Annotated in this window: 35 protein-coding genes, 1 tRNA gene, 1 other RNA gene and 2 pseudogenes (2 of these 39 only partly in view); 20 read left to right on the top strand and 19 right to left on the bottom strand. The window is 61.5% G+C overall.

Annotated features, from left to right (window positions below; all coding sequences use genetic code 11):
- The 9 genes from GS_RS01560 to hypB all read right to left on the bottom strand — a co-directional run.
- Positions 1–568: the 5' portion of a general secretion pathway protein GspE gene (locus tag GS_RS01560; RefSeq protein ID WP_010940982.1), read on the bottom strand. 536 nt of this gene lie to the left of the window's left edge; the window shows 568 of its 1104 coding nt (coding positions 1–568); its start codon is at positions 566–568; its stop codon lies off the left edge, out of view.
- Positions 569–679: 111 nt separating this feature from the next.
- Positions 680–1447 (bottom strand): J domain-containing protein, encoded by a 768-nt coding sequence (locus tag GS_RS01555; RefSeq protein ID WP_010940981.1) that lies wholly within the window; start codon positions 1445–1447, stop codon positions 680–682.
- A gap of 75 nt (positions 1448–1522) precedes the next feature.
- Entirely contained in the window at positions 1523–1882 is a 360-nt protein-coding gene (locus tag GS_RS01550) for a PilZ domain-containing protein (RefSeq protein WP_010940980.1), read from the bottom strand.
- A gap of 178 nt (positions 1883–2060) precedes the next feature.
- A complete protein-coding gene (locus GS_RS01545; RefSeq protein WP_010940979.1) occupies positions 2061–2915 on the bottom strand; it encodes a patatin-like phospholipase family protein in 855 nt (284 codons plus the stop codon).
- An 86-nt stretch (positions 2916–3001) separates the two neighbouring features.
- Positions 3002–4015: a hydrogenase expression/formation protein HypE gene (hypE, locus tag GS_RS01540; RefSeq protein WP_010940978.1), complete on the bottom strand. Its 1014-nt coding sequence runs from the start codon at positions 4013–4015 to the stop codon at positions 3002–3004.
- Between the two features lie 20 nt (positions 4016–4035).
- Positions 4036–5127 carry a hydrogenase formation protein HypD gene (gene hypD, locus GS_RS01535; RefSeq protein WP_010940977.1) on the bottom strand — a complete coding sequence of 364 codons (1092 nt, stop codon included), beginning with the start codon at positions 5125–5127 and terminating at the stop codon, positions 4036–4038.
- Positions 5127–5357 carry a HypC/HybG/HupF family hydrogenase formation chaperone gene (locus GS_RS01530; RefSeq protein WP_010940976.1) on the bottom strand — a complete coding sequence of 77 codons (231 nt, stop codon included), beginning with the start codon at positions 5355–5357 and terminating at the stop codon, positions 5127–5129. The genes hypD and GS_RS01530 overlap by 1 nt, the downstream gene beginning before the upstream one ends.
- Positions 5358–5363: 6 nt before the next feature.
- Positions 5364–7655: a carbamoyltransferase HypF gene (hypF, locus tag GS_RS01525; RefSeq protein ID WP_010940975.1), complete on the bottom strand. Its 2292-nt coding sequence runs from the start codon at positions 7653–7655 to the stop codon at positions 5364–5366.
- A 15-nt stretch (positions 7656–7670) separates the two neighbouring features.
- The gene (gene hypB / locus GS_RS01520) at positions 7671–8435 is read right to left on the bottom strand and encodes a hydrogenase nickel incorporation protein HypB (RefSeq protein ID WP_010940974.1); all 765 of its coding nucleotides are present in this window, start codon (positions 8433–8435) and stop codon (positions 7671–7673) included.
- Positions 8436–8730: 295 nt separating this feature from the next.
- Here hypB and ssrS point away from each other — a divergent pair.
- Both ssrS and pepN read left to right on the top strand, forming a co-directional pair.
- Positions 8731–8912, top strand: a non-coding RNA gene (ssrS, locus tag GS_RS01515) — 6S RNA.
- A 74-nt stretch (positions 8913–8986) separates the two neighbouring features.
- Positions 8987–11620 (top strand): aminopeptidase N, encoded by a 2634-nt coding sequence (gene pepN, locus GS_RS01510; RefSeq protein ID WP_010940973.1) that lies wholly within the window; start codon positions 8987–8989, stop codon positions 11618–11620.
- On the opposite strand, the gene GS_RS01505 is transcribed toward pepN, so the two are convergent.
- The 4 genes and pseudogenes from GS_RS01505 to GS_RS01490 all read right to left on the bottom strand — a co-directional run.
- Entirely contained in the window at positions 11617–12834 is a 1218-nt protein-coding gene (locus GS_RS01505) for a Tll0287-like domain-containing protein (RefSeq protein ID WP_010940972.1), read from the bottom strand. The two genes, pepN and GS_RS01505, sit on opposite strands and share 4 nt — an antisense overlap.
- A gap of 62 nt (positions 12835–12896) precedes the next feature.
- Positions 12897–14861, bottom strand: coding sequence for a hypothetical protein (locus GS_RS01500; protein WP_010940971.1), 1965 nt, complete (start codon positions 14859–14861; stop codon positions 12897–12899).
- Positions 14862–15003: 142 nt separating this feature from the next.
- On the bottom strand, positions 15004–15771 hold the full coding sequence (locus GS_RS01495; RefSeq protein WP_010940970.1) for a lytic transglycosylase domain-containing protein: 768 nt from the start codon (positions 15769–15771) through the stop codon (positions 15004–15006).
- Positions 15772–15779: 8 nt separating this feature from the next.
- Positions 15780–16199 (bottom strand): annotated as a pseudogene (locus tag GS_RS01490) (helix-turn-helix domain-containing protein); the annotation flags it as partial.
- Between the two features lie 103 nt (positions 16200–16302).
- Here GS_RS01490 and GS_RS01485 point away from each other — a divergent pair.
- Positions 16303–17421, top strand: coding sequence for an IS4-like element ISGsu1 family transposase (locus GS_RS01485; protein WP_010940926.1), 1119 nt, complete (start codon positions 16303–16305; stop codon positions 17419–17421).
- 18 nt (positions 17422–17439) lie between these two features.
- Here the strand turns inward: GS_RS01485 and GS_RS17745 are convergent.
- A pseudogene (locus tag GS_RS17745) lies at positions 17440–18423 on the bottom strand (sigma-54-dependent transcriptional regulator); the annotation flags it as partial.
- A gap of 393 nt (positions 18424–18816) precedes the next feature.
- Here GS_RS17745 and GS_RS01475 point away from each other — a divergent pair.
- Genes GS_RS01475 through GS_RS01455 form a run of 5 tightly spaced genes read left to right on the top strand, consistent with a single transcriptional unit; the run spans position 18817 to position 24079 of the window.
- Positions 18817–19311 (top strand): chemotaxis protein CheW, encoded by a 495-nt coding sequence (locus GS_RS01475; protein WP_010940969.1) that lies wholly within the window; start codon positions 18817–18819, stop codon positions 19309–19311.
- 48 nt (positions 19312–19359) lie between these two features.
- Positions 19360–21192: a chemotaxis protein CheA gene (locus tag GS_RS01470; RefSeq protein WP_010940968.1), complete on the top strand. Its 1833-nt coding sequence runs from the start codon at positions 19360–19362 to the stop codon at positions 21190–21192.
- A gap of 50 nt (positions 21193–21242) precedes the next feature.
- Complete coding sequence (locus GS_RS01465; protein WP_010940967.1) at positions 21243–22076, top strand: CheR family methyltransferase; 834 nt, start codon at positions 21243–21245, stop codon at positions 22074–22076.
- Between the two features lie 17 nt (positions 22077–22093).
- Positions 22094–22984, top strand: coding sequence for an HDOD domain-containing protein (locus GS_RS01460; RefSeq protein ID WP_010940966.1), 891 nt, complete (start codon positions 22094–22096; stop codon positions 22982–22984).
- 6 nt (positions 22985–22990) lie between these two features.
- Positions 22991–24079, top strand: coding sequence for a protein-glutamate methylesterase/protein-glutamine glutaminase (locus GS_RS01455; protein WP_010940965.1), 1089 nt, complete (start codon positions 22991–22993; stop codon positions 24077–24079).
- Here GS_RS01455 and GS_RS01450 read toward each other — a convergent pair whose 3' ends face one another.
- A complete protein-coding gene (locus GS_RS01450; protein ID WP_235044949.1) occupies positions 24080–24376 on the bottom strand; it encodes a hypothetical protein in 297 nt (98 codons plus the stop codon). It lies immediately after the preceding gene.
- A 94-nt stretch (positions 24377–24470) separates the two neighbouring features.
- Between GS_RS01450 and GS_RS01445 the strand changes: the two genes are divergently transcribed.
- On the top strand, positions 24471–25529 hold the full coding sequence (locus tag GS_RS01445) for a class I SAM-dependent methyltransferase (protein WP_010940963.1): 1059 nt from the start codon (positions 24471–24473) through the stop codon (positions 25527–25529).
- Here the strand turns inward: GS_RS01445 and GS_RS01440 are convergent.
- Entirely contained in the window at positions 25519–26499 is a 981-nt protein-coding gene (locus tag GS_RS01440) for a beta-ketoacyl-ACP synthase III (RefSeq protein WP_010940962.1), read from the bottom strand. The two genes, GS_RS01445 and GS_RS01440, sit on opposite strands and share 11 nt — an antisense overlap.
- Before the next feature lie 97 nt (positions 26500–26596).
- Positions 26597–26929, bottom strand: a complete 333-nt coding sequence (locus GS_RS01435; protein ID WP_010940961.1) for a hypothetical protein — start codon at positions 26927–26929, stop codon at positions 26597–26599.
- 107 nt (positions 26930–27036) lie between these two features.
- Here GS_RS01435 and GS_RS01430 point away from each other — a divergent pair, with 107 nt between their 5' ends.
- Positions 27037–27618 (top strand): HEAT repeat domain-containing protein, encoded by a 582-nt coding sequence (locus GS_RS01430; protein WP_010940960.1) that lies wholly within the window; start codon positions 27037–27039, stop codon positions 27616–27618.
- Positions 27619–27627: 9 nt separating this feature from the next.
- On the opposite strand, the gene GS_RS01425 is transcribed toward GS_RS01430, so the two are convergent.
- Positions 27628–28989, bottom strand: a complete 1362-nt coding sequence (locus GS_RS01425; protein ID WP_010940959.1) for an HD-GYP domain-containing protein — start codon at positions 28987–28989, stop codon at positions 27628–27630.
- A complete protein-coding gene (locus GS_RS01420) occupies positions 28982–30619 on the bottom strand; it encodes a HEAT repeat domain-containing protein (protein WP_010940958.1) in 1638 nt (545 codons plus the stop codon). The genes GS_RS01425 and GS_RS01420 overlap by 8 nt, the downstream gene beginning before the upstream one ends.
- Positions 30620–30770: 151 nt before the next feature.
- On the opposite strand from GS_RS01420, the gene radA reads away from it, so the two are divergent.
- The 10 genes from radA to GS_RS01375 form a co-directional block, all read left to right on the top strand.
- The gene (gene radA, locus GS_RS01415; RefSeq protein ID WP_010940957.1) at positions 30771–32123 is read left to right on the top strand and encodes a DNA repair protein RadA; all 1353 of its coding nucleotides are present in this window, start codon (positions 30771–30773) and stop codon (positions 32121–32123) included.
- Between the two features lie 84 nt (positions 32124–32207).
- Entirely contained in the window at positions 32208–32564 is a 357-nt protein-coding gene (gene dksA, locus GS_RS01410) for an RNA polymerase-binding protein DksA (RefSeq protein WP_010940956.1), read from the top strand.
- Positions 32565–32602: 38 nt separating this feature from the next.
- Entirely contained in the window at positions 32603–34405 is a 1803-nt protein-coding gene (locus GS_RS01405) for an ATP-binding protein (RefSeq protein ID WP_010940955.1), read from the top strand.
- Between the two features lie 62 nt (positions 34406–34467).
- Positions 34468–34543: transfer RNA gene (locus GS_RS01400), tRNA-Ala, on the top strand.
- A 375-nt stretch (positions 34544–34918) separates the two neighbouring features.
- A complete protein-coding gene (locus tag GS_RS01395; protein WP_235044948.1) occupies positions 34919–36679 on the top strand; it encodes a sensor histidine kinase in 1761 nt (586 codons plus the stop codon).
- Positions 36654–36761: a hypothetical protein gene (locus GS_RS17795; RefSeq protein ID WP_316445022.1), complete on the top strand. Its 108-nt coding sequence runs from the start codon at positions 36654–36656 to the stop codon at positions 36759–36761. The genes GS_RS01395 and GS_RS17795 overlap by 26 nt, the downstream gene beginning before the upstream one ends.
- Position 36762: 1 nt before the next feature.
- Complete coding sequence (locus tag GS_RS01390; protein WP_010940953.1) at positions 36763–38115, top strand: sigma-54-dependent transcriptional regulator; 1353 nt, start codon at positions 36763–36765, stop codon at positions 38113–38115.
- A 232-nt stretch (positions 38116–38347) separates the two neighbouring features.
- Entirely contained in the window at positions 38348–56047 is a 17700-nt protein-coding gene (locus GS_RS01385; RefSeq protein ID WP_010940952.1) for a Calx-beta domain-containing protein, read from the top strand.
- Between the two features lie 220 nt (positions 56048–56267).
- Positions 56268–57449, top strand: coding sequence for a TolC family protein (locus GS_RS01380; RefSeq protein ID WP_235044946.1), 1182 nt, complete (start codon positions 56268–56270; stop codon positions 57447–57449).
- On the top strand, positions 57446–57671 hold the start of the coding sequence (locus tag GS_RS01375; RefSeq protein ID WP_010940950.1) for an ATP-binding cassette domain-containing protein. The gene runs 1943 nt beyond the window's last position; 226 of the gene's 2169 nt are visible here — the first part of the coding sequence; its start codon is at positions 57446–57448; the stop codon falls past the right edge of the window. The genes GS_RS01380 and GS_RS01375 overlap by 4 nt, the downstream gene beginning before the upstream one ends.

Raw genomic sequence — 57671 nt, 5'->3', positions numbered from 1 at the left:
GGAGATACTTACCATTGTCGGGCAAGGTTGAAAAATCGACCACATCCCGGCGCATGAGTTGCTCCGCAGGCCGCTTGGTCCCATAAGTACATCTGCGTCCCCCCAGAGTCTCCGATACAGGCAGGGCACGCACCTCGCGCCGGATGCCGTAGTATTTCTCCAGTGCCATGAAAAGCCGGATTTCCGGAGCGACCATCGGCACAATGACAAATCCCGTACGAAAAGCGATTTCATCAATGGCCGGCAGATCCGAGGGGTCGGCCATGACGAGCCTGAGCCGTCGCCCGTCGACCCCGAGGGGGACGATCTTGTAGCGTTCAACCATATCACGGGGAACAAGGGACAAAAGGTGATCGGGCACTGCCATGAGCTCGTCGGGATCGACACAGGGAACCCGAAGCTTTTCGCTCAGGACCCGGGCGAGCTCTTCCTCACCGATCACCCCCATTTCAATGAGGTTCGTTCCGAGCCTGCCCCCGAAGATCACCTGCCCTTTCAGGGCCTCATCCAGTTGCGTATGGGTTATCATTCCGGCTTTGATCAGCATCTCGCCGAGGCGTATCGGCATAGGTCCCTCCATGTCGGGGAGGCCCCGGCGTACCCCCCATCGCCGGCGTCCCGCTGAAATCAAATGCAATCATTCCCGACCGCCTTTACGGACGCCCCGGACAGGCATTCCTCACCGGGCCGGCGGCACGAGGGGTGCAGCAGGAGCCGCAGGGGCAAGAGGGACGACCGGGGCATCGGGAGAGTGGGGAGGTCGGACACCCTGTCGATACAGAGGGGTGTCCGCAGCCGGCCCATCGGTGGGCTCTGCCGGGCGATCATGGCTCGTAGCGGGCCAGAGCACTGAGGAAGCAGGGGCCCCGTCGGAGTATTCAAATGAAGCAGGGAGCGGAAGACTGTTGTCGTGTCGCGCGGTAACTGTGCCGGCAATAACGACCAGAAGAAAGCAGACGGTGAATGCGCCGTAAAGGTTCCGCACCAGCCGGTTCGCCGGGATGATCAGATTGTGGGCAACCCCGAAGAACAGCGGGACCAGCAGCAGCTCCAGTGCCGCCAGAGCAGCACTTGCCGTGGCCCCGTAGAGATGAGTGAAGCGGACGGCGCAGACGCCGCAGAGCAGGAGGAAGAGCCCGTTGGGAAACGTGACGAGTGAGGAGAAGGGGAATCCGGGGCTTCGACCCGCCGACCAGGTCCCGGATTGCAGTCCTGCATGTGCGCTGGCCGACATATCAGGCCCGAGCTTACGGCAGGCATCGATCCGGTGATAAGCCTCGATGATCAGGCGCAGCCGCTCTTCTGCATTGCGGCGGCGCACCGGGTCATTGACAAAACGATCGGGATGGCAGGCGGAAACGGCTGCGCGAAAGGCACGCTTCGCCTCGTCGGCGGAAGCGCCGGGGCTGAGACCGAGCAACCCGTAGCAGTCGCGGAGATCGTCCATGGGGAATCAGTGCCGCGAGGCGTAACCACGCGACGGCAGAGAACGCAATGGGACAGGAATTCGAAGAGCCGTTCGCTAGTCCTTTTCGATGAAACCGTAAAATTCTTCGATTACGCCTTGGCGATCAGCGCCGGTTGTCGTAACCGCCGTATCCGAGTGAACCAGGGAGTCCATGTCGATCTTTCGGAAGTTGAGGCCGATGCCGTCGTCGGTTATCCGTACCACGCTCGCCTCAAGGCTGAACGAGAGCTCCGCGGACGATCCGAAGAAAAACATGGAGACATCAACCTGCTCGTTGATGGGAATTTTCTGGTCTGTACGCACAAAGAGGCCCTTGAGGCTCACGTTTTCCACTTCCGCCCTGAAGCTCGTTCCATTGTGCCGGATTATCGCCTCGCTCCTGAAATCGATCCGCTCGAACTTTCTCTTTTCCACCTTACTCCTCCGCCTGCCTGCCGAAACTGGTTGTCACTGTCAACCATATCGTCCATTCCGGGCAAAACTTTAGGACATTACTCCGCTGCCGGTGCCCGGCCACGCGTATACAGCATACATTGTCGCCATACTAGCAGAACATCAGGGGGTTAGACAGAAAAAAAGCCGGAGATGCTTCTCACAGCCCCCACTTGTACCGAAGATATTTGGCGGTCTGCTGATAGCCCTGTTCCATCAGAAATTCCCGCTCGTCCGCCGTAACGGAAAACGAGAGAGAAGGCACCATGCCACAATGGATGGTGATGGTGTCCTTCCAGCGGGCCCCCTTGAGAAACTCCCGATCCATGGAGTGAAAGAAGATGTTCAGGAGGTCGCCCGCGTAGCGGCGCAGGGTCATGACGGAGGAGGAATGGTGGTTCATGCTTCTTTTGGAGAAGGTCCGCAGGACGAGGGTCTTGCCCGCTTCGGCACACTGGCTCTCGATCACGCTCGCCATGAGGGTGCCGTCGATGAGCACGTGCTCCTTGCCGCGCACGACGAATTTCTTCCAGGCAAAGATAAAGGGAATGGCCGCGGAGAAGCGGACCGCGGCGGAGACCTTCAACCGGGGCGCATTGTCGGCCGAAAGGACGAAAGGAGCGTGGTTGAGGATATCCGTGGTAATGACAGCAAGCGGGCTGCGGCGCAAATCTGCCAGACAAACGCCGCCCAGCCGCTCGTCGAGCCACCGCTCAAGCGCATCGCCCCGGCAGATCCCCATGCCGGAGAAGACTCCGCGCGGAGAGAAGTCACGAAACAACTCCGTGTCGGTTTCGAGGGCAAGCCGCTTCAAATCGGCGGTCGGCATGCCCGCGGCATACAGGGCGGCGATGATGCTGCCCGTGGACGCTCCGATGATCCTGCCGATGGGAACGCCGATCTCCTCCACGGCCCGCAGAGCGCCGATGAAAGCATAGCAGCGAATTCCCCCTCCCACGAGCATGAGGGTTACCGGCTCATCTACTCCGGTCGGGCGTGGTTGGCGGTTATCCATGGTGACCGTTACCTCCGGCAAATTCCGGCGCTCAGGGTGCGCCTGTCGTCATCGGACAGAGGCCGGCTGCCAGCCGGCCCGTGCCGTCAGCAAATGCGCGGCAACTGCTCGCCCGCAAGCATCTCCACTGCCCTTACGCCCCCGACCGATGTCTCCAGCCGGAGCTTTCCCCCGCCCGCATCGGTGACTTCACCGATGATCGCGGCAGCCCCTCCGCAGGGATGCGTCTTCATGCGCGCCAGAACCCGCTCGGCGGCCGACGGGGCCACGGCAACGAGAAGTTTGCCCTCGTTGGCCACGTAAAGGGGATCGAGACCCAGGATGGCACAAACCCCCTTCACTGGCCCGGCCAAGGGGATGGCTTCCTCGCGGATCATGATCGTAACATCGGACTGGAGGGCTATCTCCTTGAGAGTGGTGGCGACCCCTCCCCGGGTTGGGTCGCGCAGAACATGAACATCCCCGCCGCCCTCGGCGATGATGTCGGCCACCAGCCCGTTGAGAGGGGCACAGTCGCTGACGATGTCGGTCAGGAGCTCAAGCCCCTCCCGCTTCGCCATGACAGCAATGCCGTGGTCCCCCACGGTGCCATTGATGATGATCCGGTCGCCGGGGCGGGCACAGGCGCCGGAGATGGTGAAGTCGTGCTCCACCAGTCCGATGCCCGACGTATTGATGAAGATCCGGTCGGCCTTGCCCCGGGGGACGACCTTGGTGTCGCCGGTGACGATCCTTACCCCGGCGGCATCGGCAGCCTGGCGCATGGACGCAAGGATGGTCCCGAGGTCGTTCCTGCTGAATCCCTCCTCGATGATGAGGCCGGCACTCAGGAACAGGGGACGCGCGCCCATCATGGCCAGGTCATTGACGGTCCCGTTGACCGCCAGGGTTCCGATATTGCCGCCCGGGAAAAAGACGGGGTCAACAACGTAGGAATCGGTGGTGAATGCCAGCCTGCGGCCGTCGGCATCCACCAGGGCCGCGTCGTTCTGACCCGCCAGGGATATCCCCGACAGAGTGGGGATGATGAGGTCGTCCAGGAGTTGGTGGGATAGCTTTCCGCCACTGCCGTGACCGAGCAGAATGAGTTCCTTGTTCACAGGGTTCTCCGGTTGTTGAATTATTGCCCGTACTTGTAGGCCGCCGCGCAGGTCCCCTCGCTGGAAACCATGCAGGCGCCCACGGGCGACTCGGGGGTGCAGGCGTTGGCAAACAGGGGACAGTCGAAGGGTGTCACTTTCCCCTTGAGGATCTCCCCGCAGAGACACCCCTGGTGCTCTTTGGTCTCTTCGACCTCCACCGCGATCTCCCGCTCGGCGTCGAAGGCGGCGTAGGCATCGGCGATCCGGAGGCCACTTCCCGGAATGATGCCGATCCCCCGCCAGGGTGCGTCAAAGGGAGTGAATACCTGGGCGAGTACGTCCAGGGCCTTGCGGTTCCCCTCCCAGGTGGCCACACGGCTGTACTGGATCTCGACCCGGGGCTTTCCCTCCACGACCTGGCGGACAAGCATCTCCACCCCCTGCATGACGTCGACCGGCTCGAAGCCCGTTACCACACAGGGGATGCCGAACTCCTCGGGAAGGAAGCGGTACGCGTCGGCACCGATTATAGTGCTGACGTGGGCCGGGCACAGGTAGCCGTCGATGCCGAGCTCGGGGTCATTGGCCAGAACACGCATGGGGATCGGCATGGTCTTGTGGGCAGCCAGGACGAAGTAGTTGGCAAGCCCCTGCTTCCGGGCCGCGAGAATGCTTCCGCCGATGGCCGGAGCCGTGGTTTCGAAACCAACCCCGAGAAAAACCACTTTCCGGTCCGGATTCGCCGCCGCCAGGGCAACGGCGTCGAGCGGGGAATAGACGATGCGCACGTCTGCCCCCATGGCCCGCTCCTCTTGGAGCGACGAGGAGGAGCCCGGCACCCGGACCATGTCGCCGAAGGTGGCGACGATGACACCGGGGAGACGGCAGAGGGCCACGGCCCGGTCCAGGTATTCGTTGGGGGTCACGCAGACGGGGCAGCCCGGGCCGGAGATGAGCCGCACCTGGGGCGGCAGGAGGCTGCGGAGGCCGTACTGGTAGATCGACATGGTGTGGGTGCCGCAGACCTCCATGAAGGTCATGACGTCCGTGCGTCCCTCCACCAACCGGGCGATGCGCTGCGCATACCCCTGCACCAGGGCCCGATCGCGAAACTCGTCCTGGTAATTCATCAGGCCATATCCTCCGGGCGGAATACTTCCCTCATCAGCCGAAGGGTTTCCTGCGCATCCTCCTCGTCGAGCTTGGAGATGGCGAACCCGGCGTGAACGATGACGAAATCCCCTACCCGCACCTCTTCGTCCAACAGCATGAGGCTGGCTTCTTTCCTGACGCCGTCTATTTCCGCCACAACCTCACCCTCACCGACAGCGACGACCTGCATGGGCACACCAAGACACATGGTTAGTTATTCTCCTTTATCACTCCGGGGGACACGGTGGGCCACCCCTGCAATCACGGCCTGTCCCAGCGCCACGCCTCCGTCATTGGGAGGAACGAGACGGTGGGTAAACACCCGGAACCCTTCTGCCTCAAGCAGCCGGCACGACTCCTCGCAGAGGAGCCGGTTCTGAAAGACTCCTCCCGAGAGGACGATCCGGTCGAGGCCGGTCTCGCTCCGTACCTTGCGGCAGACGTCGACAACAGAGGCCGCAACCGTGTTGTGGAACGCCCGGGCCATCTCCGGGAGGGAGACCTGCACGGCAAGATCCTCCATCAGTGCCCGGATCATGAGCCGGTAGTCCACTTCGATGGCACCCTGCCGACTCAGCACGGCAAAGGGATAGGCCCGTCCCGTGGCGGACTCTTCCGCCTGCCCTTCCAGCTCGATGGCCGCCTGCCCCTCGTAGCTCACCGTGCGCCGCAGCCCCACCATGGCGGCCACGGCATCGAAGAGCCTGCCACAGCTGGAGGTCAGGGGAGAGTTTATCCGGCGCTCCAGCATGCGCAGAAACAGCGAGCGATCCTCATCCCCTACCTCGGTCAGCCAGGGGACCGGCTGCTCAAAGAAATCGGCACCAAAGGCATCGTGCAGGTAAGCGAGCGCCATGCGATACGGCTCCCTCACAGCCGCGTCTCCACCCGGCAGGGGTACCTGCCGGAAGTGGGCGGCCCGGCGGAATCCGTCATATCCGCCCACGAGGAACTCGCCCCCCCAGACGGTCCCGTCGGTCCCGAGGCCGGTGCCGTCGAAGATGACGCCGATGACGCTGCCGTCAAGACCGTTGTCGGCCATACAAGAGGCGAGATGAGCGTGATGATGCTGGACCGCCACCCGGGGGAGCCCGGCAATCCCCTCGGCGTAGCCCGTGGAAAGATAGTCGGGATGGAGGTCGTGGGCCACCAACTGGGGCCTGATCTCCAGGAGCGCCTGCAGGTGTTCCGCCGTTGCCGCCAGAGACGTCAGGGTTGTGTCGTTCTTGAGGTCACCGATGTGCTGGCTCGGGAACGCCCGGTCTCCCCGAGTGAGGCACAGGGCGCCCTTGAGCTCGGCGCCTACGGCAAGAACGGGCGGAATCTCCACGGGCAACCGTACCTCGCGGGGAACATAGCCGCGGGAGCGGCGCAAAAAGAGGGGGCTTCCCCTGAATACCCGGATGACGGAATCATCGATGCGGGTCCGAATCTCCCGGTCGTGGACCAGAAATGCATCGGCGATCGCCGAAAGCCGCTCAACCGCCTCATCATCCCGGTAGGAAATGGGTTCGTCCGACAGGTTGCCGCTTGTCATGACGAGAGCAGCGAACCGCTCCTCGAGCAGCAGGTGGTGCAGCGGCGTATAGGGGAGCATGGTCCCGATATAGCCGTTGGCAGGGGCCACTCGACCGGAGAGGATGGTACTTGGCCGTTTGCGCAGCAACACTATGGGATGCTCGGGCCCGGTCAGAAGCCGCGCCTCCACGGAGTCGACCAAGGCAAACCGCGCCACGGCTTCCATATCCCGCGCCATCACGGCGAAGGGCTTTTCATCCCGGTGCTTGCGTCGTCGCAGTTCCGCCACGGCGGCGTCGTTGGCGGCGTCCACCGCCAGGTGATAACCGCCGAGCCCCTTGATCGCGACGATCTTGCCTTCGGTCAGAAGCTCCACGGTTTGGTCGACGGGGTCCCCCGGCAGACCGGCACCCGAGGCATCCACCAGCCTCAGCGTCGGGCCGCAGTCGGGGCAGGCTACGGGCTGGGCATGGAATCTGCGATCCATCGGATCTTCGTACTCGGACCGACAGGCATCGCACAGGGGAAAGCGCGCCATGGTAGTATTGGACCGGTCGTAGGGGACAGCAGTGACGAGGGAATAGCGAGGCCCACAGTTGGTGCAGTTGATGAACGGATAGCGGTAGCGCCGGTCCGACGGGTCAAAGAGTTCCCGAAGGCAGTCTGGACAGACATCGCCGTCGGGGGCCACCCGCACCGTACCCGCTCCCTCGCCGCTCTCGCCGATGACAAAAGAGCCATCCCCCTGGGGTGCAATTTCCTCAATGGCGATTCGGGCAATGACCGCCAGGGGGGGGGCATCACTCACAATGGCGGAGCGAAAGGCAGCGAGGGCGCCGGCATCACCTTCAGCTTCCATGACGACACCGGCGCCGCTGTTCATGACCCATCCGACGATACCGTGATGGGCAGCCAGCCTGAAGATGAAGGGGCGGAACCCGACGCCCTGGACAATGCCCTCAACGGCTATCCTGAGCCTGAGCACCACGGCCGAATTCCCGACCTACCCCTTCACCGCCGCAATGCGGTCGGCCAGCCATGCATACCAAGCATCCATCCCCTCGCCGGTCCGGCTCGAAACCTGAAAGATCGTAATCCCAGGGCTCACCCGCCTGGCCATCTCCAGGCATTTCTCGACATCGAAATCCACGTAGGGGAGCAGGTCGATCTTGTTGAGCAGCATAACGTCTGCCGCGTGGAACATATTCGGATACTTGAGGGGTTTGTCCTCTCCCTCGGTAACCGACAGGACCACCACTTTGTGATGCTCTCCCAGATCAAAGGAAGCGGGGCAGACCAAATTACCCACGTTTTCGACGAGAAGGAGATCCAACGCGTCCAGATCGAACTCCTCGGCGGCATGTCCAACCATGTGGGCATCGAGATGGCAGCCGGCGCCGGTGTTGATCTGCCGGGCCGGCACGCCGGTAGCGGCAATGCGTTGCGCGTCGTTGTCGGTCTGCTGATCCCCTTCGATGACGGCGCAACGATACCTGTCCGACAGATCTCCAAGGGTCCGCTCAAGGGTGGTTGTCTTGCCGGAGCCCGGCGAACTCACAAGATTGAGGACAAACACTCCCTTTTTCGCAAAAAGCGCCCGATTGTCGGCGGCAAAGCGATTATTACGTGAGAGGATGTCGGTTTCCACCGCGATCTTTCGCGACTCGCGCTCGTCGTCGTGGGTGTGGCCGTGGCTGTGACTGTGCCCATGGCCGTGTTCATGGTGATGATGGTGAGAGCCTGTTTCGCAACCGCAGGTGGTACACATGACGCTGGTCGCCTCCTGTTTCATTACGGCCATATGGACGGGCGCCCGAGGTCAAAAAGGGGCGCTCCGGGAAAACGGCCTGATGGTCTCTGTCTACTGATGGAGCGAATCCGATGGTGGGGGCGCGGAGGAGGGTGCAAAACTGCCAGAACACACCATTTCGTGCCTAACTCCGAGCCTATAGCATATGGCAAAAAAGGTCAAGCATTCCACCCATCCTCCATATCCTGAAGCCTTCCCAAAAAGGGGCTTGATTTATCCCGTGGCTGGCGCTAGACTACAATCAAAATTAAGATTCTCTCTACCATGCGCGTGAGGCTGACACGCCCCAGCGGAACATTTACTATCATTTGGGGGCTCTTTAAGCCGTGGTGTGCTGCCCCAGTACGTGGGATTTGCCTGAAGCGGCACAGAGCCTGCCACCTGTAAGGAACTCGCTGTGAGGCCCTTACAAGCCAACGGCATGGTGGAGAGACTAGAATAAAAGGGACCGCACTCACGGTCCCTTTTTCATTACCCATCAGACCGCCACTCGGAGGAGGTCAGTCCCCATGCACCTGCCCCACAACCATCCTGTAGCCCTCAGTGACTATACCCCGCCCGATTATCGGGTTGAATCCGTTCACCTGACCGTTGACCTGCACGACGATGTAACCCTTGTGCGGGCAGATCTCTCCGTGGTCGCCAATCATGACCGGACAAAGGGAATTCGTCCTCTGGTCCTCGATGGCAGAGGGCTCGTGCTGCGGTGCATTGCACTGGACGGCAAGCCCCTGACGACCGACGAGTATGTCCGGGACGATGAAACGCTCACCATTCATCACGTTCCCGAACAGTGCACGGTCTCTGTCTCTACAGAGCTGAAGCCACAGGAAAACACCCTGCTGGAGGGGCTCTACCGCTCCGGCGGCACCTTCTGCACCCAGTGCGAGGCAGAGGGCTTTCGCCGCATCACCTATTTCCCGGACCGCCCCGACGTGCTGGCAGCCTACACCGTCACCATCACCGCAGACCGGGCGACCTGCCCGGTACTGCTGGCCAACGGCAATCTGGCGGCCAGCGGCGATCTGCCCGACGGCCGCCATTATGCCACCTGGCACGACCCCTTCCCCAAGCCGTCCTATCTCTTCGCCCTGGTGGCCGGAGACCTGGTGAAGGTGGAGGATACCTTTGTCACGAAATCGGGGCGCCGGGTGGCGCTTCAAATCTACGTCCAGAGCCATAACCGGGATAAGTGCGACCATGCCGTCCGCTCCCTGGCCGAGGCCATGCGCTGGGACGAGGAGGCATTCGGCCGGGAGTACGATCTGGACCTCTACATGATCGTGGCCGTGGACGATTTCAACTTCGGAGCCATGGAAAACAAGGGGCTCAATGTCTTTAACTCCCGCTACGTCCTAGCCCGGCCCGACACGGCCACCGATGCCGACTATGCCGCCATCGAAGGGGTCATCGGCCACGAATATTTCCACAACTGGAGCGGCAACCGGGTCACCTGTCGTGACTGGTTCCAGCTCTCTGTCAAGGAAGGACTCACCATCTTCCGGGATCAGGAATTCTCAGCCGCCATGGGATCGTCGGCGGTAAAGCGGATCCAGGACGTCCGGTATCTCAGGACCCACCAGTTCCCCGAGGATGCGGGGCCCCTAGCACACCCGGTCCGGCCCGAGACCTACGACGCCATCAACAACCTCTACACCGCCACGGTCTACAACAAGGGCGCAGAGTTGATCCGCATGCTCCGCACCCTTGTGGGACACGACGCCTTCCGCCGGGGCATGGATCTCTATTTCGACCGCCACGACGGCACCGGTGCCACGGTGGAGAACCTGGTCAGCGCCCTGGCCGAAGCATCAGGGCGCGACCTGACGCAGTTCATGAGATGGTACCGGGAGGCAGGCACGCCGGAGATCCATGTAACCGGCAGCCACGATGCAGACACCAAGGCGTACACCCTCACCATCCGCCAAGGCGTTGCCGGCGGGGAACCGCTTCTCATCCCCCTGGCCATGGGGCTCCTGGACCGGAACGGAAATGAATTGTCCGTGCACCTCGATGGAGAGCAGGCTCCCCTGGAGCCGGGACGGGCTCTGGAGCTCAGTCGTCAGGAGGAAACGTTCTGCTTCAGGGGCATTCCCGAAGAGCCGGTGCCGTCACTGTTTCGGGGCTTTTCCGCCCCCGTGAGGCTGCACTATGCTTATACCGAGGCGGACCTTGCGCTTCTCATGGGGAAAGACGGTGATCTCTTCAACCGGTGGGAGGCTGGACAACGGCTCATGACGGGAACCATCTTGCAATTGGTGGCAGACCGGCGAGCCGGGCAGGAACTCCGCCTTCCCCCGGCACTGGTCGAAGCATGTGGGACACTGCTCACCTCGGGGGGAAATGACCGGGCTTTCCTGGCCGAGGCCCTGACGCTGCCATCGGAAAATCTTCTGGGCGAGCAGATGAAAGAAATCGAGGTGGAGGGGATTTTCGAGGCTCGCCGCTTTGTCAGGACAGCCCTTGCCCGACAGTTGCGGGGGGAGTTATCGGCCCTGTGGGATCAGTGCCGGCCCACGGGCCCCTACCGGTTTGAGCCCGCGGAGACAGGGCGGCGCAGCCTGGCCGCCTGCTGCCTCGGCTACCTCATGACTCTGGATGACCCTTCGATCCGCCAGGCGTGCCTGCGTCAGTTCAGGGAGGCCGACAACATGACCGACTCCCTCTCCGCCCTGACGCTTCTGGCCCATACAGAGGGAAGCGAAGGGGAGACGGCCTTGGCTGAGTTCCATGCCCGGTGGCGGGAGGAGCCTCTCGTGATCGACAAGTGGTTCGCCATCCAGGCGACATCTCCCCTGCCGGACACCTTCGCCCGGGTGCAGCGTCTCCTGGAACATCCCGACTTCACCCTGGCCAACCCCAACCGGGCCCGTTCTCTCATCCTCTCCTTCGCCGTCAACAACCCGGTCCGGTTCCACGATAGGGCCGGAGGCGGCTACCGATTGCTGGCGGACCACGTGATCAAGCTGAACAGCCTGAACCCGATGATCGGTGCCAGAATGGCCGAGCCTCTTACCCGCTGGCGACGTCATGAGCTGAACCGGAGGGAACGGATGAAGACAGAACTGGAACGGATAGCGCGGGAGCCCACCCTGGCAAGAGACATCCGCGACGTGGTGACCAAGGGGCTGGCCAGGGACTAGGACCGGCCGTTTTCTCGCAAAATAGCGGTAAAGAGGGGGTTGTGGTCCGACCGGGACACCGAGAGGGCCATTTCCACCGTTGTCACATTCCCGCGGATGCTGCGAATCCGCTGCGGGGTCGTCTCCCCGATCATGGCTGCCGCCCCTTCCCTCAGATAGGTCTCGATGGCGCCCTTTACCGCATCCCCCTCCTCCATGAAGGTGTAGATGGAGACACCCAGCAGCTCTCCCTTGGGAAGGCCGAACAGGTCCTCTGCCTTGCGGTTGGTAATGATGAGCTTCCCGTCGGCCAAAAAGGTGACAATGGCGGACTGGGCCATCTCCAGCACGTTGCGGTAGCGGTCTTCAGACTCCTGCCGTTGACGCGTCGTGCGATCCAACTCCTCCATGAGTTCGTTGAACGCTCCCACCAGCTCTCCCACCTCGTCGTTGGAACTTCTCCTGAGCCGTTCCGAAAAATTCCCCGTAGCGGCCACGTTGCCAATGGAGGTTGCCACCGACCGGACCGGCTTGATAATGGAGCGGTGGACCATAAAGCTCATGGCCGCGAGGATGAGGAGGACTACGCCCGAGACGATTGCCAGATCGAGCTTGAGGTTGATACCGATCTGGCGATAGAGATCCGCCATGGGAATGGAAACTGACACGGCGCCGATCAGTTGGCCGATCTGGTAATCATAGGAGGGGTGCCCCTTGGGGAACCGCGCCTGGACGAAGGCCGGGGCCTCCTCGTAGCGGCCGTGGCAACCGAGACATGAGGCGTCGGCAGTCATGGGCAGCAGATAGCGGAAGACCCGTTTGCCGTCGATCGTTACCACCTCCCACTGCTCGGCAGCCTTTTCCCTGCCGAACCGCTGAAGCATCGCCGTTTCATAGGCATCGGGGCGGTTGGCGGGATTGCGGTAGCGTAACGACACCTGACGGACGTAGTACTTGCTGCCGGTCGTGATCCGCTTGGCCACCTGGGTAGCGACCACCTGGGGGACGAGGTTGTAGTTCGCCTCCGGTTCGCCCCGGACCACCGAAGACATATATTCCCGGGTTTCAACGATCTGCCGGGCAAGGATACGGGCATTATCGGTGGCATCCTTGACGATCAACGACTCCTGCCGCAGATAATCGTCAACGGCATTGACACCCATGAGAGCTACAAACAGGACACAAAGAATAACTATGAATTTTGGGGTGATTTTCAGGTTGGCAAACCAGGACATCGGGTCCTCCGGCCGGATTTTGTCTCAAGTATACCCCGCCCCCCCGAAGGGGCAAGGACATGTCACCAGATGTAGTCCTTGGCCACCTGACGCTTGTCGTGACCGTGCAGGATATGAAGCACCCGGATGGATTTGAGCTTTACCGACGAAAGGGAGCCCAAGGGGATGTGGACAATCTTTTTCCCCATTCGTGCGGCGATCTGCCGGAAGATGCTGCGGGGTGGCCGGGCAGCCACGTGGACCACATGCTTTTCGGGCGAATAGTCGAGAGCGGCCAGGAGAAGCACCTCCGGCTTTGACCGGGCAAAGACATAGTCCGGGTCGCGCCAGACATCCATCATCCGGCGCGGCGGGTAGGAGAGAAGAAACCCGCCGTACTCGCAGCGGCAGATGCCGGGACCGACGATGTTGTCCTCCGGCGGCGTCGCATAGAAGGCCATGTCTGATTCCTGCTCGTGCTCGCCCAGCCAGGTCGTGCGGTAGGGATAGTTACCGTTTTCCCGGTCTTCGTCGAAGATGACGACCACCGAGCCCACGCCCCCCTTGGCTCGCTGGCTTTCCCGAACATAGACCCGCCCGTCGGCAACGTTGCGCAGTGTTTCCCGCAGATCGATCCCATCCAGAAGTGACGAGGTGAACGGCTCCGTACGGGAGAGTTCCTCGGAAAGCTGCATGGCCCCTTTTTTCTTGAGAAAGCGGCCATACTCCTCAATCAGCACATCCTCGGGCGGATAGGAGCAGATGCTCGGGTCAGTGAATCCTTCGAGCCATTCTCCGGGGCGCTTTTCCTTCTTGCGCTTGAGAAAGCCCAAATGCGACAGCCCTTTCCGGCGCCGCTCCCGTGGGCGGAAACGGATGCGGCGGCTCCCGCCCCAGATTTCCTCGGGAGAGATACTGATGGTCGGGATGTCTGCCTCGGCCCGCTGCCAGTGGTAGAAGGTGGCAAGGCGCCACAGGGCGTAGGCGAAGTTATCGTCCACACACCCCCGTGCCGCCATGAGCAGCTGAAACAGATCGGGCAGGAGTGCGCCCGAGGCAAGGGCATAATTGCGGGCAAAACGGAAAAAGGCCCGCTTCTGCCAGAGGTGGACCGGGTCGCCCGTCTCCTGCCGGTAGTGGCGGGCCGCCTCCTGGAAGAGCCGGAAGATGATCCGCTGCCGGTCGGGGAACTCCTCCCCCCGCCCCGCATGCCGGGCACCCCGCTCTACCGCATGGCGCAAAAGCTCCTCCGCCGGGAGGTCCTTCCTCCCGCCGACAATTAGCTCGAACGCACTGAATCGCTTGCGGAGCGTCTCGCCGCGATCGTCGGGTTCAGGCGGCAGAGGACCACGACGCAGTTCATGGACCGCCGAAATAAAGGGAAACTCGTCGAGGATCTCCCGGCAGGAGTCGGGATGCAGATTGAACAGCCTCACCCCCTGGCGCCGCACCCTCTCCAGGGGAGCGGCCTGGGGCCGCCCGAAATCGTCCTTGATCCGCTCCAGATGGTACATGCCACAGACAAAGAGAATGCTGCCATGCTCTTTTGCCAGTTCCTGGAGCCGCCAGGCCATTCCCCGCTCGCGCCGCCGATCCTCCCGGCCCGGCGCCACAGAGGCGGCCGCACGCCGGTACTCCTCATAGTAGGGGGTGAGGCCAATCCGGTGAATGGCGTAGGAGTCGGGAAGCGCTTCCACATGGCGGGGATAGGAGTCGGTGTCCACATCCACGAGCCGCAGGGGAATCCGCCGCTCCAGGGCCAGTCTCGCCCCTTCGACCAGGGGATCGGCCGGTTCCACCAGGAGGTAGACCGATTCGGCGCCATCGCGGCGCTGCCGACCTTCGTAGTGGATGACCGATATCTCGGGCAGGCGCTCCACTGCCCGCAGGAACGGCGCCTCGATCGTGGACGGCAACTCGATGGCGATGCAGTCGGGCTTGACGCGGCGCACTGCCTCGCGGACGAGATGTGCGAACTCCAGGCGATAGTGGAGAACGGGGAGGGCATGGACGGGGCCGAACTGTTCCAGGTGGAGGCGATGGGGCATGGGGTATTCGTCCTTGCGCTCACAGCCCCTCCCCAGAGAGAAACGCACGGGTGCCGGGTCGCTGCAGTGTCGACGGGCCGAACAGGAGAAGAGGATCAGCCGGAAAGCGCTGGTCTGTTGCTACGGCGTGGAAGCGCTACGCTCAGGCGAACTGGCTGTAGTATTCCTTCACCTTGACGAGGTAGTCGCGTGTCTCACGAGGGAGCAGATGGGGCTTGCGGTCGACGTTGCCGGGGCCCCAATTGTATGCGGCCAGGGTCTTGTCGATATCGCCTCCGTACCGCTTCAGCAGATCCTTGAGGAAACGCGTGCCGGCCATGACGTTCTGTTCTGGATCGAACGAATCGGTAACCCCGAGGCCCCGTGCGGTGGCGGGCATGAGCTGCATGAGCCCCTGGGCTCCGGCATGGGACACTGCGTTGGGGTTGAAGTTGCTCTCGGCCTTGATGACCGCCTTGATGAGCCCCACCTCGACCCCGTAGCGGCGGGAGGCCCGCTGGATGACATCTTCGAGCCAGCCGGCATCGCGCGGGCCGGTCGACGAGACCTCGGCGGCGGACACATCGGCCGGCGCCCCGACCTCTGCCTGCGCGGCATCAGCACCGGTCACTTCGCCACGGTTCTGGGCGAAGCTCTTGAGGATGAACTCCATGGCCTGGGCCCCGACGGGCCGGGGCGTCTCGCCGGCGGTATCTCCCAGGGAGAAGGCGCTTCGCATCATATCGAGGCGCATGAGCTCGGCCGCCGCGGCAGCGGTCTCCCTAATGTCGGTTTTCCGTCCCGGTGACGCGGCTCGCCCGGCAAGAAGGGCCTCAAAGCGCGAGGTATCCGCCACGCCGGTGACGGAGGGGCGCTCCCCGGCTGCAGTGTCGGTTTGAAGGTTGGGGCGTTGTGTCGGGTCGATGAACATACCCGCGTCTATGCAAGAGACGTGGAAATTACATCGAGCTTTCTCTTTTTTAATTTTTCGATCAGGGTAGTCCGTTTCAGATTGAGCAGCAGTGCCGCCTCTTTCTTGTTGCCGCCGGTCTTCTTGAGAGCCTGCAGAATCAGATTGTTCTCAAACTCTTCAACAACGGTATTGAGACAGATACCCGCATCGGGAAGCGCCAGGGTTTCGGACGGTGCGGACAGCGAAACACCGGTGTACTTTTCCGGCAGATCCTTGACCCCGAGAGTGCCGAACCCCTTGAGGATGACGAGCCGTTCCACCAGGTTTTCCAGCTCGCGCACGTTGCCGGGCCAGTCGTAGCCGCAGAGTATCTCCATGGCGTCGGCGTCGATGCCCTTTACCTTGCTCTTCTTGTTGCGGTTGAAGCGGTCGAGGAAGGTGTTGACCCACTGCTGTCCCATAGTTTAACTGAATAAAGAGAGGCCCTGAGAGCTACTTGTGATATATTGAGTTCGCCAAAACACCAATATTAACAAGGAGATCAGAGCCGTGGCACATTGTAACACAGTCCTTAACCAAGTTGTCGGTTTTTTCAAGAGACATGAATTTGAATCCCTTGCCCGCAAGCATCACATCGGGCAGAAGTTTCGTTCTTTTAACCGTTGGTCGCAGTTCATGGCGATGATGGTTTGTCAACTTTCCGGCAGAAAAAGTCTGCGGGATATCGTGGAAAACCTCAAGGCCCAAGGCCACAAGCTCTATCATCTGGGCATGAAGACGGTTTCCCGTACCACCTTGGCCAGAGTGAACGATGAACAGCCGCATGAGTTGTACAAAGAGCTCTTTTACAAAATGCTGCATCGATGCAAGGCAGTTGCACCCAGTCATCGCTTCAAGATCGATGAAAAAGTCTATCTGCTGGATGCCACCACCATCAATCTCTGTCTGGAGGCGTTCCCTTGGGCCACCTACCGGCAGAAGAAGGGTGCCATAAAGATGCATGTCGGTCTTGATGCTGACGGCTATCTGCCTGAGTTCATCGATGTGACCGAAGGCAAGAAGCACGAGATGTCCTGGGCCAGGATGCTACAACTGCCTGCCGGTTCACTGGCCGTCTTTGACCGGGGCTTCACCGATTACGACTGGTGGCAGCAACTAACGACCAACGGCATCTTCTTCGTAACCCGGCTGAAAGAGAACGCCTTGGTGGAATACTTCAAGAAGCGTCCCGGCAGGAAAGCAACGGGCGTCATTCTTGACCAGGAGATTCGGCTCAAAGGGATGAAGGACAAACTGCGGCTTGTCCAGTTCATCGCCGATGACGGCAACGATTACCGCTTCGTGACCAATGCGCATCACCTGAAAGCAGCAATCGTGGCGGATCTCTACAAAGAGCGCTGGAAGATCGAACTGTTCTTCAAGTGGATCAAACAGAACCTGAAGATCAAGACCTTCCTCGGCACCTCGGAGAATGCCGTACTCACACAGATCTGGATTGCCCTGTGCGTGTATCTGGTACTGGCATACTTGACGTTTCTGTCAAAGATCGGATCGTCGATGCAGCAGATATTACGGTTATTACAGCTGAATTTGTTCGAGCGGCGAGACCTTGAAAGCCTATTCAAACCACCGAAAGTAGAGGCTTCGCCACAACTGGTGCTGCTTTAGAAACTATGGGACAGCAGTGGTGTTGACCAGAAGGGGGATGTCCTCCCTGCGATCCCTCAGGGGCGGGATGAAGATGGGGATGACCGAGATCCGGTAGAAGAGGTCTTCCCGGAACTGCTTGGACGCCACGAGCTTTTCCAGGTTCTGGTTGGTGGCGGCGATAATGCGCACATCCACCTTCTTGGAACGGGTTGCCCCCACCGGCTCCAGTTCTCTGTTCTGCAGCACCCGCAGGAGCTTTACTTGCAGGTTGGGCTTCATATCGCCGATTTCGTCGAGGAACAGGGTCCCTTTGTCAGCCATCTCGAACCGGCCGATGCGGGTGGCGATGGCTCCGGTGAACGAACCCTTCACATGGCCGAAGAGTTCGCTTTCCAGCAGCTCGTCCGGAATGGCGGCACAGTTGACCGGCACGAAGTTACGGTTTTTCCGGTTGCTCAGGTCATGGACCGCCCGCGCGACCAACTCCTTGCCGGTCCCCGATTCTCCCTGGATGAGCACGGTGGAGTCGGACTCGGCGACCTTCTCGATCAGCTCGAAAAGGGAGAGCATCCGGGGGCTTTCACCGATGATGTTGGGGATGAGGGAGCGGCTCTTGAGGGCCGGTTTGCTCCGGTAGGTCTGGCTCTGGAGCGACTGGTGCTCGAGGCCCCGCTTCACGTGGGTTTCAAGCTCGTCGAGGTTGAACGGTTTTTCGAGATAGAAAAAGACCCCCGCCTTGAGCAGGTTTGAGGTCATTTCGTAGTTGCCGAAGGCGCTGTAGGCGATGACCACCGTGCCGGGACGCATGGCCTTCAATTTCTTGACGAATTCGAGGCCGTTGACCCGTGGCATCATCAGGTCGGTAATAACCAGGTGGACATCCTCGACTTCGAGCTTTTCCAAGGCATCCTGACCGTCAAAGGCCTGGACGACATCGTACCCCTTGTACTTCAGAAACGCCGTGACAAAATCTCGAGTTTTCTTGTCATCATCGGCAATGAGCAGCCTCGGTGTCTCCATGTTCTCCCCTTGACGGCATGACGTGAGCTTGGCCCGAACCCTTACGCGGTCGACTGGACCCCATATTAGTCATATTTATGACAAAGGTCAACAAAATGACGACCATGCCAAAAACTTTTTTCCACCGCCGCTCACGGGGCTTTTGCTCCCGAAATACGCCCCCGCATTCAGGGGCCGAATGCGCTGAGCACGTAAAAATCCACCCCCCTTGGAGGGGTACAAAAAAAATACTAAAATTATGGACTCTTGCGCCGATGAGAATACTGCACCCGCCGGACGGGATCACCTCCCCTTCTCCGGCCGGCGGGCCAAGAGAACGCAATTTGCATGAACGCCGAACGGTGCCCTCAAGGAAACGCAACCGTTGCCGCGGACGAGCCAAGGAGGATGACGATGCAGAATGCACTGCAGACCAGGGTCGATGAGACCAGGAACGAATTGATCCAGCTGGTGAGTTTCAAGCTAGAGGAAGAGGAGTACGGGGTAAATGTCCTTAAGGTGAGAGAAATCATCCGGATGCCGAGCATTACCCGCGTCCCCAACACCCCTCACTATGTGGAGGGAGTCATCAACCTGCGGGGCAAGGTGATCCCGATCATTTCCATGCGCAAGCGCTTCGGACTGCCCGAAGGGGAGAACAGCAGCCAGACCCGGATCATGGTTATGGACATGGAGGGTGAACTGATGGGGTTCGTCGTCGATGCCGTTTCCGAGGTCATCCGTATCTCCGAGAGCGAGATCCAGCCGCCGCCGGCCGTGGTCAACAGCGCCGTGGAGCAGGAATGTCTGTCCGGCGTCATCAACCAGACCGAACGACTCCTCTTCTTCCTTGATCTGGAAAAACTCATCACCCAGGACGAGCGCCGGCTCTTTTCCGGGATGATTTGACAGCACTAAGCGTATTACCTGGCAACTTCTTTTCGCGAGGAGCAGCACATGGCGATTGAATGCGAAGACCAGGAACTGCTTGAAGGGTTCCTGACCGAAACCACCGAGCTTCTGGAAAAGCTTGACGACGACCTGGTTGCGCTGGAAAAGGCGCCGTCGGACGCGGACCTGCTCAACGGCATCTTCCGCTCCATCCATACGGTCAAGGGAGCGTCGAGCTTCTTGGGGTTCGAGCTGCTGGTCAAAGTAACCCACAAGACGGAGGATGTACTCAACCGTCTGCGCCGCGGCGAGCTGATCGTCACCCCGGAGATCATGGATGTCATCCTTGAGGCGGTCGACCTGGTGAAGGTCCTGGTGGCCGACATCAAGGGCGGCGACATCGTGGACCGGGAGATCGACGGCACCATCAGCAAGCTGATTCCGCTGCTGTCGGAAAACGCCAAGGAAGCGACCGTGCTGAAGGCCCCGGCAGCACAGCCCGAGACCTCAGCTCCCGCGGAACAGTCGGCTGAGGAAACCGCCTCGGCCAGCGAACAGTCGGCGGATGCGTCAGCTCCCACGGAAACGGCACCTCCCCCGCCACCGGAGAAAGCCGCCTCTGCGCCGGCCGTGCGTCCCCAGAACGCACCCGCGCCGGCAAAGGACGACAAGAAGGCCGATGATCTCGCGGATAACTCGACGGTCCGGGTCGACGTCAAACGGCTCGACGACCTCATGAACCAGGTAGGTGAGCTGGTCCTGGAACGCAACAGGATGATGCAGCTCAACACCGACTTCCAGGGCGACTCCGGCGACTCCAGTTTCGGCGAGGAATTCGCCAAGCTTTCCAAGCGGATCAGTTTTGTCACGTCGGAACTGCAGATGCAGGTTCTCAAGATGCGGATGATCCCGGTGGAAAAGGTCTTCAAGAAGTTTCCCCGCATCGTCCGCAACCTTGCCCGTGATCTGGGCAAGGAAGTGGACCTGACGGTGCTGGGCGAGGAAACGGAACTTGACCGCTCGGTCGTCGACGAAATCGGCGATCCGCTCATCCACCTGATCCGCAACGCCATGGACCACGGCCTGGAGACTCCCGACGAACGGGTTGCCGCCGGCAAGCCCCGCAAGGGGACGCTCATCCTCTCCGCGGCCCACGAGGGGAACCAGATCGTTATCAGCATCAAGGACGACGGACGGGGAGTCGACACCGACAAGGTGGCCCGCAAGGCCAAAGAGAAGGGGCTCGTCACCGACGAGCAACTGGCTGCCATGGGGCAGCGCGAACTGCTGGACCTGATCTTCCTGCCGGGCTTCTCCACCAAGGAAAAAGCAACCGACCTGTCGGGGCGCGGCGTCGGTATGGACGTGGTCCGTACCAACATCAAGAAGCTCAACGGCATCATCGACATCAGAAGCGAACTCGGGCGGGGCTCGGAGTTCATCCTCAAGCTCCCCCTGACCCTGGCCATCATCCAATCGCTCCTGGTTGAGGTCGAGGATGAGACCTATTCGCTCCCCCTGGCCGCGGTCCTCGAAACCCTCAGGGTTGACGAAAAGGAATTCCACACCATCGGCGGCCAGGAAGTTCTCAAGCTGCGCGATTCGGTTCTCCCTCTCATGCGGCTGCAGCGGATATTCAACATCGCCCCCGGCGAACGGAATCGGTCCTCATGCTACGTGGTTGTCGTTGGAGTTGCCGAGAAGCGGGTGGGACTCGTCGTGTCGCGGCTTCTCGGCCAGCAGGAAGTGGCCATCAAGTCCCTGGGCAAGTATCTGGCGAACCTGCCGGGCATCGCCGGCTCCACCATCCTGGGTGATGGGCGGGTGACTCTCATCATTGACCCGGCCGGACTTATCGAGAACAGTGACGGGAGCGGCGGCGGACGTGTCGCAGCCTGAGCGGACAACGAGCCGGACTCCAAACTAACCGAACGCACGAAGGGACCACCGTGAAACTCTCGGACAAGGATTTCGAAATACTAAGAGATTTCATATACAACCACTGCGGCATGTATTTTCACGCCAGCAAGAAGTACTTTCTGGAAAGCCGCATTGCCCGGCGTCTCGAGGCGACGAAATGCTCGGATATCCACGGATACCTGGGGCACCTCAAGGGGGGGGTAGGCAAGGCCGAAGAACTGACCAAGCTGCTCAACGAGATCACCACCAACGAGACCTGCTTCTTCCGCAACCCTCCCCAGCTCAAGGCCCTGGAAAACGTATTCCTCCCCGAGATCGTCGCCACCAAGGGGAAAATCGGCTTCCGTAAAATCCGCATCTGGAGCGCAGGCTCATCATCGGGCGAAGAGGCCTACACCATGGCCATGATGCTGCTGGAAAAGCGCTCGACGATCCTCAAGGATTGGATCATCGAAATCGTCGGTACGGACATCAGCGAATCGGTCCTGGCTCAGGCTCGAGAAGGGATATATAATTCCTACTCGGTTCGCAACACCCCCGATTTTTACCTCAAGAAATATTTCCGGGAAGAAACGGGCGGAAGATTTCTCCTGTCGCCCGATGTGAAGAAGCTCGTCTCTTTCTCTCACCTGAATCTTTACGAAGACTCGAAAATGGTCTTCATGAAGAGCTTTGACTTCATTTTCTGCGCGAATGTACTGATCTATTTCGACCTGGCATCCAAGACAAAGGTGGTTCAACACTTCTACAACAACCTCCAGCCCTATGGCTATTTCTTTGTCGGGCAGTCAGAATCCCTGCATGGCGTGAACGATAAGTTCAAGACGGTTCATTTCCCCGGGGGATTTGCCTACAAAAAATGAAAGGTGGTACGGAACCTGTGGAAACGAGCAAAATGGAAAAGGCGGCCGCACTGCTCGGCGGGATGATCGATCTTCCCACCATCCCCGCTGTCGCCATTCAGGTCCTTTCACTCCTGGACGAGCCAGAAGTCGATGTGGATGATGTGGCCGAGCTGGTTCTGACCGACCAGGTCATGGCCGCCAGGGTTCTCAAGATGGTGAACTCGCCCCTCTATCGTCCGGCCACCGAGATCACCTCCCTCAAGGGGGCTCTGGTCTATCTGGGGCTGCGGCATATCCGGGAGTTCATCCTCACCTGCTCCATCATCCAGTGCTCCGAGGGAAAAGATGGCGTCCTCGGCGTCAAACCGTTCTGGGAGCACTCCTTCGGCGTCGGCATCGTGGCCCGGCTGATCGCGGAAAAGGTGGGATACCACGATACGGAAAAAGCATACATCGGAGGGATCATCCACGACATCGGCGAGGTATTCCTCAGCTATTACATGCGGGATGAGTTCCAGAAGATCGTCGACTCCATCAGCGACAAGCCCCACAAGCTCGTCGAGGCCGAGGAGGAATTCCTTGGAACGACCCACTGCGAGATCGGGCTTTGCATCGCCCGGGCGTGGCGCTTCCCCGATGATTACTGCGAGGTGATCGCCCACCATCACGCCCCCCAGGAGGCGAAAAATGCCCCCCGGCTCACCGCCATCGTCAATCTGGCCGATCTCTTCTGCAACGTGCGCCAGCTTGACTACGGCGGCAAAGCCTGGGTAAGCTTTTCCCTGGCCGATGAACCGGCGTGGGGAATGCTCCAGGGCCCCGGCTCGCGGCTCTCCGAGCTCGACATTGAGCGGTTCTGCTACGAACTGGATGACCGGGTGGAAGAAATCAGTGAGTTGGTAGGTAATATCTTCAAGAACGGGTGATTGTGCATGCTTCAGAATCAGACACGAAAACTGCGAGTCCTGGTCGTCGACGATTCTTCTTTCATGAGGATGGTGATCCGGAGCGTACTCGAAAAGGACCCGGCGATCGAGGTGGTCGGCATAGCCGTTGATGGGATGGAAGGGGTTGAAAAAGCCCTGGCCCTGAAACCGGACCTGATCACCATGGACATCGAGATGCCACGGCTGGACGGGATCTCCGCCCTCAAACAGGTCATGGCCAAGTGCCCGACACGGGTCCTGATGGTCTCAACCCTCACCTGCGAGGGAGCCAAGGCCACCTTTGACGCCCTCGATGCAGGCGCCATCGACTACATTCCGAAAAACGTGACCGACAGCGCCGATGCCCAGCGAGTCTTCCGGGAAGAGTTGCTGCGCAAGGTCAAGGGAGCCGCCAGCTCTATCTTCGGCCGGCCGATGACCACATCGGCCCCCCGGGCGATCATCGCTCCCCCCCGGCAGGTGCAGCCCGCTCCGCGCCCCTCGCAGGCATTGGCCGGCAAGTTCCACTACGTGGGCATTGGCGCCTCCACCGGCGGCCCGGTGGCGCTCCAGGAGGTCCTGGGCCGCATCCCCGGCAACTACCCCCATGGCATCGTGGTGGCCATCCACATGCCCAAGGCATTCACGGGGCCCTACGCCGAACGACTCAACAGCAAGTGTTCCCTCCAGATCAAGGAGGCGAATGATGGCGACATCATCCAGCCCGGCGTGGTCCTCGTTGCCCCGGGCGGTCGTCACATGGCGCTGGCCCGCCAGGGAAACTCGATCGTGGTTCGGACGCTCTCCACCGCCGAGTGCCCCCAGTACATCTACATTCCGTCGGTGGACCACATGATGACCACCCTGGCTGACGCCACCAACGGATCGGCCCTGGGAGTGATCCTTACGGGCATGGGGAGCGACGGATTCAAGGGGATGAAGCACTTGAAAAGCAAGGGTGGCATCACCATCGTCCAGGACGAGGCCACCTCCACCATCTACGGCATGCCGCGGGCCTGCATCGAGGGGGGCGTCGCAGACACGGTGCTTCCCCTCACCCAGATCGGTTCGGAGATCGCCCGTCTGGGTGGGTGATCAACGGCGCGCCGAGAGCAGGATACCTCCCTCACGGATCAGGGCACGGCACAGGGAGAAGCCGGTCCGCTTGAGACGGAACAACAACAACGGTCCGGCCAGGGCCGGACAGTGGGGGATAAAGAGCGACAGCTCACCGTTGTGGTCGACCCCCGACTCGGGGCAGGAAAGGAAGCGGGCCAGTGGTGCCAAGTCCCTCTGCACGCCCCCCGGACCACGTGAACCGACAGATGCGGCAGTCCCGGCACAGGGGCTGCCGTTTTTGGTGAACGGCGGCACGAGGCACCATGCCGTCACTAGAATGAATGTCCACAGCCGTTGCAGCATTATCACCTCAGGCATCCCTCGTGCGCTGGACAGACACGTCAGGGCCGGCTAGAATCTCCCGACCATGAGCCCGCACCACACCCCGCTCCACCCTTGTTTCGATCCGGCCGAGACCTCAAACGAACTATCACGGCTTCTCGTCTCAGGCCCTATCGTCGACGCCGACCTCGACCGGCGCATCGCCCGTCTCCGGGAACGGTTCCGCATCTACTGCGGCATCTATCCCTTCGGCATGTGGGACAGCGGGCTCGTGGTCACGCGGGAGATGCGTGCCCTGACCGATCTTCTTCTGCCCCTCGCGGAAATACTGCCGGCATTTTCCCGGCTTTTCAGACTGACGCTCCGGTTCCCCCCCCTTCTGGAAGCGACCCCACTGACAACCGCCTGCTCGTGGCTCGACCTGCTCGAACGGCTCGACGTCTCCGCAGCCCGGGGGAACCCGGCCCGACTTCTTGAACAGTTGGCCGGGGATGGCGCGAGGCGCACGAGCTTCGTATTTTCCCTCTTCATCCCCCGCCACTACGGTGGCGGCTTCGACCGCTACCCGGACCAGACCGCCTTTCTGAAGCGATGGATAAGACAGCGGGGCACCCCGGAAGGGGGTATCTTCTCCGTGCTCGATGCTGCTTGCGGTTGCGGTGAAGGGACTTACGCCCTGGCTCGTCTCCTGATGGGGATGGGCGTTGCGCCGGACCGCTTCCGCGTGCTCGGCAGCTCCCTCGAAGAGATCGAGCTCTTTGCGGCCCGCCACGCATTTTTCCCCCACGATCAACGGCGCGGGGAAGTCCTGCGGAGCTTTGCCGCGCCGCTTCTCGCCGCAGGAGCGGCGACGTCCATCGGGTTCGTGCGCGAGGATATCAGGGAGGCGACAGGAGGGGCCTGGGACGTGATTCTCTGTAACGGTATTCTGGGAGGACCGTTCATCCACGACCGGCAGACGCTTGAGCGCACGATCGCACGACTTGCGGCCCGCCTGGCTCCGGGCGGACTCATTGTGGCGGCCGACCGGTTCCACGAGGGATGGAAGCGGCGGGTCCCCGCCGCCATGCTGGAAGAGATGCTGCGCGGCGCGGGGCTCACCGTACTCACCGTGGGGGAGGGCGTTGCCGGGGTCAGGCCCTGATGAGGATCCCCCCCCAGGAAAGCCCGCCGCCGAACCCCATCATGAGAACGAGTTCCCCCGGCTTGATGGTGCCATTGCGCAGGTATTCGTCCAGCGCGAGCCCAACCGACGCAGCGGCCGTGTTACCGTAGCGATCCAGGTTTAGAAGAAAACGTTCTTTGGGAATACCGGTCTTGCGGGAAATGAAGTCGATGATCCGATAATTGGCCTGGTGCGGAATTATGTGGTCCAGATCGGTCACCGCCACCCCGGCTTTTGTCGTCACTTCCTCGATAATCTGAGGAATTACGTCGGTGGCGAAGATAAAGACCTGCTTCCCAGCCATGCGGAAGGAATTTTCCCTCAGGGCGATGGTCTCGGCGGTCACCGGCTTGCGGGACCCCGACGAGGGCACCTGAATCAGTTCCCAGCCGCTGCCGTCGCTCCGGATGACACTCTGGAGGATACCGGTGCGCTCGGTGGTCCTTCCCAGAATAACCGCGCCGGCCCCGTCACCGAACAGGGGGCAGGTGGTCTGGTCCTGAAAATCGAGAATCTTCGAGTAGGTGTCGGCGCCGATCACCATGACCCGTTCGTATTTGCCGGACCGGATGAAGTTGTCTGCCGTTTCCAGCCCGAAGACGAACCCGCTGCAGACTGCATTCATATCGAAGGCAAAGGCATTCACGGCACCGATATTTTTCTGGACCATGCATGCCGTGGCCGGCAGGCACATGTCGGGCGTGGACGTGGCCACGATGAGGCAGTCGAGCTCCCCTGCCCCCATGCCGGCACGGTCAAGGGCCTTGAGGGCCGCGGCAGTGGCCAGATCGGACGTGGCCTCGTCTGGAGCGGCGAACCGGCGCTCCCGAATGCCGGTTCGGGACTGGATCCACGTGTCGGCGTCGTCGACCAGGTATGAGAAATGGGAATTGGGGACCACCCGCTCGGGAACCTGGCCGCCGGTGGCAAGGACGATTGAATGAAACATGAGACTCTCCGCTCCCCGTGAAACACGGAACCCCCCGCCGGGGCTACTTGATAATTCCTCGAAATATCTCACATTTCACGATCAAATGTCAAAGCAATTAACCGTCCGCATCCGTTTCGTCGCCCCGGTCGAACAGGGCGTCGACGACGGCATAGCACCAGACGGCGGCAAAAAAGGCGAGCAGCCCCATGGCAACCGCCCCCCCTGACGCCATCGTTTCAGCAACGGCATTGGCATCGACGACCCCGGTAATCTTCGCCTTGACGAGCACCGGCCCCAATCCTCTGAGGACCACGAAAACAGCCCCGATAAGAAACACATTGGACAGCAGAAGCAGTACTCCTCCCTTGGCCCTCCGGCCGTTTTTGAGCTGACCGAGGCCGGGGAGCACGAACGCCGAGAGAAGCGCAGCCTTGATGTTCAGTTTCATAGAGTTTATCCTTCCGGGACCCGGGAATCCACGGCCTTGCACAGCACCATTCTCGGGTATAATATCAATTGCTCAGTTGTTCCAACTCTGGTACTAATGCCCCTGACATGAAGGCACAGGTTTCAATGACACGACGCGAAGAACTTATTGCTCTCCTGAAGGACCCCGCCGAAGAGGTTCGCGAAGCGGCGGCCAGGGCCATCGAGCGGATCGAGGGTGCAGGCAGCTTTGCCGAGGTTATCGAGCAGCTGAAAAAAGGGAATCGCGGCGCCAAGATACGAGCCATCTATGCCCTGGGAAGGATCGGGGGCGAACGAGTGCTTACTCCTCTCATGTACTGCGCCATGCGACCGGAGGAGGACATCCGGATCGCCGCCATCGACGTCCTCGGCACCCTGGCCACCCCCCAGGCCTTCCCTCTGCTCGCCGAATGCCTGCGCGAGCCGTCGGCTGCGGTTCAGGCCAAAGCCATCGAGGCTCTGGGCAGGTACCGGACCACGGAGGCCATTCGCCTTATCCTGCCGTTCCTTGACGCCCGGGACGGCTTCCTCGATGCCGAGGCGGCCCGAGCGGTCGGCAACATCGGCTCAGCAGACCATGAGGGGAAACTCCTCGCGCTCCTCTCCTCCCCCCATCCGGCGACCCGTGCAGCAGCGGCCGAAGCCTTGGGCACCCTCCCCTTCGAGTGATTACAAAGGTCAGCCGAGATAGCGGTTGACGTCAATTGCGGTCATCAGCGGATCAACGACCGAAACAATGCGCGTGCCCGTCTCCCGTGCCAGGTTCTTCATGTGTGCCGGATCCAGCAGCCGGCCCGCCGGGTCCGCCACGACTTTTACCACCGGGCGCTCCCCCCCATTGGGGTCGGGACGGAAGACCACGGCCACTTCATTGGTATCGAGGCGCACAAGTGTTCCCACGGGATAACGTCCCATCATCTCGGTGAACGCCTGCACGAGGCCGCTGTCCAGGTGGCTGCCGGCGAGGCTCCTGAGCTTCAGGAGGGCGTCCTTGGGATTGAGGGGCGACTTGTAGACCCGCAGGGTTGTGATGGCATCATAGCAGTCGGCAACGGCGATGATGTCGCAAAACCGGTCAAAGGCCAAAGCGCGGGCCGACTCGGGATAGCCGGCACGGTCGAAACGGATATGATGGCCGAGCACCGCCCGGGCAATCCGCTCCCCCACCCCTGGCATCTCGCCCACAATCCGGGCCCCCTCTTCCGAATGCATTTTCATGCGCTCGTACTCGTCAGAGGAAAGCCGACCGGGCTTGTTGAGGATTGTTATCTCCACCCGGGTTTTCCCCACATCGTGAAGAAATCCGGCCATGCCGAGCTCTCCCAGCTCGTCCCGCTGAAGCCCCGCGGCGGCGCCGAGCGACATGGAGAGAATCCCGACGTTGACGCTATGACAAAAGGTGTAGTTGTCGTAATCCTTGATCATGGCAAGACCGAGCAGCGTGGCACGATCCTGCATGATCATGGTCGCCATGCGGTCGACAACCCCGCGCAGCTTGTCGGAACTCGGAATACGACCCTTTTCCACCTCACTGAACAGCCCGGTCACCACATCCAGCGCCTCGCGATAGGTCGTGCCCGGATCATACTCATCATCCCCCTGGGAATGATCCTCGGTGGCGCCGCTGCCGCAGAGCTCCACCGAAATGGCAGCAATTCCAGCCCGCTTCACTTCGGCCACGAGCTGCTCTCCCAAGAGTTCACGCCGGGTCAGCAGTTCCACGAAACGCTCGAGCTCCAGCGGGGTCAAACCGGCCCTGAAAGCGACTGCTTCCACGTGACGATTGGTAAGCAGGGCGGCAAGCTCCTCCTCGGCGGCGGTCGGCGTGAAGAACAGATGGTTTTCGCAAAAAAGGACCCCGTCAATGATGCCGATGCGGACCTCGGGATACGCCCGGAGAAGCTCTGTCACATGGGAGCCCAGATGGGCGAACTGCTGGACCACCGCCGGATGGGAGCCGGGGTAGAGCAAGACCGAACGCACGGCGCCCGCCAGAAGAAGAACGAGCCGCTGAGCCTGAGGCTGAGCAAGTTTAATCATTAACGACCCCCCCTCGACGGCGGATGTCTTCTGCTGCATCGGCACTGGCCGCCGCAAGCATGCCGCCTTTCGCTGCCAGCGAATCCAGCAGTCCCAGAGCGGCCGGGTCACCGATCTGGGCCAAGGTGGTTACCACCGCCATCCGGACGTCGTCCCAACGGCGTCGGCCGAACCAGGGCCGATGCTCCAGCAGCCGGAGCAGAGACGGCACCGCCCGGCGGTCTCCGATCCGGCCGAGGGACTGGATGACGTCCCTCTTGAAGGCAAGCGATTTTTTAAAGGGATCGCGGCGTTCGATGAGAGCACAAAGAGGCTCCACCGCGCGGCGGCTCTTCAGGAGACCAAGCGAGATCACGGCATGACGCTTCGTCAGATTATCCTCCGCTGCGAGCAGGCCGATAATCGCGTCCTCTGCCTGTTCACCGCCGATCTTGACGAGGCTCCTGAGCGCCTCCCGGCGTACCCTTACGTCCGTATGAACTAAACAGGCCCGCAGGGGTTCGGCGCTTGCAGGATCGCCGATCTCGCCGAGGATGACCGCCGCGTTCCGCACCACGTACCAGCGACGGTCGACAAGATGCTCGGTCAGAAGAGCCACCGACTCCGCACCGATTGCCACGAGTGCATCGATGATCAGCTTCCGGGCATTCCTGCTCTCTGCCAGCGTGAGGCGTTCAACCAGCAGCGCAACCGCTGGTTCGCCAATCTCCCGGAACAGGTCGACGAGGGTCTCCCGCTCCTCCCCGCGCTCCTCCAGGCGCCCTACGAGAAACGGGAGCATGGGCCCCCCGGCCGCCTTCTCGAAGGCAAGAAGGGCATACCCCCGCCGCGCGGCGCTCGCCGCTTCACTCTTCGCATGCCGGTGCAGGTTCACCAACACCCACAGAATCCGCTCGAACTCACCCCGGTCGCCGAGTTCCGCGCAACGGGCCGACAACAGGCGGGCGAGCTCCCGGTACCGATCGTCGCTGGTTTCCCGCTCCATACGGCCGAGTATGGCTTCCGCCTCCAACCGATCCTCTTCCTGCAGTCCTGCCGCGTCCCTGCCCTCTTCGGGTGTCCCGTCCTGGTCCGCCACCTTTTCGATGGCAGACAATACATTGTCAGAGGTGCCGTCATGGGCCGCAGCAGAACGGGTTTGCTCGACGACCGCCCGCTTGCGCCGGATTTCGTCAAGGTCCACTTCGTTGACCCAGATGGTCGTCAGGCCGAGTTGGGCCATAAGCGCCTCTATCCCTCCCGCCTCGTGGACGTCGCGATGGTCCATGGATAAAAGGGTGAGAAACAAGGACAGGTCGGCCTCGCCGACGTCGGGCAGGATCGTGAGCCGCTTTACCCGTCGGATGAACAGCTCCCGCGCAAGGGCCTGGGTCATTGCTGTCGGCTCCACAAAAGCCCCGCCCTCCGAGGCGGTGAAACCGTTCTTACCGATGACGAACACGAGCTCTGTTCCCCAGAGGATTCCCCGGAGCGCGGCATGGGCCCGTGCCAGGACTTCGGCGCGCTGAGGATGCCCCTCAGGATAAAACGTCAGGGCCTTCAGCGCCCGATAGAGTTCAGCCAGCACGATCCCGTACTGCCCGCCTCCTGCCGCAGGCCTGCCCGTTGCGTTCCCTCCGTTTGCTCCCATTCCCCCTCCGGGTCGAAAAGCGATCGCATGTGATAGTAACGTACGCGACAAACAGGTGTCAAACTCACAGACTTCACCTAATGCCGACGGTCGATTGACAGCCGAGTGTCAAGGCGGTAGTATCCGCTCACTCCCGAGACGAGGACACCCCGTGAAAACCGTAACCCGTTATGCCTGCCAGAAATGCGGCTACCAATCGGCCAAATGGCTTGGGAAATGCCCCGACTGCGCCGCCTGGAACAGTTTTGTCGAGGAAGTCACCGGCGGCGGACGAAAGGGTGCCGCCTCCCTGCCCGCAGCCACCCGCCCGGTCCCCATCTGTGATGTGGCCAGCGAGGCGGAAACACGCCTGTCGTGCGGCATCTCCGAATTCGACCGGGTACTGGGCGGTGGTCTCGTCTCCGGCTCCCTGGTGCTCATCGGCGGCGACCCCGGCATCGGCAAATCCACCATTCTTTTGCAAGTCATGGACCACCTTGCGCGGACCGCGGGACCGGTTCTCTACGTATCGGGAGAGGAATCGGCGCGACAAACAAAAATGCGCGGCGAACGCCTGGGCATCGGAGCACGTGAACTGCTCGTCCTCGCCGAGACCTCCCTCGAACTCATCCTGTCCCAAGTTACCGCTCTCGCCCCCCGGGCCCTTGTGATCGACTCCATCCAGACCGTTTTCAGCGCGAACCTCGAATCGGCGCCCGGCAGCGTCAGCCAGGTGCGCGAGTGCGCCGGCAGGCTCATGGAGCTGGCCAAGCGCAACGGCATCCCCACCCTCCTTGTGGGACACGTGACCAAGGACGGCTCCCTGGCGGGCCCACGGGTGCTGGAGCACATGGTCGACACGGTGCTCTACTTCGAAGGGGACCCGGGGCATGCCTTCAGGATTCTCAGGGCCGTCAAGAACCGCTTCGGCTCAACCAATGAAATCGGTGTATTCGAGATGAAAGAGGGCGGCCTCAGCGAAGTGAGAAACCCCTCGGAGCTCTTCCTGGCCGAACGGCCGCTCGGCGTTTCGGGGTCCGCCGTCGTCACCACCATCGAGGGGAGCCGACCGCTGCTGGTGGAACTGCAGGCACTGGTCACCCCCTCATCCCTGGGCGTTCCACGCCGCACCACTCTCGGGGTTGACCATAACCGCCTCGCGCTCCTGGTAGCCGTGCTCGACAAAAAAGTCGGCCTCCACCTGTCGGGGCAGGACATCTTCCTGAACGCCGCCGGCGGCGCACGGCTCAGCGAGCCGGCCATCGACCTGGGCATGGTGGCGGCCCTCGCATCAAGCCACTTGGACAAAATAATCGATCCCCACACGGTCATTGTCGGCGAGGTGGGCCTTGCGGGGGAAGTCCGCGCCATTACCCAGGCGGAGACACGGGTCCGCGAGGCCGCCAAGCTGGGCTTCACACGGGCGGTTATCCCCGCCGGCAGCGTCCGACAGGTCGGCGATGTTCCCGGCATGAACGTTGTGGGAGTGAAATCCCTGGATGAAGCGCTGGAACAGCTCTTCTGACTGATCCGACGCGCTTTTTTCCTTTACTTGATTAGCCGTTTCTCTTACTATTTACAGCAGTTATACATAAAGGAGATTCGGTGAATGGAAAGCGAGAAGCTTGAATACTTCAGAACCATACTCAACGAAGAGATGCGGACCCTCCTCGATGAGGCAGGCAAGACCGTCTCCGAGATGACTTCAGACAGCACGCCGTTTCCCGACCCCAACGACCGGGCCACCCAGGAGTCGGACCGCAACTTCGAGCTGCGAATCAGAGACCGGGAGCGCAAACTCATCAACAAAATCAGAGAGGCCCTCGAGCGCATCGACGACGGCACCTTCGGGACCTGCGAAGTGTGCGGCGAGGAAATCGGCGAGGGACGCCTCAAGGCACGCCCCGTCACCACCCTCTGCATCGACTGCAAGATGGAGCAGGAAAGAAAAGAAAAACATCCCTGACCACTTCTCCCCCTCGCCCCCTTCCCGCGGAGTCTTGGATGGCTGTTCACGATCCCTACACCATACTGAGCAGCGCCATTCGGATCGCCAACGCGACCGAGCGCTCCCATGATGAACGGCTCAAGACCCTTGCCCTTCTCATTGCCGAGGCGTTCGGAGCCCTTTCCGCCACATTCTATCTTCTGGACGGCGACGGCCGTGTTATCGTCCGCAAAATATCCAGCGCCTTCTCCGACATCTGCAGCAGAGACTGCCGTATTCCCGGCGGACGCGGCATTGCCGGGCTGTGCGCCTCAAGCGGCAAGCCGATCCGGCAGGACTGCGCGGGATGCCATCCCGATGAAGTCGTAACGGGCAATGAACGAACCATCGCTGCCTTTCCAGTCAGCTGCCAGGGACAGTCTCTGGGGGTCCTCGCCCTGGGGTTCGCCCATGACGCGCCCCTGACCGACGACGACCGGGACATGCTCGCCGTAGTCCTCATCGAAGCTGCCGGCGTAATGCGCTGCAAGCGTCAGCTTGAATCGGTGGAAAAGCGTATCAGGGAACTCTCCTTCCTCAACCGCATCAATGGGGTCATGCTGTCGACCATTGAGCTCAACCGGCTCATCCACCTGCTGCTGACAGCCCTCACGTCCGACCAGCCGCCACTGTTCGATCGGGCCATGCTCTTTCTGCTCAATGAGCGCGCCGGCATTCTCCAGGGGATGATGGGCATCACGTCAGCACGGCAGACCGACAGCAACGCGCCGTCCGAGCCAAGGACAAAGCGACGGTTCCCCGTCCGGAACGCCGACTTCGACTCCGTCGTCAAGGCCACCCGCCTCCCCCTTGATGCGTCCCTCAACCAGATATCCCGGGCTGTTCTGGAGCGCACCCTGCTCCACGTGCAGCATCCCGACCAGGAACAGCCGGTTGACCGGACCCTCACGAAACAGTTCGGCACATCGTCCTATGCAGTCGCTCCCCTCGTGTCCCAAGACCGCGTTGTCGGCGCCATTGTCGTCGACAACCGTCTCACGGACCGCCCCCTGGCCGGCGACGATCTCGGCATCCTCCACCTGGTTTCCGGCCAGGCCGGAATGGCCATCGAAAACTCGATCCTTTTCCATCGGCTCGAAGAAACGAACCGCAACCTTCAGGACGCCAAGGAGCGACTCCTTCAAGAGGAAAAACTGGCGGCCATCGGCCGGATGGCGGCCAGCATCGCTCACGAGATCAAGAATCCTCTCGTTTCAGTGGGAGGCTTTGCCGGCAGGCTCAAAAGGAAATTCACCCCCGAGTCAGAGGAGTGGCTTTACGCCGATGTCATCGGGCGCGAGGTGCAGCATCTGGAAAAAATGCTGAGTGACATCCTCTTTTTCTCGCGAAAAACCACCATCTGCTATACCCGCTGCGGCATCAACCAGATCATCGAAGACGGGCTGGCAACCATGGCCGTCCCTCTGGAACAGAGGGAGATTGTCGTTGACAAGCGCTTCGCCTCCCGCTTGCCGACCCTGCTGGGCGATTGCCAGCAGCTCCGTCACGTCTTCACCAACCTGATAAGCAACGCCCTGGATGTCATGGAACCGCAGGGGGTTCTCACCATCGAAACCGGCCTGGCACGGATCGACGGCAAGCGGGCCGTATCCGTCAAGGTGGGCGACACCGGCAGCGGCATCGCCCCCGATGTCCGTCACTCGATCTTCACCCCCTTCTTTACCACCAAGGAAAAAGGGACCGGTCTCGGCCTCGCCATCGTGCACCGGATCATTACCAACCACGGCGGACGGATCGAAGTCGAAAACCGACCCGAAGGAGGCGCCCTCTTCACGGTAGTTCTCCCCACGTCACCCTGATTTTTTAGTTTTCAACTCCAACGGATTGGGTTATATACTATCGCTTCGCACACAATTCCTCCGGGGACGTAGCTCAGCTGGGAGAGCGATGCGTTCGCAACGCATAGGTCGAGGGTTCGATCCCCTTCGTCTCCACCACTTTTGATCAAGGGATTAGGACAACTTCCTAATCCCTTGATCACGTTCGGGGCCTGACGGGTGCCCTTCGCCGCACGCGTGGCGGAATGCATGAGCCTTCACGCAGGTACCCGATCCTGCGGCAAAACAGGCCGCAAACTCCCTTGCTCTCTCCGACATATATTTCATACTCGCGCCGGCAGCGCACCAACATCCTCGGTAACTCCTGCGTCTCCCCACCGTGTCCGCACTTCTTCTCGGCCTTAACGTGCGATATCCATGTCACGTGGTAGAATCTGAAGAAGTCTCCCGATGCCAGCATCCCGGCATTGAGCCGGGCGTTGTCGCACCTTAAAATTCATTGAACATCTGATCGATTCTACCTACTATTCCATCATGCCCTTTTACATCAGCCCCTACCTGATTCTGCCCATCCTTTCCTTTCTCGTGAATGCCGTGCTTGCCGCCTATTCATGGCGCAACAGACGGCTGCCGGCAGCGCAGCCGCTATTCTTTCTCATGATCGGCATGGCAGGATGGTCATGTGCGTACGCCCTCAATACCGCCGCCACATCGCTCTCCCTGAAGATACGGTTCTTCCAGATGGGAGTCACTTTCGTGTGCCTGATAGCCCCGTCAGTAATCGCGCTGGCCCTCGAATCGATCGGCCGCAGTGACTGGTTGACGCGACGCCGGTTGGCTTTGATCTGTGTTGTCCCGGCACTCTCTCTACTCCTGGTCTGGACCAACGAATTTCACCTGATCTTCCGTCATGATATGTATCTCTACTCCAGCGGCCCCCTGCTATTGCTCGGATTTGAAAATGGACCGTACTTCCCGATACACCAACTCTACGTCATCTTCGCCAACATCGTTGCCATCGTACTGTTCGGTCAAGCTTTGAGGCGCTCCCCGCGCGGCCAGGGCCTCCGGTTTGCGCTGCTCATTGCCGCCACGGCCCTACCGATCCTCGTCGAGTTGCTGGCCATAACACCGGTCAAAGGCTTCTCCATGACCACCTCCAGCCTGTTTATCTCGGGCTCCCTCTATGTGGTGGCCATTTTTCGGTATCGCCTGCTTGACATCGCCCCGCTGGCCCGGACCGCGCTATTTGCGCAACTCGGGGATCCAGTGCTGGTGTTCGACATTCACGGGGCATTGGCGGACTGCAACAATTCTGCACGGATCCTTGCCGGCGACAAACCGGATCATGATCTCGCCGACATCTGCCGGGTTATCCTGACTCGTATCCCCGAACTGGAAACCCATCTAGCTCAGCCGACCACTGTGCCGAGAAATTCGTACGCGGCCGACACAGCCGATGCCGGCCACCACTGGAGCATTTCCAGTTTGCCGCTGCAATCGGGCGGCGTCAGTCGCGGCCTGTTGGTACAGTTGCACGACATCAGCGACCTGAAAGAGGCTGAGCGCAACCTGCGAGCATCAGAACAAAATCTGCGGGAACTGAACCACACCCTGCAAGAGCGGGTGGAATCAGAAACGACACGACGGCTCGAGCGAGAGCGCCTGCTGGCCAACCATGCCCGACTTGCGGCAATGGGAGACATGCTGGCGGCCGTTGCCCACCAGTGGCGCCAGCCACTGTCCACCGTGGGCATGATCGTGCAGAACATCAGAAACGCTTGGCACTCGTCACAACTGAACCAGGCCTATCTGGACAGCTCGGTCGAAACCGCGATGAAGCAGATCCACCAGATGTCGGAAACGATAGATACGTTTCGCAGGTTTTTCCGACCGGACAAGCAGAAGGAGGCCCTGGATGCCGTCGCGCAGATCAAGAAAGCCGTCAGCATCATGGAGCCCCAGATCTCAGGCATCCGCATCAGTTCCCATGTTCTGGAGCAGGATCACGGACCCGCGGCGATCTCAGGTTTTCCCAATGAATTCACCCAGGTGATCGTCAATCTGCTGTCGAATGCCCGCGACGCGATCAGGGAGCGCCAGTCCGTCGAACCTGCCGTTGCGGGAGAAATCATGATAGTAGTCATTAAACGACACAATTCCATCGAGATTCTGGTGCGGGACAATGGATGCGGGATTGCCCCCGAGAGCAAGGGCCGGATTTTCGAGCCGTACTACACCAAAAGGAGGAACAGGAATTGGACTCTACATGTCCCGCATGATCATCGAGGATAGCATGGGGGGTAAAATGTCCTTTTCCAGTGAACCGGGTGAGACGGATTTCACTATCATCCTCCCCGCGGCAGAAGAGGCGTGATATGGGCGAACTGACCGATGTGACAATCCTGTATGTTGAAGATGAGCCGGTGCTGAGGGAACAGGTCGTGTTCGCTCTGCGCATGCATTTTTCACGAGTATTGAGTGCCTGTGACGGGAAAGAGGCCATGCGCATGATCAGGGCTGAGTGCCCCGACGTGGTAGTCAGCGATATCCGGATGCCGGCAATGGACGGCTTGACCCTTGCATCGCTGCTCAAGACCGAACTTCCCGATCTCCCCGTTGTCCTCTGCACAGCCCTCCACGAAACAGACCATCTTCTGAAAGCTATCGAATTGGGAGTTGCGGCCTATGTCAGCAAGCCGATCGATCTGGAGAAACTGCAACATGCCATCAGACTGGCGAGCCTTCCCTGCGTCAACCGGCGAGAAATAGCCCGTCTGCGCTCCGAGGCCGCAATCTCTAACGGCCTGCTGGGAGAAGGCTCCATCATGCGTCCCATTGCCGAACAACTGCAGCGGGTTGCCGATACAGACCTTTCAGTGATGCTCCTCGGAGAGCCCGGAACAGGCAAAAACTTTCTGGCCGCAAAAGTTCATGCCTTGAGCAAACGCAAAACCCAACCGTTTCTTGCGGTCGACTGCCTGGCACGAACTCCGGAGCAGTTGGAGAAGGAGCTCTTTGGCGAAGCCAAGGGACGGGGCAGACCATCCTCCGGCGCCACGGAGCTGCTTTCCGAGGCGGATGGAGGCACGCTGCTGCTTGACGGGCCGGAACGACTGCCGTTGCAACTGCAGCAAAGACTGTTCAATCTGCTCGAAGACGGCATGTTCGTGCCAAATGGTTCCATCAGGCCGGTTGCGTGCAATCTGCGCGTGATCACGGTTACCGGCGCCAATCTGGATAAACTGGCGCAGGCAGGAACGTTCAGCCAGGAGCTGCTCGAGCGGCTCAAAGACGTCGAAGTGACGCTACCCCCCCTTCGTGAACGTCGATCCGACATCCCGCTTCTCGCCCGTTTCTTCCTGGCCGTTGCTGCAGATGAATTCGGACGTCACTGCCCCAGCATGACAACAGAGGCTGAAGAACTGCTCCAGCAGCAGCAATGGCCCGGCAACCTGCGTCAGCTCAAGCAACTCATGCGCAGGGCCCTGTTCATGGCGGGAAACCCCATCTCCGACGCTGGTCTCAAGCCCCTCATCGGCCAGGCCACCAGCCCCATAGTCCCTGACTTACTGCCATCGTCTCTCGACCTGGTGGAACTGGAAAAATGGGCCATCATCCAGGCATTGGCGGCCACCGACGGGAAAAAGCAACAGGCCGCCCGGTTGCTGGGAGTCAGTTACAACACCTTCAAGGATAAAATCCGCCGTTACAACCTCACCGGCCTCTGATCCCTATCAGAAATTGATACTTTCAGTGTCAACTTCTGATAGGGGGATTCACCCCCCCACCCACCTAACACCCAGTAAATTAAAATAAAACAAAAAAATGCCGTTTCCGTCTTTAGCCGTCATTCCCCTTCCCGATACGTCAAAATGATGCTGTAGCTGAATTGCCGTGCCTCAACGAAGCACGTTCAACCAAGCCATCTCATGCCGTATGACAATATCCAGGGAGGAACGAATGAAAAAGACGTCCGACGATCAAGTGCGTGCAGCCAAGGGAAAATCCATACCGCTGTCTTCTTCGGGAAAGGATTTTATCGAAGGAAGTCTTGATTTTCGGCCTGTCTCTCCCAAAAAGCAGACTGCCGTGCGCAAGCCAGGAGAAGAACAGGAGGAAAAGGCGGCGGTGGCCGCGGAGCAGACCGAGTCCGACCACATGACTGCCGATGAGGCCGCGGATGTTTCCTATGACCATGTGGCGGCCATTACCGGCGAACAGTCCTTCGCTGATACGCTGTCTGTCGCTGACCAGACAAAAACCGGAAAAGAGGAAAAATGCGGCGACAACAATGACGATGATGACTGTGACGACAAAGGTGGCTGGCTCTGGTGGGCCGGTGGGGCAGTGGGTGTTGCCGGCGGGAGCATCGGTTTCGCCGTTGCGGCGCTCAACGGTGACGACGACGAAGGGACCCACGTTGACACTGCGGCCGTTGCCTTTGCGGGAAGGGTGACCGACGGCCCAGTTCACGGGGCGACAATCTACAACGATATCAACAAGAACGGCGTCTATGACGATGGCATAGACAAAGCCATGACGCACAACAGCGAGGCCATAACCAGCGATGCCGACGGCAACTTCACCATAACAGTCGGCGACCTGATCGAGAATGGCATAACTGACATCAATAAGTTAAAGCTGGTGGCCTACGGGGGGATCGACACGGTAACGGGCGAGGCGGTCACGGTTGATTTCACGGCACCCGAAGGCTATCGCTACCTGAACCCGGTCACCAGCCTCATTGCCGCCTATATGGAGGCATACAACGAAGCCAATCCGAACGCAAAAATTACTGCCGCAGAGGCCGAAGAGGCCGTGATACAGGCCCTTGGTCTCCCCCAGATCGACTACGCGACGACCGACCTGGCGCTGCCCGAAACGGCCGTAGAGGCTCAAAAAGTGGCCGCGATTCTCGCTGTCGCCGCCATGCTCATTGAGGAGTCGGGCACGGACAGCGATGGTTTTGCCTTCCTGGCCGCCCACCTGGCCCCGTCTGAAACCCCTCTGCCCGGCACCATGACCTATCTGACGGATGAGGTCACCACTGCACTGCAGTCGGCCAACGACACGACGGCAGCCAACCAGTTCTCATCAACCGTGGTGGCCGTAAACGACGCGACCAGCCTCGACGACATCAATACCGCCCTGAACAATACCATCTTCGCCGACCTGATTGTGGCCGGCAATGTCAAGGTGGGGCAGACGCTGGACGGCGGACTGGGGATGGGCAGCACCACGGGGTTGGAGGTGACCTACCAGTGGCTGGAAAGCATCGACGGAACCACCTGGACCCCCATAGCCGGCGAAACCGGAAGTGACTACACCATCAGGCCAACCGACATACTTCACCATTTGCGTTTACAGGCAACGTACATCGGTACGGACGGACAACCGCGAACCATTTTTTACGACGTGGGAGTCGTGCCCGACAGTTCGCCGGTGTTCGCATCCAGCACCAGCGGAGCCGTCGCCGAGAATGAAGCCGTTGGCACGGTGGTCTACCGGGCGGAGGCAACCAGCGACCTGGAGAACAACCCCCTGAGCTACAGCCTGGGAGGAACCGACGCCGACCTGTTCACCATTGACGTCGCCACCGGCGAGGTCACGCTCAAGAACCCCGCTGACTATGAATCGAAAAGCAGTTACTCGATCGACATCACCGCCACTGACACCTATGGCCTGACCAGCACCACGTCGGTAACCATTGGCATCGACAACCTGGACGAGGTGGCACCCTCCATCACCTCGGGACCCACGGCTGCGACGATTGCGGAAAACAGCGGCCCCGGGCAGGTGGTCTATACCGCCGCGGCAGACGACTCGGCAGACATCAGCGGCGGCGTCACCTTCAGTCTCAAGGCGGACGGAGACGCTGCCCTGTTCACCATCGACGCCGCCACCGGCGAGGTGACTCTCACCGGCAACCCGGACTACGAGGCCAAGCCCGCCTACAGCTTCACCGTCGTGGCAACCGATGCCGCGGGGCACTCCACCGAGCAGACCGTCACCCTGGCCATTGACAACCTGGACGAGGTGGCACCCTCCATCACCTCGGGACCCACGGCTGCGACGATTGCGGAAAACAGCGGCCCCGGGCAGGTGGTCTATACCGCCGCGGCAGACGACTCGGCAGACATCAGCGGCGGCGTCACCTTCAGTCTCAAGGCGGACGAAGACGCTGCCCTGTTCACCATCGACGCCGCCACCGGCAAGGTGACTCTCACCGGCAACCCGGACTACGAGGCCAAGCCCGCCTACAGCTTCACCGTCGTGGCAACCGATGCCGCAGGGCACTCCACCGAGCAGACCGTCACCCTGGCCATTGACAACCTGGACGAGGTGGCACCCTCCATCACCTCGGGCCCCACGGCTGCGGCGATCGAGGAAAACAGCGGCCCCGGGCAGGTGGTCTATACCGCCGCGGCAGACGACTCGGCAGACATCAGCGGCGGCGTCACCTTCAGCCTCAAGGCGGACGGAGACGCTGCCCTGTTCACCATCGACGCCGCCACCGGCGAAGTGACTCTCACCGGCAACCCGGACTACGAGGCCAAGCCCGCCTACAGCTTCACCGTCGTGGCAACCGATGCCGCGGGGCACTCCACCGAGCAGACCGTCACCCTGGCCATTGACAACCTGGACGAGGTGGCACCCTCCATCACCTCGGGACCCACGGCCGATATTGCCGAAAACACCGGTGCCGGCCAAGTCATTTACACTGCCGTGGCCGACGATGCGGCAGACATCAGCGGCGGCGTCACCTGGAGCCTCAAGGCGGGTAGCGATGCCGCTCTGACGATCGATGCCGTCACCGGTGCGGTCACACTAGCCGACAACCCTGACCATGAAGCAAAATCCGGCTACAGCTTTACGGTTGTGGCCACTGATGCCGCGGGGCACTCCACCGAGCAGGCGGTAGAGCTCTCTGTTCTGGACAATAATGCCAGCGCCGCCATTGCCGTTGACCTGACAACCATCGCAGAAGGTTCCGAGGGGACAAGCACCATCCTCACCTACACCGTGACGCGCACCAGTGCCCTCAATGCCAGTAGCGTCGACTGGGCCATCAGTGGCGTCGATGCCGCCGACCTTGCCGCCGGCCAGGCCGCAGTCGGAACCGTCACCTTCGCCATAGGCGAAACCAGCAAGACATTTACGGTAGAAGTTGTCGGCGACAGGACCATCGAGAGCAACGAGGACTTGGTCGTCACCCTTGGCAACCCTGGCAACGATATCGATCTCGGCACGGCCGACTCTTCGGCCACAACCATTGCCGACGACGACGGCGAGGTGTCGATAGCGGCGACGGCCGTGTCGGTTCCCGAAGGGGATACCGGCGACAGCCGGGTGGTCACCTTCACCGTCACCCGTACCAACACCCTCAGCGCCAGCAGCGTCGACTGGGATGTGGCCGGCGGCACCGTGAATGCGGCTGATTTCGGCGGGACGCTTCCTTCAGGCACGGTTACGTTCGCCGAGGGTGAAGCGACCAAGACCATCAGCATCACGGTGACCGGAGACCGGATTATCGAGCCCGACGAAACCCTGACGGTACGCCTGTCCAATCCGGGCCTGAACCTCGTTCTGGGGGTGGACGAAGCGAGCTCCACCATTGTCAACGACGACGTGGGCTTCAGCATCTTCGGCGACGTCATGGACGTGGTCGAGGGGGGAATCGGCGAACAAAGGGCGATCACCTTCCACGTTGTCCGCTCCGACAGCCTTACCCTGCCCATGACCATCGATTACCGACTGATCCCCCGCGGCAGCACGGTGCCGGACGGCTTCGACTTCACCGGCTCTCCGGACAGCCTGGGCGACAACGCCGGCCGTCCGAGCGGCACCATCAGCTTCGGCCCCGATGAAACCAGCAAGACGGTCACGATCTACGTGGCCGGGGATGCCGTGCCGGAACTGAACGAAACCTTCAGCATCGTGCTGGCCAATGCGCCCCCCAGCACCATCATCATCAACGGGGAAATCGAGGGCGTCATCCGCTCCGACGAAACCCAGTACAGCATTCATGCGGTCACCGCCGCTACGGTGGAAGGAAACGGGACCGGGGGAATCCAGCAGTTCCTCATCACCCGCACGGGAGACACGTCTCAGCCCGGTTCCGTCGGCTACACGCTCTCGGAATATGGCGAAAACCCCACCGAGGCCAACGATTTTGCCGCAGGAACCCCTCTGACCGGCACTATCAGCTTCGCAGCCGGCGAAACATCGAAGATTCTTTCCGTAAACCTTGAAGGAGACAGCGTACTCGAGGGGTACGAGAGCTTTCAGGTCGCCCTGCACACCCTCGACAGCAACTCAATCATCGGGACAAACACGGCCGTAGCATCCATCATCCCGGATGATGCGGCAATCAACATCGCGGCAACTGACAGCATCGTCAAAGAAGGAACCGGCGCCGTCTCCCGCAGCCATACCTTCACGCTGACCCGCTCATCTCATGTTGATAGCGAAGTCACCGTCGACTGGCACCTTGCCGGAACGGGGGCCAATCCGGTCGATGCCGCTGACTTCGGCGGCACTCTGCCGTCGGGCAGCGTTACCTTCGCTCCGGGCGAAACAGTGAAGACCCTGACCATCACCCCCAGCACTGATGCAGCCTATGAACCGCACGAGAGCTATGAGATCGTGCTCTCTACCAGTCAGCTGGGAGTCGTGCTGGAAACGGACCACGCCTCTGGCATGATCCTCAATGACGATTCGGGACTCACGCTGGTTGCCACCAATCTGGACAAGGCAGAAGGGAATCCGGGTACGCCGTCGCAACTGACGTTTACCGTGCAGCGTACGGGCGACACTACCGGCGAGTCCACCGTGCACTGGGAACTGGTCTCCGCGGACGGCAGCGGCGTCAGCGCCGCGGATTTCGCCTCGGGGATACTCCCTTCCGGCGATCTGACTTTCAGCCGCGGCGTTACCAGCCGCGTCGTAACCATTCCGCTCACCACCGATAACATCATCGAACCGGACAAGGGATTCACCATCCGCTTGAGCAGTCCTTCGGAGGGAACCGAGCTGCTGGTCAGCGAAGTCGGCGGTTACATCCGCAACGACGATGCCGCCTTTACCCTTGAGTCCGTTTCCCCGGTCGCCGAGGGACACAACGGCACCACTACGGTTACCTTCACGGTTGTCCGGACCGGCGACATCAGCGGTGCGGACACGGTGGAGTACGTCGTAGCCCCTGCCGACGGCGGAGCAGTTGTAGATGGGGCCGACTTCGTCGGCGGACAACTGCCGGACGGCCTCATCACCTTTAACGCCGGCGAGGCCAGCAAGACCGTCACCCTTGCCGTTGCAGGAGACAACGCTCTCGAAAGTGACGAAGCGTTCACTATCACCCTCGTTAACCCCGGCGTGGGGAGCACCATCGCCAGCGGCAGCACCGATGTCGTAATTCTCAATGATGATGACGCCCTGAGCATCGTGGCAACCGACGCCGACCAGGCAGAGGCGGCCGCCGGCGGCACGCGCGATTTTACCTTCACCGTCAACCGAACCGGCTTCCTCGACCGCGCCACCACGGTAAACTGGAGCGTCGCTGGCGTCGGTGCCAACCAGGTCGATGCTGCGGACTTCGGCGGCGCACTCCCCTCCGGAACCCTCGAATTCGCCGCCAATGAAAGCAGCAAGACCATCACGATCACCGTCAACGGCGACTACTTCCAGGAAGCGGACGAAGGATTCCGCGTCACCCTCTCCTCGCCGTCGGACGGAACCACTCTTACCACCGCCAGCGCGGATGGCGTGATTCGCAACGACGATACCGGACTGGCCATAACGGCAACAACCACGACACTGGCGGAAGGAGACAGCGGCACAGTAACCCACGTCTTCACCGTCACCCGCACCGGCGTCACCACCGGAACCACCACCGTCGACTGGGCCCTTGCCGGCTCGGGCGGGCATCCGGTTGACGCTGCGGATTTCGGCGGCACGCTCCCGTCCGGAACGCTGGTCTTCGCCCCGGGCGAAACCACAAAAACAATCGAAGTACAGGCCTCCGGCGACACCGACATCGAGCCCGGCGAGGGCTTTACCATCACCCTCTCGGGCGCCGACGGCAATGCCGACATCATGACCGCATCGGCAAACGGCACGGTGGTGGCAGACGATATCAGCATCGCTATCAGCGCCGGTACCGCGTCGGTTATGGAAGGCGCAACGGGCAGCAGCCGCGTGCTGCAGTTCACCGTTACCCGTACGGGTGACCTGGCTTCCCCGGTCAGCATCGACTGGTCCGCCAGCGGCATGGACGCCGCCGACTTCGCCAACGGCACGGCCCTCTCCGGCACGATCAACTTTGGCGCCGGCGAAACCGTCAAAACCATCAATCTCACCCAGATCGGCGACAATGTCAGCGAAAGCGACGAAACTCTCACCATCACGCTGAGCAACCCGGCGGGCAACCCGGCCCACGACCGGACCTACATCACCTCAGCCACAGCCACGACTGACGTGGTCAACGACGACGCCTCCCTGACAATCACCGCCGACGCTGCCTCGCAAAACGAGCACAACACCGGCGACGGCGAAGCTACTTCCTTCACCTTCACCGTGACCCGCACCGGCGACACCTCCACGGAAACCACCATCGACTGGGTGCTGCAGCTTCCCGGCGGAGCCGGTTCCGCCGCGGGCAACGACTTTGTCGCGGGGCAGGACCTGCTCGGCACAAACAGCGGCCTGCCGTCGGGAACCATATCCTTTGCCGCCGACGAGACCTCCAAAACCATTACCGTCTTAGTGGCCACGGACAACCAGGTGGAGCAGGATGAGACCTTCAGCATCCAACTGCAGGGAGCCGGCGCCAATACCGAAGTGTCCGGCAACAGCGCCAGTGCCGTCATCAGCAACGATGATACCGGCTTTTCCATCATTGCCCTTGCTGCCGACCATACCGAAGCCAATGGCGGCACCGTCACTTACACCTTCCGGGTTACCCGGGCCGGCGACATCAGCTCCGCGGCCACCGTCGACTGGGATGTTGCCGGTAGCGGCGCATCCCCAGCCAATGCCGACGACTTCGGCGGCAGCCTGCCGGGCGGCACGCTTTCCTTTGCCGAGAATGAAGCCAGCAAGGAGATCAGCTTCACGGTCAGCGGCGACACCGTAGTGGAGCAGGATGAGGAGTTCACTGTCACCATCAGCAATGCCCAGCTTACCGACGCAACGCCGCAGCTGATCCAGGACGCCACCGTCGGCGGCATCATCCGCAACGACGACCAGAGCTTCAGCGTCAGCGCTGCCAACGCCTCCGTGACCGAAGGCTCCGCCGGCACCACTCAGATCGCCTACACCATTACCCGCACCGGCGACCTGAGCGACAGCGTCACCATCGACTACGCCGTCACCGGCGCGGGCGGCGCCGCCACAAGCGACGTTCAGGGCGGTGTTCTACCCACCGGCACCCTTACCTTTGCCGCCGGTGAAACCAGCAAATCCGTCACCTTCGACGTCATCGCCGACACCCTGGCCGAAGGGAACGAGACCTTTACCCTCACCCTGACCAACCCGTCGGCCGGGATCATCGGCACCGCCAGTGACAGTACGGTGGTTGTCAACGACGACACCAACTTCGCGCTGAGCGCACCGGCGCCCTTTGCGGAAGGTGAATCCGGCAGCGCCACGGCCACCTTCACCGTTACCCGTAGCGGCGACAGCACCGGCGCCGGCAGCGTACAATGGTCCGTGGCCCCCGCCACCGGCCTGACTACCGCCGACTTCACCGGGAACCAGGACCTGTTGGGCACCAACAGCGGCCTGCCCAGCGGCACCATCACCTTTGCCGCGGGAGAGACCAGCAAGAACATCACCATTCAAGTGGCCGGGGACCTGACCCTGGAAAACGATGAAACCCTGCGAGTGATACTGGCCGATCCCACCGGCGGCACCATCGAAGGGACGGACGGTGACAAGAGCACCACCATCCTGACCGACGACGACAGCTTCAGCATCAGTACCCTGACCGCCAGCCGCGCCGAGGGGAACAGCGACAGCACCATCACCTACACAGTGACCCGCACGGGCTCTCTGGTGGGTGCCCGTGATCTCACCTGGACCATCACCGGCGCCGATGGCTTCGCGACCGGCAACGACCTGGCCGGCGGGCAGGCGGCAACCGGCACGGTCAGTTTTGCCGACGGCCAGGAGAGCGCCACCATCGTGGTCAATGTCAAGGGCGATTCCGCCGTGGAGTCGGACGAAACCATGACCGTGACCCTCTCGGGGGCTCCGGCCAACAGCGTCATCGGCACGGCCAGCGCATCCACGGTGCTGACCAACGACGATGCAAGCGTCTCCATCGTCACGCTGATAGCCGACAAGAACGAAGGCAACGTGACCATCGTCACCCCCACTGGTGAAGTACCGGGCAGCACTGCCAGCACATTTACCGTCAGTGCGGCCGGGACGGTCAGCGGCACCGTGGAGTCCGCCGGTGATCGCGACTGGTATAAAGTCAACCTCGTCGCCGGCCACCAGTATCAAATCGATCTCATCGGAAACGGCAGCTATACGGCCGGTGACGTGTTCCTCTCGCTGCGTAACAGTACGGGTATCCAACTTGCCTCTAACGACGATTTCATCGGCGTTAATTCGCGCATAACCTACACTGCCCCCTCAAACGGCATTTACTTTATCGATGCTGGGCACCTGGGTTCCGGCACTGGCACCTATGGTGTAACCATCGCCGACCTGACTGTTCCCGGTACCGATATGAGCGCCCCGGCTTACGGGGTCGGCGCCCAACCGTACACGTTCACCATCACCCGCACCGGTGACACGACCCACGGCAGTACAGTGGAGTGGCGAGTAGCCCAAGGGGTGGGTGTCGACGCCGTGGACTTCGGCAGTGTCGGCTCGCAGGACCTGCTCGGAGACAACAGTGGCCTGCCCAGTGGCACAGTCACCTTTGCAGCCGGTGAAATCAGCAAGACGCTGACCGTCAACATCGCCACCGATTCAGCGAAGGAGACTGACGAGATCCTTCGCGTCGTACTCTCCAATCCGTCAGCCGGCACCGAAGTCATCACCGCCAGTGCCGATGGTATCGTGCGCAACGACGACGCCGAACTCAACATCACCGCCGGCACGTTCAACCTTCTCGAAGGAGACGGCCTCCACGGCACCGGCAAGGCCATGACCTACACGGTGACCCGCACCGGCAACATCAACCAGACCAGCACGGTGGACTGGAGCGTGGTGCACGGCACCACCAGCAGCGCTGACTTCACTAATGGCGTTGGCTCAAACCTAACCCCCAGCGGGACCCTGACCTTCGCCTCCGGTGTCGCCACCCAGACCATAGTGGTCTACGTCTACGGTGATACCGGCGTGGGCAGCGTCGAAGGTGACGAAACCTTCTCCATCCAGCTCTCCAACCCCAACTCAGGCAGCGCGTTGGGCAACATCACCAGCTATACCAGCACCATTCTCGAGGACGATACGCGGCTGGTGCTGAGTGCCGCCGACTACAGCCAGGCTGAAAAAACCGCGGGCAACAACACCACCTACACCTACAACATCGCGCGTGAAGGCTACACCGGCGGCACCACGAACTACAGCTGGGCGGTTGGCTATACCGACCCCTACACCGGCAACCCCGCCTACATGTATGACAATACGCAGTCGCGGTACGAGACGGTGACGGCGAATGCCTCGGACTTCACCGGATCGTTGAGCGGCAGTGGCAGTTTCTCGGCCGGCCAGACCAACGCCAGCTTCACGGTCACGGTGACGGGCGACGATACACCGGAAGACGACGAATGGTTCGCGGTCAACCTGACCGCCAGCAGCGGCTATGACGAAGTTACCGTGATCTATGACGATCCGACCAAAGGCACGGGGACCCAACTCGCCAGGACCTATTACTCCCCGTACCGGACCTACTATGACGGCCAGCAGGTCAGCAGCGCCACCAACGGTGTCGCCAGCAACACCAACTACCTGTTCTCCTCCATCGAACGGGACGAAGCGGTCTACTATCTGAGCGACCGCGAAGTGGCCAGCACCAGCGTACAGACGCTGAACCCGGGCGACGGGCTGCGCACGCGCGTCGAAGGCGATACGCCGGCCGACGGCGGTGCGGGCGCCACCACCGTCACCATTGAGGGCGTGGAGTACGGCTATGTCGAGCATATCTTCGCCGTGCAGCGCCAGGTTGCCACTGCAGGAACGGCAAGCGTGGGCTGGCGCATCGGCACGTACTACAACGCAGCGGTCAGTGCGGACGATTTCCTCACCATCACCCGTGACGGTAACGGCGACATCACCGCCATCACCACCGCCGGCGCCCTCCCATCCGGCACCGTCACCTTTGCCGACGGCCAAGAGTGGGCCTACATCAAGTTCTACACCAAGGTGGACGATATTGGAGAATACGACGAGTATTTCAGCATCTTCCTCGAGAACCCCAGCGCCGGCTCCTCGATCTATACCTACGACACCGTGAGCTATCCGCAGTACAACTACGGCATCATCACCAACGACGACACCCGCTTCGACGCATCGGTCAACGATGTGGTGGAAGGGGGAACTCTCACCTATACCGTCACCCGCAGTGGCGACAGCCGGGGCACCGACACCGTGGACTGGTCCCTGGCACTGCCCGGCTCCGAAGCCACCAATGAAAGCAACAACTCTACCGGCACGTGGTACAAGCTGGATCCTTCGGACATCGACAGCGTCACCCCCTCAAACGGTACCGCCACCTACAATGCAGGGACCCTCACCTGGTCCGGGACCCTGACCTTTGAAGACGGCGAGACAACCAAGACCATCACCGTGGTCACCACCGATGACAGCTGGACCGAAACCTGGCGGGAGGAGTTGCCCATCGTCCTTTCCAACGCCACCAACGTCAATGCCGGCGAAGGCAACCACGACCAGGAGACCGCGTCCACCGGCTACACCGATACCGCCAGGGTCTACGACAACGAATCGGACCCGCTGATTGGCGTTTCGGTCGGCAGCAGCACCACCTGGGAGGGGACCGGCGCCAACGATTCGGCCACCGGCAACAGCGTCACCTTCACCATCACCCGCACCGACCAGGGCGGCCGGGACGGCAGCCTGAACTACCCCACTACCGTGGCCTGGCGACTTGACGGCAGCGGCATCAACTGGGGTAGCGCCAACAACAGCGCAGAGATTTTGACCTATGGCGGTGATGCCGCCAGCGTAAATGAATACACTTCCAACACCACCTACGGCGTGGTCACCTTCGCCGCCGGAGAAACCAGCAAAAACGTTGTGGTTACCTTCACCGGCGACCGCTACGTGGAGTCTGACAAGACACTCACCTTCACCGTGCTGGACCCGGACGACGCCGAACACGGGCCGCTCTATACCGACTTCTACGGTCCGGCGGACATCAACAACGCCCAAGCCAGCGTCACCACAACCCTGAAGAACGACGACATCCGCCTCTGGGTCGGTGGGTGGGACACCTACAGCGGCGACGCCAACGGCTACTACACCAATGTGCAGACCAGCGCCTACGAGGGGAACCCGCTGACCTTCGCGGTCAACCGCTACGGCCGGCTCGACTGCGACATCGTCGTCAACTACACCCTGATCAACGGCACCACCACAAACGGCGACTTCACCACCACCAGCGGCAGCTTTACCCTTGCCGCACAGGGCAGCGCCTACGGCGAGTACACCTACAGCATCTCCCTGGCCGACCTGCTCACCGACGACACCACGGTTGAGGCAAACGAAACCTTTACCCTGCGCCTTTCCGCCCCCGGCGACAGCGCCGGCTCCAGCGTGCGTTTCCAGAGTTACTACGCCGATTACACCAGCAGCTACAACTCGCCGGCCACCACGCTGGACGTACGCGGCACCGTCTACGACGACGACACCACCTACACCCTGACGCCGGCCAGCACCAGCTTGGTGGAAACCGACCAGGGAGCCAGCCAGACCTTCTCATTCGATGTCACCCGCGGCGGCACCGGCTATACCGGCGCAGCCCAGCTGCGCTGGCGCGTCGAGGCGGTGGGGGGCACCCCGGCAGACAGTGCCGACTTCACCAGCACCGATCTCCTCGGTACCAACAATGGCCTGCCCAGCGGCACGGTCAGCTTTGCCAACGGCGAACTCACCAAGACGTTCAGCGTGCTAATCAGGGGAGACCTAGTCGCAGAGAACAATGAAACCTTCCGGGTGGTGCTCTACGAAGACGTGCTGACCAGTTCTTCCCCCACCATCACCAACAGCCAGAGCGTGGCCAGCAGCACCCTGACCATTGTCACCGACGATACCGGCATCAGCATTGCCGACAGCACCCTGACGGAAAGCGATGCCAACCAGACCATGACCTTCACCATCACCCGTTCCGGTGACACCAGCGGCACGTCATCCATGAACTGGACCCTCTACCACGGCACCACCACCGCTGGCGACTTCAGCGGCGCCACCACCGGCACGGTCAGCTTCGCCGCCGGCGAGACCAGCAAGACCATCTCGGTGACAGTGGCGGGCGATGCCACGCCGGAGGCCGACGAGACCTTCACCATCCTGCTGTCAAACCTGGTGGGGGTCGATGAGGCCATCGACATCAGCGCAACCGGCACCATCAAGAACGACGACTCCTCATTCGCCATAGCCGGTGACGCTGCCAGCTCGCCGGAAAGCGGCAGCCAGACCTTCACCATCACTCGCACCAACGACACGGCACAGAGCCAGACCATCACCTGGTCGGTAAGCGCCGGCTCAGCTGGTGCAGCCGACTTCGGCGGTTCGCTCCCCTCCGGCTCCGTCACCTTTGCGCCGGGCGAGATGAGCAAGACCATCACCATCTCCCCCAGCAGCGATGCCACGCCGGAAACCGACGAGTCATATACCGTCAGCATCGCCTTGGGGGCCGGCACCACCGGCGACACCATCACCCAGGCCACGGCCACCGGCACCATCGAGAACGATGACGCCGCGATCTACATCGCTGCCGATCAGACGAACCAGCAGGAAGGACACAGCGGCACAACACCGTTTACCTTCACCGTAACCCGTACCGGCAACACGACGGGCGCAGCCTCGGTCGACTGGGCTCTCTCGTCAGCCGGCGCGTCGGCCGCCGACTTCACCACGGCGGACGGCCTCGGGTCCAATGGCGGCCTTCCCTCCGGCACCATCACCTTTGCCGACGGCGAGTCCGCAAAGACCATCACCATCGAGATTGTGGGCGACGAGGTAGTCGAAGCCGACGAATCGTTCACCATCACCCTGTCTAACGCAGCTGGCGGCGCGATCATCACCGGCTCGGCCGGCTCCACGATCGCCAACGATGATTCGACCATCGCCATCGCGGCCGACAGCGCGGTAAAGAATGAAGGCAACAGCGGCACGACCGCCTACACCTTCACCATCACCCGTACCGGCTACCTGGGCGAGGCGGAAACGGTCGAATACTCCGTCGCCGGTTCCGGGGCCCATCCCGCCGACGGCACTGATTTCAACGGCACGACGGGCACCCTGACCCTCGCCGCCGGCGAGGCCACCACTACCTTGACCATCAACGTGAGCGGCGATCTCTCCGGCGAACCTGACGAGGATTTCACCGTTACCCTCAGCAACCCGAGCAGCGGGGTGACCATCACCACCGACACGGCAACGGGGAGCATACTGGCCGACGACATCGTCTTCGACGTAGCGGCACCGGCCTCCCAGACCGAAGGGAATCCGGGGGATACCACCTATTTCGATTTCGTGGTGACACGCAGCGGCAACCTGAGCGGCTCCCAGACCCTCACGTGGAGCGTGGCCGGTATCGGCGCCGATGGCACATCCGGCTCGGACTTCGACAGCACCACCGGAACGGTTACCTTCGACCCGGGCGAGACCAGCAAGACAATCAGCGTTCCGGTCAAGGGGGACTACCTGGGCGAGGCCGACGAAAACTTCCGCCTCACCCTCACCGGTCCGGACGGTGTGGTGTTCACCCACAACTCAGCCGACGCCACCATCATCGACGACGAGGCCTCACTGCGCATTAGTGCCACCGACGCCGGCAGGGCGGAAGGAGCCAACGGCGTCACCAGTTACACCTTCACCGTGACCCGCACCGGCAACACCGCACTTGAGGCCACCGTTGACTGGTCGCTGGCTGCGGGCGCCACGGACCCCGACGACTTCGCGGGGGGAACGCTTCCCTCGGGGAGCCTGAGCTTCGCCGCCGGCGAACTGAGCAAGACCATTACCGTGGATGTGGCCGGCGACACGGCGATTGAAGGCGATGAAAGCTTCACCGTAAGTCTCTCCAATGCTTCCACCGGCGCCGATATCGTGATCGGCAGCGCCACCGGCACCATTGTCAGCGACGACGTAGAGTGGACGGTCTCCCCCCTGAGCGTTCCCGCTGTTGAAGGTGATGGCGCGAGCAGCTACGTCTTCCGGGTTACCCGTACCGGCAGCCTCTCGGCCACCACGCTGGACTGGAGCACTGCCGGCAGCGGAACGAATCCCGCCGATGCCGACGACTTCCTGGGCAGCTTCTTCCCGTCGGGGACCCTGGTCTTTGCCCAGGGACAGACAAGCCAGGACATCGTCGTGCAGATAGCGGGCGACAACCTGCTGGAAGCCGACAAAGAGTTCTCCGTGACGCTGGCCGCTCCCGTCAACGGCCTGACTCACAGCTATGCCGAGCAGACCGCAAGCGCCACTATCGTCAATGACGATGACGTGATCTCCATTGCCCCCCTCTCGGCCGACCATGCCGAGGGGACGGACAGCTCCAGCCCCTTCACATTCACCGTCACCCGGACGGGCAGCCTGACCGGCACATCCACCGTGGGCTGGCGCATCGTGCACGGCGACACCTCAGCCGACGACTTTGTCGCCACCACCGGCACGGTCAGCTTTGCGGACGGCCAGGATACCGCCACCCTCACCGTCCTGGTCAGCGGCGACCGCAACCTGGAAGGAGATGAAGGTTTCAGTGTCGAACTCTATAACCCGGGCGCAGGAAGCACGGTCGACGATACTGCCACAACGGCCTCGGGCATCATCCACGACGATGACGTGGACCTCTCTCTGGCCGCTGCAGACGCCAACGTGGCGGAAGGCGACAGCAGCACCGCCGGGCATGCCACCTTTACGGTCACCAGGAGCGGCGATCTGAGCGTGGAAACCAGTGTCAACTGGAATGTCGTTGCCGGCACGGCAACGGCCGCAGACTTTGCCGGCGGGGAATTGCCGGGTGGAACCGTGGTGTTCGGGGCCGGCGAATCAAGCAAGACCATCACGATCGATCTGGCCGGCGACGGCGCCTGGGAAGGAAACGAAACCTACACGGTGCAGTTGTCGGGCGCCAGCGATCATGCCGATATCGTGGCCAACAACGTCTCCGGCCAGATCATCGACGATGACGACACCCTGACTCTTTCGGCTGTCTCCGCCGATCATGCCGAAGGGAACTCCGGGGCCACCATCTACACCTTCCGCATCGACCGCGCCGGGACCGCCACCGGTGCCACCAGCGTAGAATGGATTGCTGCGGGAAGCGGTGCGCACCCGACCGACCAGGACGACCTGCTGGCCACGACCGGCACGGTCACGTTCGCTGACGGCGAAACAAGCAAGACCTTTACCGTGGAAGTCGCCGGCGACACCACCGGCGAATACGATGAAACCTTCAGCGTATCTCTTGCCAACCCGGCCTATGGCTCCACCACGGTGGGAGCGCCGGTCACGGCAACGGTGCGCAACGACGACGCCGTTCTGTTCGTCAGGGCCGACCACGTGTCGGTGGCCGAGGGAGCGGACGGCGTCGAAACCACCTTCACCTTCACCGTCACCCGCAGCGGGGACACTTCCGGCGCTGCCAGCGCCCTCTGGGAGGTGACGGGCAGCGGCCTCCGGCCGGCCAACGCGGCTGACTTCGGCGGGATATTCCCCTCGGGTGCGGTCGCCTTCCAGCCGGGTGAAAGCACGCAACAGATCAGCCTGACCGTCCTCGGCGACGCAGTTGGCGAATATGACGAAACATTCTCCCTGGTGCTTTCGGACCCCGAAGGCGCCACCATCCTGGAAGGGACCGCAGAAACCATCATTGCCAACGACGATACCGGCATTTCGATCACGGCTCTCGATGCCGACAAGGCGGAAGGCAACAACGGTCTCACCGACTTCACCTTCCGGATCGAACGGGTCGGCCTGGCCAACGGAGCCGCATCGGTCTCCTGGGCCGTAGCCGGCACCGGGAGCTACCCTGCGGGTGCCGACGATTTCGCAGGGGGCATCCTCCCCTCGGGGACGGTGTACTTTGCCGACGGCGAAAGCGTGAAAGACATCACCATTCAGGTGGCGGGGGACGAAACCTATGGTCAGGATCAGACCTTCCGCGTGCTCCTCTCCAATCCCGCGGGAGCCAACCTCATTAACGCCGATGCTACGGGCGTCATTCGCAACGATGATTCCCAGGTCGCCATCACGGCGCTCGACACAGCCAAGCTGGAAGGAAATGCCGGCACGACGACGTTCAGCTTCCAGGTAACCCGCACCGGTGCTCTGGACACCTCGGCAACCATCGATTGGGACGTAATCGGCAGCGGGGGACATCAGACCGTTGCCGGAGACTTCGCAGGCAACAGCTTCCCCGGCGGCGCCCTGACCTTCGCTGTGGGCGAGTCGTCGAAAACCATCACGGTTGAAGTGGCTGGTGACACTCTGACCGAAGTGGACGAAGAGTTCAGTGTCCGTCTGCGCAATCCTGGCTCCGGCGTCAGTATCGCGCCCAATGCCGGCGAAGCCTCAGCCACTATCCTGAGCGACGATGACGGGGTGGTGCTGATCGGCCTCGACGTGGACCGCCACGAAGGGGCGTCCGGAACCCAGACCGTTTATACCTATCAGGTGCTCCGCTCCGGCAACATTGACGCGCCGATAACGCTCAACTACGCCGTCAGCGGAGATGTCGACAGCGCCGACTTCATGTCTCCCCTTACCGGGTCCTTCGAAATGGGGGCCGGAGAGAACAGCCGTCTTCTGACCTTGACGGTGAACGGCGACGACATCGTCGAGCCGGACGAATTCTTCCAGGTAACGCTGTCCGGCAGTGGAATCAACATCGACAGCACCCCGGTTACCGGCGCTATCCGCGGTGACGACGTGGCCGGTGACGGGAATGACGTCATCCATGCCGCGGCAACCGCCGACACGATCAACTCCGGCGCCGGCGACGATGTCATCCATCTGACCATGGACAATCTGCTCCATCTCCAAGTGACGGATGGGGCGCATGTGGACGGTGGCCTCGGCTTCGACACCATCCTGTTCGACGCCGCGGGCCAAGAATTTGATCTGGTCGCGCTCGTGGCAAACGATGCCATGAGTGGCATCGAGAAGATCGACCTGGGGGGCGAGGGCAATACCCTTCGCCTCACCACGGCGGAACTTCTTCACCAGGACCAGAACCTGTTCAGTATCCTGGCGAACGGCTCGGAGCCGTTCCACCAGCTGATGGTGGACGGTGACGCCGACGATGAGGTCATCATCGCCGACATTACCAACTGGAGCCACGGAGCCGCCGACACCTACACCGACGGCAGCGTGACCTATGATGTGTACACCAACGGCACCGACCACACCCAGCTGCTGATCAACCAGGCCATTACCAATGTGCATGGAGTCGCAGGGTAAGGAACAGAAATTGCTAATACTGAGGGGCCGGGCCGGATAAACAGGCTGCCCGTCCGGGCTGGGCGGGCAGCCTGCTTGTTTATGGATCAGTGCACTCCCCCTGGACGAGGCGGGAGCATGACAGAAAGGGATTTTCGTGGGCAGTGTAAGAACTCGGGTGCTTGGTGCGGTCATCGGCGCATTATGTCTGGCCGCTACCGCATGGGGCCAGGAGGCGCCGATGACCGGGGACGGACTCGACGTGGCCCTGAACTTCGCGGCGATCGGTCATCCATCCATCAAAAGTCAGGTTGCCGAACTGAAGGCTCTCGGTTCGGACCTGAAGTCGGCCGAGTATAAGCGCTATCCGGCGCTTACCATCCAGGCCCAGACCATGACCAACAACCAGAACCAGGTCGTAGCGGTTGTGCAGCAGCCGCTGTGGGTCGGCGGACGCATTGACGGCGGGATCGAGCAGGCGGATGTGGGGCTGCGAATCGGCAGAGCTGCGCTGCTCGACGTACGGCGCCGGGTCATGGAAGAGACCTCGGCGGCCTACGCCACGCTGAGAGGGGCGCTTCAACGCCTGAAGGCGGCTGAACTCAATGTCGGCGAGCATGAAAAGCTTAAAGGGCTCGTCAGCCGGCGAGTTGAGGGAGGGGTTGCCTCCAACGCCGATATCCTGCTGGCCGAATCCCGTTTGTCTCAGGCCATTGCCCAGCGCATCCAGCTTAAAGGGGCGGTGTCCCGCGCCCGAAGCGATCTGCTGGCTCTGACCCAGCAGCCGGTAGCCGGCAACGAACCCGTCCCGGCCCATCTTCTGGAGCTGCCTGAGCCCGAGCGGATGGCGGAGATGATCGTCAAAACTTCCGCCACAGTGGAGCAGCGGATTCTCAAGGTAGAGGATGCACGGATCACGTCTCGCTTGGCTGTTGCCTCAATGATGCCGGCCCTCTATGCGAAGGTCGAGCAGAACGTCTACGTGGCCGAGAGATATGGCGAAACACCCCATGAAACCCGTTTCGGCGTGGTACTGCAGGGGAGTGTCGAGGGGCTCGGCCTTTCGGGATGGAAGAAGGTCAAAGCGTCCGACTCACGGATAGACGCGGCACGAAAAGAGGTTGCCGCAGCCGAGAACGACGTGCGGCGTCAGGCGGAGGCTCTGGTAACCGATATCCTGAGCCTCCGGCAGGTAGTTCGTAGCTACGAGCTGCTGGTCACGTCAACGGAAGAGACCCTCGCGTCATTTTTGCGACAGTACGATGCCGGCCGCAAGAGCTGGGTTGATGTCCTGAATGCCCAGCGCGAATTTTCTGAAGCAAGAATTTCTCTCGAACAGGCGCGAAGCTCCCTTGAGGAGGCCTCGCTCCGCCTGGCCGCCCGGTTGGGACAGCTTGATTCATTCACGGGAGGGAACGAATGAGGCCCCAAGGGCACGAGACTGTTATTTTCGGCGAAAACAGCCTGGCAACGCCGATCGAGGCCCCTGTCCTCGCTCGCCTGCTGCTGAAGATCGGACTGCCGGTTGCTTCCGGCGAACTGGAGCAGGCATGCCTGACGAGCCAGCCCGAGGGGGTCGATGTCAAGCCGGCCGAGCGGATTTCGCGCATCCTGCTGGCGGTGAAACAGAAGAACGTGAAGGTGG

Origin of the sequence: Geobacter sulfurreducens PCA, from assembly GCF_000007985.2 — a bacterium.
Lineage (GTDB): Bacteria > Desulfobacterota > Desulfuromonadia > Geobacterales > Geobacteraceae > Geobacter > Geobacter sulfurreducens.
Note: the sequence above shows the minus strand (reverse complement) of the source record. Positions and strands in the feature narration are given on the sequence as shown.

Excerpts from the sequence above, each read along its gene's own strand:
- GS_RS01435 (WP_010940961.1), bottom strand. The coding sequence starts at position 26,929 with ATGAAACTGAACATCAAGGCTGCGCTTCTCTCGGCGTTCGTGCTCCCC.
- pepN (WP_010940973.1), top strand. The coding sequence starts at position 8,987 with ATGCACCTGCCCCACAACCATCCTGTAGCCCTCAGTGACTATACCCCG.
- GS_RS01530 (WP_010940976.1), bottom strand. The coding sequence starts at position 5,357 with ATGTGTCTTGGTGTGCCCATGCAGGTCGTCGCTGTCGGTGAGGGTGAG.
- GS_RS01395 (WP_235044948.1), top strand. The coding sequence starts at position 34,919 with ATGCCCTTTTACATCAGCCCCTACCTGATTCTGCCCATCCTTTCCTTT.
- GS_RS01390 (WP_010940953.1), top strand. The coding sequence starts at position 36,763 with ATGGGCGAACTGACCGATGTGACAATCCTGTATGTTGAAGATGAGCCG.
- GS_RS01545 (WP_010940979.1), bottom strand. The coding sequence starts at position 2,915 with ATGGATAACCGCCAACCACGCCCGACCGGAGTAGATGAGCCGGTAACC.
- GS_RS01425 (WP_010940959.1), bottom strand. The coding sequence starts at position 28,989 with ATGATTAAACTTGCTCAGCCTCAGGCTCAGCGGCTCGTTCTTCTTCTG.
- GS_RS17795 (WP_316445022.1), top strand. The coding sequence starts at position 36,654 with ATGTCCCGCATGATCATCGAGGATAGCATGGGGGGTAAAATGTCCTTT.
- GS_RS01495 (WP_010940970.1), bottom strand. The coding sequence starts at position 15,771 with ATGTTCATCGACCCGACACAACGCCCCAACCTTCAAACCGACACTGCA.
- GS_RS01500 (WP_010940971.1), bottom strand. The coding sequence starts at position 14,861 with ATGCCCCATCGCCTCCACCTGGAACAGTTCGGCCCCGTCCATGCCCTC.
- hypD (WP_010940977.1), bottom strand. The coding sequence starts at position 5,127 with ATGAATTACCAGGACGAGTTTCGCGATCGGGCCCTGGTGCAGGGGTAT.
- GS_RS01385 (WP_010940952.1), top strand. The coding sequence starts at position 38,348 with ATGAAAAAGACGTCCGACGATCAAGTGCGTGCAGCCAAGGGAAAATCC.
- GS_RS01420 (WP_010940958.1), bottom strand. The coding sequence starts at position 30,619 with ATGGGAGCAAACGGAGGGAACGCAACGGGCAGGCCTGCGGCAGGAGGC.
- GS_RS01445 (WP_010940963.1), top strand. The coding sequence starts at position 24,471 with ATGAGCCCGCACCACACCCCGCTCCACCCTTGTTTCGATCCGGCCGAG.
- GS_RS01475 (WP_010940969.1), top strand. The coding sequence starts at position 18,817 with ATGCAGAATGCACTGCAGACCAGGGTCGATGAGACCAGGAACGAATTG.
- GS_RS01455 (WP_010940965.1), top strand. The coding sequence starts at position 22,991 with ATGCTTCAGAATCAGACACGAAAACTGCGAGTCCTGGTCGTCGACGAT.
- GS_RS01440 (WP_010940962.1), bottom strand. The coding sequence starts at position 26,499 with ATGTTTCATTCAATCGTCCTTGCCACCGGCGGCCAGGTTCCCGAGCGG.
- hypB (WP_010940974.1), bottom strand. The coding sequence starts at position 8,435 with ATGTGTACCACCTGCGGTTGCGAAACAGGCTCTCACCATCATCACCAT.
- dksA (WP_010940956.1), top strand. The coding sequence starts at position 32,208 with ATGGAAAGCGAGAAGCTTGAATACTTCAGAACCATACTCAACGAAGAG.
- GS_RS01505 (WP_010940972.1), bottom strand. The coding sequence starts at position 12,834 with ATGTCCTGGTTTGCCAACCTGAAAATCACCCCAAAATTCATAGTTATT.
- GS_RS01380 (WP_235044946.1), top strand. The coding sequence starts at position 56,268 with ATGACCGGGGACGGACTCGACGTGGCCCTGAACTTCGCGGCGATCGGT.
- GS_RS01405 (WP_010940955.1), top strand. The coding sequence starts at position 32,603 with ATGGCTGTTCACGATCCCTACACCATACTGAGCAGCGCCATTCGGATC.
- GS_RS01555 (WP_010940981.1), bottom strand. The coding sequence starts at position 1,447 with ATGGACGATCTCCGCGACTGCTACGGGTTGCTCGGTCTCAGCCCCGGC.
- GS_RS01430 (WP_010940960.1), top strand. The coding sequence starts at position 27,037 with ATGAAGGCACAGGTTTCAATGACACGACGCGAAGAACTTATTGCTCTC.
- GS_RS01470 (WP_010940968.1), top strand. The coding sequence starts at position 19,360 with ATGGCGATTGAATGCGAAGACCAGGAACTGCTTGAAGGGTTCCTGACC.